At 31.2% G+C, this 57,671-nt stretch carries 50 protein-coding genes (1 of these 50 only partly in view); 38 read left to right on the forward strand and 12 right to left on the reverse strand.

Going from position 1 to position 57,671, the window contains the following annotated elements; genetic code table 11:
- The first annotated feature begins 251 nt into the window (after positions 1-251).
- The 3 genes from CKL_RS03465 (at position 252) to CKL_RS21480 (ending at position 5,442) form a co-directional block, all read left to right on the forward strand.
- On the forward strand, positions 252-1,316 hold the full coding sequence (locus tag CKL_RS03465; protein ID WP_011989273.1) for a sensor domain-containing diguanylate cyclase: 1,065 nt from the start codon (positions 252-254) through the stop codon (positions 1,314-1,316).
- A gap of 39 nt (positions 1,317-1,355) precedes the next feature.
- Positions 1,356-5,063: a helicase-exonuclease AddAB subunit AddA gene (gene addA / locus CKL_RS03470; protein WP_011989274.1), complete on the forward strand. Its 3,708-nt coding sequence runs from the start codon at positions 1,356-1,358 to the stop codon at positions 5,061-5,063.
- A gap of 256 nt (positions 5,064-5,319) precedes the next feature.
- Positions 5,320-5,442 (forward strand): hypothetical protein, encoded by a 123-nt coding sequence (locus tag CKL_RS21480; RefSeq protein WP_265874532.1) that lies wholly within the window; start codon positions 5,320-5,322, stop codon positions 5,440-5,442.
- A gap of 49 nt (positions 5,443-5,491) precedes the next feature.
- Here CKL_RS21480 and CKL_RS03475 read toward each other — a convergent pair whose 3' ends face one another.
- From CKL_RS03475 to CKL_RS03485, 3 genes are all read right to left on the reverse strand, one after another.
- The gene (locus CKL_RS03475) at positions 5,492-6,130 is read right to left on the reverse strand and encodes an amino acid ABC transporter permease (RefSeq protein ID WP_011989275.1); all 639 of its coding nucleotides are present in this window, start codon (positions 6,128-6,130) and stop codon (positions 5,492-5,494) included.
- 20 nt (positions 6,131-6,150) lie between these two features.
- Positions 6,151-6,957 carry an amino acid ABC transporter substrate-binding protein gene (locus tag CKL_RS03480; RefSeq protein WP_011989276.1) on the reverse strand — a complete coding sequence of 269 codons (807 nt, stop codon included), beginning with the start codon at positions 6,955-6,957 and terminating at the stop codon, positions 6,151-6,153.
- A 189-nt stretch (positions 6,958-7,146) separates the two neighbouring features.
- Positions 7,147-10,209, reverse strand: a complete 3,063-nt coding sequence (locus tag CKL_RS03485; RefSeq protein WP_011989277.1) for an insulinase family protein — start codon at positions 10,207-10,209, stop codon at positions 7,147-7,149.
- A gap of 484 nt (positions 10,210-10,693) precedes the next feature.
- On the opposite strand from CKL_RS03485, the gene CKL_RS03490 reads away from it, so the two are divergent.
- Together CKL_RS03490 and CKL_RS03495 are read left to right on the forward strand one after the other, a co-directional pair.
- On the forward strand, positions 10,694-12,637 hold the full coding sequence (locus tag CKL_RS03490; RefSeq protein WP_011989278.1) for an ASKHA domain-containing protein: 1,944 nt from the start codon (positions 10,694-10,696) through the stop codon (positions 12,635-12,637).
- A gap of 54 nt (positions 12,638-12,691) precedes the next feature.
- Entirely contained in the window at positions 12,692-13,573 is an 882-nt protein-coding gene (locus CKL_RS03495; protein ID WP_011989279.1) for a uroporphyrinogen decarboxylase family protein, read from the forward strand.
- Here CKL_RS03495 and CKL_RS03500 read toward each other — a convergent pair.
- The gene (locus tag CKL_RS03500; protein WP_011989280.1) at positions 13,490-14,812 is read right to left on the reverse strand and encodes a S8 family serine peptidase; all 1,323 of its coding nucleotides are present in this window, start codon (positions 14,810-14,812) and stop codon (positions 13,490-13,492) included. The genes CKL_RS03495 and CKL_RS03500 overlap by 84 nt on opposite strands.
- 327 nt (positions 14,813-15,139) lie before the next feature.
- On the opposite strand from CKL_RS03500, the gene hemB reads away from it, so the two are divergent.
- From hemB to cobC, 20 genes are read left to right on the forward strand one after another with little or no spacing between them, the layout of a single operon-like run.
- Positions 15,140-16,108 (forward strand): porphobilinogen synthase, encoded by a 969-nt coding sequence (gene hemB, locus CKL_RS03505; protein WP_011989281.1) that lies wholly within the window; start codon positions 15,140-15,142, stop codon positions 16,106-16,108.
- A gap of 52 nt (positions 16,109-16,160) precedes the next feature.
- A complete protein-coding gene (locus CKL_RS03510; RefSeq protein WP_011989282.1) occupies positions 16,161-17,228 on the forward strand; it encodes a pyridoxal phosphate-dependent aminotransferase in 1,068 nt (355 codons plus the stop codon).
- Positions 17,229-17,281: 53 nt separating this feature from the next.
- Positions 17,282-17,821, forward strand: coding sequence for a cob(I)yrinic acid a,c-diamide adenosyltransferase (locus CKL_RS03515; RefSeq protein ID WP_011989283.1), 540 nt, complete (start codon positions 17,282-17,284; stop codon positions 17,819-17,821).
- 32 nt (positions 17,822-17,853) lie between these two features.
- Complete coding sequence (cbiG, locus tag CKL_RS03520) at positions 17,854-18,852, forward strand: cobalt-precorrin 5A hydrolase (protein WP_011989284.1); 999 nt, start codon at positions 17,854-17,856, stop codon at positions 18,850-18,852.
- Between the two features lie 54 nt (positions 18,853-18,906).
- Positions 18,907-19,773, forward strand: coding sequence for a GHMP family kinase ATP-binding protein (locus CKL_RS03525; protein ID WP_011989285.1), 867 nt, complete (start codon positions 18,907-18,909; stop codon positions 19,771-19,773).
- A 28-nt stretch (positions 19,774-19,801) separates the two neighbouring features.
- Positions 19,802-20,674 (forward strand): hydroxymethylbilane synthase, encoded by an 873-nt coding sequence (gene hemC, locus CKL_RS03530; protein ID WP_012620215.1) that lies wholly within the window; start codon positions 19,802-19,804, stop codon positions 20,672-20,674.
- Between the two features lie 28 nt (positions 20,675-20,702).
- Entirely contained in the window at positions 20,703-22,175 is a 1,473-nt protein-coding gene (cobA, locus tag CKL_RS03535) for a uroporphyrinogen-III C-methyltransferase (protein WP_011989287.1), read from the forward strand.
- Positions 22,176-22,186: 11 nt separating this feature from the next.
- Complete coding sequence (locus CKL_RS03540; RefSeq protein WP_011989288.1) at positions 22,187-23,047, forward strand: sirohydrochlorin cobaltochelatase; 861 nt, start codon at positions 22,187-22,189, stop codon at positions 23,045-23,047.
- Positions 23,032-24,531 carry a cobyric acid synthase gene (locus tag CKL_RS03545; RefSeq protein WP_011989289.1) on the forward strand — a complete coding sequence of 500 codons (1,500 nt, stop codon included), beginning with the start codon at positions 23,032-23,034 and terminating at the stop codon, positions 24,529-24,531. The genes CKL_RS03540 and CKL_RS03545 overlap by 16 nt, the downstream gene beginning before the upstream one ends.
- A 4-nt stretch (positions 24,532-24,535) precedes the next feature.
- Complete coding sequence (locus CKL_RS03550) at positions 24,536-25,858, forward strand: cobyrinic acid a,c-diamide synthase CobB (RefSeq protein ID WP_011989290.1); 1,323 nt, start codon at positions 24,536-24,538, stop codon at positions 25,856-25,858.
- Positions 25,859-25,865: 7 nt separating this feature from the next.
- Complete coding sequence (locus CKL_RS03555; RefSeq protein ID WP_011989291.1) at positions 25,866-26,492, forward strand: precorrin-8X methylmutase; 627 nt, start codon at positions 25,866-25,868, stop codon at positions 26,490-26,492.
- A 10-nt stretch (positions 26,493-26,502) separates the two neighbouring features.
- Entirely contained in the window at positions 26,503-27,600 is a 1,098-nt protein-coding gene (cbiD, locus tag CKL_RS03560) for a cobalt-precorrin-5B (C(1))-methyltransferase CbiD (protein WP_011989292.1), read from the forward strand.
- A 15-nt stretch (positions 27,601-27,615) separates the two neighbouring features.
- Positions 27,616-28,230, forward strand: a complete 615-nt coding sequence (gene cbiE / locus CKL_RS03565; protein ID WP_011989293.1) for a precorrin-6y C5,15-methyltransferase (decarboxylating) subunit CbiE — start codon at positions 27,616-27,618, stop codon at positions 28,228-28,230.
- Complete coding sequence (gene cbiT, locus CKL_RS03570; protein WP_011989294.1) at positions 28,227-28,787, forward strand: precorrin-6Y C5,15-methyltransferase (decarboxylating) subunit CbiT; 561 nt, start codon at positions 28,227-28,229, stop codon at positions 28,785-28,787. The genes cbiE and cbiT overlap by 4 nt, the downstream gene beginning before the upstream one ends.
- A 13-nt stretch (positions 28,788-28,800) precedes the next feature.
- Positions 28,801-29,466: a cobalt-factor II C(20)-methyltransferase gene (locus CKL_RS03575; RefSeq protein WP_011989295.1), complete on the forward strand. Its 666-nt coding sequence runs from the start codon at positions 28,801-28,803 to the stop codon at positions 29,464-29,466.
- Between the two features lie 15 nt (positions 29,467-29,481).
- Positions 29,482-30,237 carry a precorrin-4 C(11)-methyltransferase gene (gene cobM, locus CKL_RS03580; RefSeq protein WP_011989296.1) on the forward strand — a complete coding sequence of 252 codons (756 nt, stop codon included), beginning with the start codon at positions 29,482-29,484 and terminating at the stop codon, positions 30,235-30,237.
- Positions 30,234-31,022, forward strand: coding sequence for a cobalt-precorrin-6A reductase (locus tag CKL_RS03585; RefSeq protein WP_011989297.1), 789 nt, complete (start codon positions 30,234-30,236; stop codon positions 31,020-31,022). The genes cobM and CKL_RS03585 overlap by 4 nt, the downstream gene beginning before the upstream one ends.
- Before the next feature lie 14 nt (positions 31,023-31,036).
- Positions 31,037-31,756, forward strand: a complete 720-nt coding sequence (cobJ, locus tag CKL_RS03590) for a precorrin-3B C(17)-methyltransferase (protein WP_011989298.1) — start codon at positions 31,037-31,039, stop codon at positions 31,754-31,756.
- A 55-nt stretch (positions 31,757-31,811) separates the two neighbouring features.
- Complete coding sequence (cobU, locus tag CKL_RS03595; RefSeq protein WP_011989299.1) at positions 31,812-32,369, forward strand: bifunctional adenosylcobinamide kinase/adenosylcobinamide-phosphate guanylyltransferase; 558 nt, start codon at positions 31,812-31,814, stop codon at positions 32,367-32,369.
- A gap of 48 nt (positions 32,370-32,417) precedes the next feature.
- Positions 32,418-32,999 (forward strand): alpha-ribazole phosphatase, encoded by a 582-nt coding sequence (gene cobC / locus CKL_RS03600; protein WP_011989300.1) that lies wholly within the window; start codon positions 32,418-32,420, stop codon positions 32,997-32,999.
- 80 nt (positions 33,000-33,079) lie between these two features.
- Here cobC and CKL_RS03605 read toward each other — a convergent pair whose 3' ends face one another.
- A complete protein-coding gene (locus tag CKL_RS03605) occupies positions 33,080-33,481 on the reverse strand; it encodes a pyridoxamine 5'-phosphate oxidase family protein (RefSeq protein ID WP_011989301.1) in 402 nt (133 codons plus the stop codon).
- A gap of 123 nt (positions 33,482-33,604) precedes the next feature.
- Between CKL_RS03605 and CKL_RS03610 the strand changes: the two genes are divergently transcribed.
- Positions 33,605-34,006, forward strand: coding sequence for a winged helix-turn-helix transcriptional regulator (locus CKL_RS03610; RefSeq protein WP_011989302.1), 402 nt, complete (start codon positions 33,605-33,607; stop codon positions 34,004-34,006).
- 69 nt (positions 34,007-34,075) lie between these two features.
- Here CKL_RS03610 and CKL_RS03615 read toward each other — a convergent pair whose 3' ends face one another.
- Positions 34,076-36,085, reverse strand: a complete 2,010-nt coding sequence (locus CKL_RS03615) for a methyl-accepting chemotaxis protein (protein WP_011989303.1) — start codon at positions 36,083-36,085, stop codon at positions 34,076-34,078.
- A gap of 449 nt (positions 36,086-36,534) precedes the next feature.
- Here CKL_RS03615 and CKL_RS03620 point away from each other — a divergent pair, with 449 nt between their 5' ends.
- The 3 genes from CKL_RS03620 to CKL_RS03625 all read left to right on the forward strand — a co-directional run bounded on the left by CKL_RS03620 (position 36,535) and on the right by CKL_RS03625 (position 39,588).
- Positions 36,535-37,680 carry an iron-containing alcohol dehydrogenase gene (locus CKL_RS03620; RefSeq protein ID WP_011989304.1) on the forward strand — a complete coding sequence of 382 codons (1,146 nt, stop codon included), beginning with the start codon at positions 36,535-36,537 and terminating at the stop codon, positions 37,678-37,680.
- Positions 37,681-37,708: 28 nt separating this feature from the next.
- The gene (locus CKL_RS20595) at positions 37,709-37,852 is read left to right on the forward strand and encodes a hypothetical protein (RefSeq protein WP_011989305.1); all 144 of its coding nucleotides are present in this window, start codon (positions 37,709-37,711) and stop codon (positions 37,850-37,852) included.
- A gap of 80 nt (positions 37,853-37,932) precedes the next feature.
- Positions 37,933-39,588 carry a M20/M25/M40 family metallo-hydrolase gene (locus tag CKL_RS03625; protein WP_011989306.1) on the forward strand — a complete coding sequence of 552 codons (1,656 nt, stop codon included), beginning with the start codon at positions 37,933-37,935 and terminating at the stop codon, positions 39,586-39,588.
- Positions 39,589-39,714: 126 nt separating this feature from the next.
- On the opposite strand, the gene CKL_RS03630 is transcribed toward CKL_RS03625, so the two are convergent.
- Entirely contained in the window at positions 39,715-41,103 is a 1,389-nt protein-coding gene (locus CKL_RS03630; protein WP_011989307.1) for an APC family permease, read from the reverse strand.
- A 307-nt stretch (positions 41,104-41,410) separates the two neighbouring features.
- Between CKL_RS03630 and CKL_RS03635 the strand changes: the two genes are divergently transcribed.
- From CKL_RS03635 to CKL_RS03650, 4 genes are all read left to right on the forward strand, one after another.
- The gene (locus tag CKL_RS03635; protein WP_011989308.1) at positions 41,411-42,073 is read left to right on the forward strand and encodes an MgtC/SapB family protein; all 663 of its coding nucleotides are present in this window, start codon (positions 41,411-41,413) and stop codon (positions 42,071-42,073) included.
- A gap of 26 nt (positions 42,074-42,099) precedes the next feature.
- Positions 42,100-42,597 (forward strand): flavodoxin family protein, encoded by a 498-nt coding sequence (locus CKL_RS03640; RefSeq protein ID WP_011989309.1) that lies wholly within the window; start codon positions 42,100-42,102, stop codon positions 42,595-42,597.
- Positions 42,598-42,809: 212 nt separating this feature from the next.
- Positions 42,810-43,055: a hypothetical protein gene (locus tag CKL_RS03645; protein ID WP_011989310.1), complete on the forward strand. Its 246-nt coding sequence runs from the start codon at positions 42,810-42,812 to the stop codon at positions 43,053-43,055.
- Between the two features lie 582 nt (positions 43,056-43,637).
- Positions 43,638-45,641 carry an oxidoreductase gene (locus CKL_RS03650; RefSeq protein WP_011989311.1) on the forward strand — a complete coding sequence of 668 codons (2,004 nt, stop codon included), beginning with the start codon at positions 43,638-43,640 and terminating at the stop codon, positions 45,639-45,641.
- 324 nt (positions 45,642-45,965) lie between these two features.
- Here CKL_RS03650 and CKL_RS03655 read toward each other — a convergent pair whose 3' ends face one another.
- Positions 45,966-46,631, reverse strand: coding sequence for a CPBP family intramembrane glutamic endopeptidase (locus CKL_RS03655; RefSeq protein WP_011989312.1), 666 nt, complete (start codon positions 46,629-46,631; stop codon positions 45,966-45,968).
- 190 nt (positions 46,632-46,821) lie between these two features.
- A complete protein-coding gene (locus CKL_RS03660; protein ID WP_011989313.1) occupies positions 46,822-47,208 on the reverse strand; it encodes a DUF1523 family protein in 387 nt (128 codons plus the stop codon).
- A gap of 311 nt (positions 47,209-47,519) precedes the next feature.
- Between CKL_RS03660 and CKL_RS03665 the strand changes: the two genes are divergently transcribed.
- From CKL_RS03665 to nadC, 5 genes are all read left to right on the forward strand, one after another.
- Positions 47,520-49,565, forward strand: coding sequence for an oxidoreductase (locus CKL_RS03665; RefSeq protein ID WP_011989314.1), 2,046 nt, complete (start codon positions 47,520-47,522; stop codon positions 49,563-49,565).
- 78 nt (positions 49,566-49,643) lie between these two features.
- On the forward strand, positions 49,644-50,456 hold the full coding sequence (locus tag CKL_RS03670; RefSeq protein ID WP_011989315.1) for a putative ABC transporter permease: 813 nt from the start codon (positions 49,644-49,646) through the stop codon (positions 50,454-50,456).
- A 465-nt stretch (positions 50,457-50,921) separates the two neighbouring features.
- Complete coding sequence (nadA, locus tag CKL_RS03675) at positions 50,922-51,833, forward strand: quinolinate synthase NadA (RefSeq protein WP_011989316.1); 912 nt, start codon at positions 50,922-50,924, stop codon at positions 51,831-51,833.
- A 28-nt stretch (positions 51,834-51,861) separates the two neighbouring features.
- Entirely contained in the window at positions 51,862-53,451 is a 1,590-nt protein-coding gene (gene nadB, locus CKL_RS03680) for an L-aspartate oxidase (RefSeq protein WP_011989317.1), read from the forward strand.
- A gap of 11 nt (positions 53,452-53,462) precedes the next feature.
- The gene (nadC, locus tag CKL_RS03685; RefSeq protein ID WP_011989318.1) at positions 53,463-54,293 is read left to right on the forward strand and encodes a carboxylating nicotinate-nucleotide diphosphorylase; all 831 of its coding nucleotides are present in this window, start codon (positions 53,463-53,465) and stop codon (positions 54,291-54,293) included.
- Between the two features lie 60 nt (positions 54,294-54,353).
- Here nadC and CKL_RS03690 read toward each other — a convergent pair whose 3' ends face one another.
- From CKL_RS03690 to CKL_RS03700, 3 genes are all read right to left on the reverse strand, one after another.
- Positions 54,354-55,412, reverse strand: coding sequence for an HD-GYP domain-containing protein (locus tag CKL_RS03690; protein ID WP_011989319.1), 1,059 nt, complete (start codon positions 55,410-55,412; stop codon positions 54,354-54,356).
- Between the two features lie 229 nt (positions 55,413-55,641).
- Positions 55,642-57,234: a peptide chain release factor 3 gene (locus CKL_RS03695; protein WP_011989320.1), complete on the reverse strand. Its 1,593-nt coding sequence runs from the start codon at positions 57,232-57,234 to the stop codon at positions 55,642-55,644.
- 201 nt (positions 57,235-57,435) lie between these two features.
- Positions 57,436-57,671 carry the 3' portion of a pyridoxamine 5'-phosphate oxidase family protein gene (locus CKL_RS03700; protein WP_011989321.1) on the reverse strand. Its footprint extends 214 nt past the window's final position, so the window shows 236 of its 450 coding nt (coding positions 215-450); its start codon lies beyond the right edge, outside the window; the stop codon is at positions 57,436-57,438.

Raw genomic sequence — 57,671 nt, forward strand, 5'->3', positions numbered from 1 at the left:
CACTTTTAAAAGTATAATTATTAATATACAATAATTTTTATGGCTGTATTATATTAATTATCTAATGGTTTAATTTATCCGAATGCTGTAAATAGCCAATGATTCCATATTATTCAAAGTACGAGATAAGCGTGGCTAACGCATCTGGATAGGTTCTTCTAAGATTCAGGTGGAGAATATATTTTTTATAGGCAAACTCCACCTTAACCTAAGAAGAACTTGATCAATAGTTTTAAATAGAGGAGAGGGTTATGTTAGCATCATTATTAGAGAAGTATAATAAACTAAAGCTTGATTATGAAGGTTATCAAAAAATGGCTGAAGAAACCATACAAAGACAGAATATAAAGATTGTAGAGTTAGATAAAAAGCTAGATATGTTGTCTCTAATAGTTGAGACGAGTCAGTATATAAATAAATGTCTTGGAAGTGTGGAGATAATTTCTAAAATACAGGATATAATGATAGGAATTTTAGGAGTAACTTATTCTACTGTGTATATTTTAGAAAATAGAAAACTAAAATTAAAGTGTACTAATTTAAGCAGCACTAAACATCATTATAGTATAAACGAATATAATAGTAAAATAGTACACCAGCTAGATACTAAATTATACAACTCCTTTAACAATATATGTAAAGATGATGATATTCAAATCCACTCTTCAATATTCATGCCAATATATTTAAAACAAAGTCTTCTTGGTGCAATTATAGTAGAGCATAAAATATATAATTATTTAAATGAAGAACATATTAAGCTTTTGACTGCACTTAGTAATCAAATTGCCATATGTATAGAAAATAATAGACTTTATAATAAGATAAAGGAAAACTCTCAAAAAGATTTTTTAACAGGCCTTTTTACCAGAAACTACTTTTTTTCTGTCATAAAGGAAAAAATAAAGAATTGTGGCTGTGGATTTGCTATCATAATGGTAGATATAGATAACTTCAAAAGATTTAATGATAATTTTGGCCACCAGTATGGTGATGTGGTGCTTAAAACTGTAAGTAATATAATAAAAAGTAGTCTTAGAAAAGAAGACTTAGTAGCTAGATATGGTGGAGAGGAAATTATAATATATATGTATGATATTAAAGGAACTTTGGATGTATATAACAGAATGACTACAATAAGAAAGCGTATAGAAGATGAACTTATAGAATATAATGAGAATTCATCTCATGTGACGGTTTCTATGGGAATAAGTATATCCTCTAATAATGAGGAAAATGTTGAAGATATGATAAGAAAAGCTGATGTAAATTTATACAAGGCAAAAAATACGGGTAAAAATAAAGTAGTATGCTAATGAACTGATATTTTTATAGAATTAAATAAGGTGATAAATGTGAATACAAAGTGGACGGAAACTCAAAAAAGTGCCATATTTACTCCAAATTGCAACTTATTGGTGGCAGCGGGAGCGGGAACTGGTAAAACTGCAGTATTGGTAGAGAGAATACTACAGAAAGTAATAAATGATAGTGAAGAAGTTGATATAGATAAATTATTAGTGGTTACATTTACAAATGCAGCAGCTTCTGAGATGAAGGAGAGAGTGGGAGAGGCACTTTCTAAGCTGCTTGAGTTAAATTGTACTTCTAAAAATCTTCAAAGACAACTTGCCTTATTAAACCAATCCAACATAATGACAATACATTCTTTTTGTCTTAAGGTTATAAAGAATAATTTTCATAGAATAGATTTAGATCCTAATTTTAGAATATGTGATGACACAGAATCTAAGTTATTAAAGCAGGATGCCCTTTTAGAACTTTTTGAGGAAAAGTATGAAGAAGAAAATTTGGGATTTTTAAATTTGGCAGATGGATATGGGGGAAAAAATGATAGTAAACTTCAAGACATTGTACTTTCCCTATATGAATTTTCTCAGGGCAGTCCATGGCCTAAAAGATGGCTTCAGGATGTCTTAAAAGACTTCAATTTAGGCAGTGATTTTGATTTTGGAGATACTAAGTGGGCCAAGGTATTGATGCACAATGTAACTGTGGAGCTTAAGGGCTGTAAAAATAAGATGAAAAATATACTGAATACAATTGAGAATATAGAGGGATTAGAACATTATCTGGAACCCTTTAAAAGTGATATTGAAAGTATAGATAAACTTATAAATATTACCACCTGGGATGAAATAAGAGATGAATTTATTAAGTTAAGTTTTAATAAACTTCCCTCTAAAAGAACAGATCCTCTGGTTAAATCCTATAAAGATAAAGCCAGAAATACAAGAGATGAAGTAAAAAAGAAATTAATTAGTATAAGAGAAGATATAATTTTATGCACAGATGATATATATGAAAATTTCAAAGAAGTATATCCTTTAATGAAATCTTTAACTTTTCTTGTTATGGACTTCTATGAAAAATACCATAATAAAAAAAGTGAAAGAAATATGATAGATTTTAATGATATAGAACATTTCTGCCTTGAAATATTAACCAGTAAAGATAAAAATGGAGATATAATCCCCTCGGAAGCGGCTTTAGAATACAGAGAATACTTTGAAGAAATATTTATAGATGAGTATCAAGACAGTAATGAAGTCCAAGAAGTTATAATGAATATGATAAGTAGAAAAAATATTTATGCTAATTTATTTATGGTAGGAGATGTAAAGCAGAGTATATATAGATTTAGACAGGCAAGACCAGAATTATTCTTAGAAAAATATAATAGCTATGATGAAAAAGAGGGTAGTAAAAATAGGAAAATCAAGTTGTCTGAAAATTTTAGAAGCAGAAAAGAAATAATAGATGCTATAAATTATATATTTAAACAAATAATGTGTAGGGAAGTTGGAGAACTTGACTATGGTGAGGAAGAATGTTTAAAGAGTTCCGCACGATATGAACCTTTTGAAGGAAATTGTGGTGGAGATGTAGAACTTCATGTGGTAGATAAAAAGGAAAATGAAAATAAATTAGAAGATGAAAATGAGGAAGAGTTATTAGATGCTATTTCTGTGGAAGCACGGTTGGTGGCATCAAAGATAAATGAATTAGTAAATCCCTCATTGGATCAGTATAGTTTTAAAGTATATGATAAGGAAATTGATAACTATAGATCTATAATGTATAAAGATATAGTGATATTGATGCGTGCTACGCAAAATTGGGCACCTGCATTTGTGGAGGAACTAAATAATTCAGGAATACCTGTATTTGCTGATACTTCTGTGGGGTATTTTCAGGCTATTGAAATAAAAACTATAATATCTCTTCTTCAAATAATAGATAATCCGCTTCAAGATATTCCCTTTATAGCATTACTCCGCTCTCCTATAGGAGGATTTTCTCCAGAGGATCTTATAGATTTAAGAGTAGTTAATAGGGAAATATCTTTTTACGAAATACTAAAAGCTATAAAGGAGCATAGTCTGGAGTTAAAATACTCTTTAGAACATATAGATGAAAGATTGGAATATAAGGTGGAACAATTTTTTAATAAACTTTGTCTCTGGAGGAGAAAAGTTATACATATGCCCATAGATGAATTTATATGGCATATTTATATAGAAACAGGATATTATGGTTTTGTAGGTGCTATGCCTGGAGGTATTCAAAGACAGGCAAATTTAAGAATGTTATTTGAAAGAGCTAAACAGTATAAAAACATTAGTTATAAGGGGCTTTTTAATTTTATAAATTTTATAAATAAACTTAAAAGCAGCAGTACTGATATGGGAAATGCCAAGATACTTGGAGAAAATGAGAATGTAGTCAGAATAATGAGTATACATAAGAGTAAAGGATTGGAGTTTCCTGTAATAATACTTTCTGGAGCAGGAAAGAGATTCAATTTGACAGATATAAATAAAAGTGTATTATTTCACAAAGAACTAGGACTTGGACCAGAGTATGTAAATTCTGAAAGACATATTTCCTATCCTACCATTGTTAAGCAGGTATTAAAAAGAAAATTAAAGATGGAAACTCTTTCAGAGGAGATGAGAATACTTTATGTAGCTTTTACCAGAGCTAAAGAAAAACTTATAATAACAGGGACAGTAGATAATATTGAAAATACTTTTCAAAGATGGTGTGAAGCAGCTTATTGTGAAGAAGATAAACTTCCTGAATATTCACTTATAAATTCTAGGAATTTTTTGGATTGGATAGGACCTGCAGTGGCAAGGCATCCTTGTGGAGAAATTATTAGAAAAGTGTGTCCTTTTGAATATAATTTAAATCTTATAACAGGAGATGATTCTAAATGGAAAGTATTTGTATACAGTAAAGATAATTTTAAAAGTACATTGGATGAGAATATAGATGAAGATATAATAGGAAAGATTAAAAGTTTAGAGTTAGATAATAATAAAGAAATATACAAAAATGAAGTGTATAGAAGACTTAATTGGACTTATAAATATGAACAATCTTCTAAAATAGCTGCTAAATTTTCAGTATCTGAGTTAAAGAGAAGATTTAAGTTAATAGATACAGAAAATGGTATAGAATTTATGGAACCAATATACTTAAAAAAACCGGCTTTTTTAAGGGAAAGTAAAGGACTCACTCCTTCTGAGAGAGGAATTGTTATGCACCTTGTTATGCAGCACATTGATATTGACAAAGTTGGTTCTTATGAACAGATAAAAGAGCAAGTAGATAAATTGGTATTTAGAGAATTTATAACTGAAGCAGAAGCCAAGTCCATATCAGTATATAAAATAATAAAGTTTTTTAATTCTGAAATTGGAATAAGAATGAAAAAGTCAAATAATGTATACAGGGAAGTTCCATTTTATATGGAAATAGAAAGTACAGAATTATATAAACAGCTGCCACAGCACATATATAGAGATGAAAAAGTATTAATTCAGGGAATAATAGATTGTTATTTTGAAGAAAACAATGAATTAATACTCGTAGATTATAAAACTGATCACGTAGGAGATATAGATTCAATTAAAGAAAAATATCAAGTTCAAATTTATTATTATGGAAGGGCATTAGAAAAATTAACAGGTAAGAAAGTTAAAAAGAAATATTTGTATTTATTTTCTAAAGACTATATACTGGATTTATCTTAAATATAACTTAGATTACACTATAATTTTTAGTAACTTTTTTGAGAGTTTTTAATAATATATAAATATAAAAGATTTCAATATATACAAATTTTTATGGCTGTATAATAAAAAAATTTTATTATAGAGCCAAAATGTTTCATTTGAGTTAACGGTTATTTATTGTATACGTTTTCTAAAAACCCATTTGAAAATATTGGGATTTAATAGATTGAAATTCTAAAGAGACTAAGGTAAATTGTTAGTGAGGAGGTATAAGATGAAGGATACTAAAAAATTTAAAATAACCATGGAAGTAATAGAAGAATGTTTAGAAGAATGTCTGGAGAATGATAATGTATATAAAAACAAAGAAAAGCCAAACTTTGTTAGTAGTAGATAACAAAATTTGACTTTATAAAAATTAATTCCAGTATAAAGTTTGTAATAAATTATTTTACGGAATATTTTTTTTCTAACTGTCTAAAACCCATAACCAAAACTGAAGTTATAAGGAGATACAAAGCTGCAGCTATGAAAAAAGGAGTAATTGTAAAATCACGAGTTACCACCTCTTTTGCCGCCCTTAAAAGATCACCAACTCCAATAGTAGCTACTAAGGCTGAATCTTTTACTAAATTTATACTTTCGTTACACACGGCAGGAAGTACATTTCTGATAGCTTGAGGAATGATTATTTTTGTTATAGTTTCATAATAATTCATTCCTAAAGCTTTTGCAGCTTCAAATTGTCCTCTATCTATGGATTCAATACCCGCCCTAAATATTTCTGCTAAATATGCAGCATAATTTATGGTAAAGGCCAAACTTGCAGCGGCTAATGGTGACAATCTTATGCCAATTACAGGAAGACCAAAGTATGCAAAAAATAGCTGCAATAACAAAGGGGTTCCTCTAAAAGCCCAAGTATATAAACTTAATATAACTTTTAAAGGCTTAATCTTAGATATTTTTCCTACAGCAACTATACCACCGAGGGGTATAGAAAAAATAGCAGTTATAAGGAACAATTCTATAGTTATTAAGCTTCCCTTTAGTATAAATCCTGTAATGTCCATAAGTTCAGACACGCAAATCACATCCTAACCAATTATTTTGTAACTATATTTTTACCAAACCACTTTTGAGATATTTTATCTGCGGTTCCATCACTTTTTATAGTATCCAGCGCTTCATCTAGTTTTTCTTTAAAGCTTGTATCTGTTTTTCTTATACCTACACCGTAATCCTCTACTCCAAAGTTATCGTCCAGTATTTTATATAAATCAGGTTTCTTCTCTATATAGTACCTTCCTACAACTTCATCTACTATTACTGCATCTGTACGTCCTTGACTTAAATCTAAAAGTGCTTCTGTATTGTTTGAGTATTTTCTGACTTCTTTTAAAGATTTAGAGGTGTCAGCATCTGCGTTTAATGCCTTTTCACTACTGCTTCCCATCTGTAGTCCCACTGTTTTGCCTGATAAATCCTTTTTACTGTTTATAGTTGAATTCTTTTGTACTACGATTATCTGTTTATTTTGAAGATATACCTTTGAAAAGACTATTTGTTTTTTCCTTTCTTCAGTTATAGTTAAACCATTCCATATAACATCTATATCCTTATTATTCAAACTAAGTATTACGCCATCCCATTCAACAGGTTTAAACTCAACTTTAACTCCTAGTTTTTCTGCTGCTGCTTTTGCCATATCTATGTCAAATCCAACTATTTGACCTTTTTCATCTCTAAACCCCATTGGAGGGAAGCTGTCATCTAGTCCCACCACAAATTTACCTTTTGCCTTTATATCATCCCAGGATGTATCATTTGATTTTTGAGTTTGTCCACATCCTGTGAGTAATATTCCCATCAGGAATATTACAATAGTTAAAATTCCAAATTTTTTCTTCATTTTATATATCCCCCTATTTGTATGAATTCTAATTACACTAAACATTATAATTTACTGTATTAAATTTGTAAACCAATAAATTATCGGATAAACAATGATAATGTAGTAATTCATAGAAAAATATATTAAAGAGGGAAAAACCCTTAAAGTATAATTGAACATTTCAATTTACTTTAAGGGTATTGGTATTTACTTTCCTGTATCTACGATTTCATTGAATAATTCTTTATTCTCTTGAATTTTATCGCTGGAACCCTCTAAGAAATATATATTTTGGTTTAAAACTTTATCTAACATATTCCCATAATTTCTTATGTCTTCTGGTGTAGTGGAAAGAGCTTCTTTTTCATATTTTAGAAGATCATTAGGGGAAAAACCTGTAAGATATATTGAATCACAAAGGGCACTTTCCACAAGTGGTCCACTAATCTTTAAATTTACAAATTCTTTAATGGCACCTATGATATATTTTGTCATTTCATCATCTGATGCTTCAAAATTTTTAAGATAGTTTACTGTGGTTTTAAAAGTTTGCAGAGTTTCTTTTAGGTTTGGGTCTCTTATGGATGCAAGAATAACTTTTCCATCGGATGAGATGGAGATCTGGCCTCCATAGGCACCGCCGGATGTCCTTAACTCATTCCATAGATATTCTGTATTTAGTATATTTTGAAGTACCATCATCTTTCCACTGTAACTATATCCAGTACCTTTTAAAGTTCCACCTTGTAGTATTGTTTGCACTTTGGCAGAAGAAGAAAAGGCTATATTTTTATTGGTTTTTGTAAAAGTATAATTTTGTTCTGGAACACTTTTTGATGTAATTTCTGAACTTATACGGTTTAATTCGGTTTTAAATTTTTTAATGGAGGAGTCACTTCCACTGCAGCTTGCTATTAGATTATTTTTATTAAAGGCAAGCTTATAGGTGTCATTTAAGTTTTTATAGATATCCTCCCATTTTGAATCAAAATTATCATCTAAATCTTGTAAAAACTTATAATATGAAAGACCAGAAAGTTCTTCATTGTATTTTCCACCGTCACTCATATAAGAATTCATAGTCATAAGTGCAGCACTTCCAGAACCAGAGGTAAAAATTGACTGAAGAGCTGCTTTATTCTGTTGTATGGTCTGTTTTATTTTCTCTTTATTTTCAAAGCTGCTTTCATTTATAATTTCCTTAATTATATCCAAAGATTCATCAATGGTATCCTCCGGCATTAACATGGATACTATAATTTTAGGAGAATATTTATTAAGATTTTTACTATTTGTTATTGCAGAAGGTATAAAACTTATAGATCCCCCAGCATTTTCTAGCATTTCATTTGAAAGTTCCTCGGAAGTGTGTTTTTTGGTGTCTACATTTCCAAGTAAGGAGGATAATAAACTTAAGTAATGCAATTCATCTTGAGGAACCCTGGATGTATCAAAGTAAAGATTCAAAGTGGATAGTCCATTTAAATTTTGAACATGACTGAGAACTTTTACACCAGATTGATTTTCAACTCTATAGCTTAAATTAGGAAGTTCAAGTTCAATGTCATCTAAAGAAAGTTTTGGCAAGGTGTTTAATGCTTCATTAGAATCTTCATTTTTTTGCCATGAGGTAAAATCTTCTGTATCCTTTACCAAAGAATTAATTGTTGTTTCATCCAAGCTGTTTTTATAAGCCTGAAGCTTTTCTGCAAGAGCTTTGGAAGTTGTACTTTCAAGACCTACTTCAGGTTTCATTATAACTAGTGAATAGTAATTGTTTGTAAGAAAATACTTATTAATCAGATTTTTGAAATACTCATTTTCATCTGTTTCTTTGATTTTTTCCATTATGTCATCTGTGTCAAAGTACATGGTAGGATCTTTATCATATATCCATGTAGCTAATGCGGTTTGTGATAGCACAAGACCTGTTCCTCCAAGGGAAGGTAATATGAGCTCCTCAGAGTTAGCGCTTATATCATAAGATGCCAGGGCAGATTTAAGAAAATTCTCATCAAATCCATTTTTATAAATATCCTGTAGTGTATTAAAAATGGTTTGCTTAAAAACTTCACTGGAGGACTCATTTGAATTAGAGGCATCAATAGAAAATGTAGGTTGGATACCTTCCATATTAAAGGAAGAAGTTACATTTACTGCAATACCTTTATCTGCAAGAGCTTTTTTAAGTGGAGCATTGTCTGTACCCATAAGCAGATAACTTAAAAAGCTTAAGGCTATATTTTCCTCTCTGTTATCTATGGTTCCTGTGACAAAGTTTAAGGAGAGATAGGTTTTATCTTTTGTATCACTGTCTTCTGGTATAGAGTAACAAGCTGTTTTTACAGGTATATTGGACAAAGGTTCCTGTAGCTTTATGGAAGTATTTGCTTCCACCTTGTCAAATTTACTTAAATAATTCTGGTCAATAAATTCAAGATACTCTGCTATATTCAATTTACCATATAGATATATATAACTGTTGGAAGGTGAATAATTTTTTTTGTATGTTGACACTAATTGCTCTATTGTAAGGTTTGGAATTTCTTCAGGGTTCCCACCTGCATCCCACTTATAAGAAGTATCAGGAAAAAGCGACTGCATTTTTGCATTATGTAAAATATAATCTGGATTTGAGTAATTGCCTTTCATCTCATTGTATACTACACCATTAATTGAGAGGTTAGAATCTACCGATGGAAGTTCATATCTCCATCCTTCTTGTTTAAATATATTAGAGTTTGTGGTAAAATTTGGATAAAATACTCCATCTAAATATACATTCATTAAATTTTTAAGATCCTGTTCATTTGTACTGGCTACAGGATATGTAGTGTAGTCATTATATGTTAATGCATTGATGAACGAACCTAAGGAGCCCTTTAAAAGTTCTGTAAATGGAGATTTAACAGGATAGTTTTTAGAACCGTCCAAAACTGAATGCTCAATAATATGATTTACCCCGGTATTATCTGAAGTAGGAGTGCGGAAACTGATATCAAAGACCCTTTGAATATCTTCATTGCTAACATACATAAGCTTTGCACCCGTTTTTACATGAGTAAACAACATAACAGAAGAGTTGATTTTGGGTATATCTTTAATTGAAGTAAGTTCAAATCCATAGTAGGTTTTTCCTACTTCATTACACGTTGTAATGTTTGTATCTGATGCATAGACGATTTTGTTGGTAAATACCATATTGGACGAAGAAAATAACATAAAAGAAATTACAATTAAAGCAGTTATTTTTTTGAAAAACATTTTCATTATATGTGCCCCCCTTATATTCTTATATAGATATTATTTGACTTTTTATTGAATTTAATAATCTTTTAGGTGAAAAAATTATAATATATTAAAAGTCCATTTTTGACGTGTTTTTTGAGATTATATTTATCCCAAGGTTAGAATAACTTGACAGATGCTTTAAGTGAATTATAACATGTATTTTCCAAGTGCTCAAATTTATATACAAATTGTCAAATATAAAATATATATTAGTTAATTTTTAATATTGAAAAATAAAAAATATTTTTATAAAGTTTGTAAATATATAAATACTTATTTTTCAATAGATGGCATAAGCAGATTTTATATAGTATACTATGTTATAATATATTTCTTTTTTATCCTCAGTAATAATTTCAGATGGGTTGATCATATTGGATAATATTAAAAGGGGATTTTTTGTAGAAAACTAAAAATTACAATAAAATTATTTTGGCTTTTGAATTAAAAGAGGTGGGAACTAATGCAGGTAAATGTTATTTTTCAACCTACAGGTTATAGGGGAAAAATATGTTCAGGAAAAACTATTTTAGAGGCCTGTCAAAAATTTGGTATTAATTTGGAATCTCCCTGTGGGGGGAATGGAACTTGTGGAAAATGCAAAGTTAAATTAGAGAAAATATTATGCAATAAGGAGAGTGATTTCAGTAACAGCAGTATTTCACCAATTACAGAAAAAGAGAGAGAAATATTGACAAAAGAGGAGCAATTGCAGAATTTTAGATTAGCTTGTTGTACTAAAATAACCGAAGACATGGTAATTTTTGTGCCTGAGAAAAGTGAGAAGGGAAAGCAAAGAATCCTTGAAACTTCAGGGTCAAAATTATTTCATTTAAATCCCGGGGTAAAAAAATATTACATAGAATTAAAAAGTCCCACACTGGAGGACTGTAGAGATGATTTTACCCGGGTTAAAGATGCATTGTTACATAAATATAGAAATCTAGAAAAACATATTTCTATGGATTATAAAGTAATGCAAACTTTGTCTTCATTATTGAGGAAAGAAAAGTATAAGATAACTGTGACATTATGGATGGATAAGGAAATTATATCTGTAGAACCCGGATTCAATGAGAATATATATGGAGTTGCCATGGACGTAGGTACCACAACTATTGCAGCTGCTTTATGTGATTTATCCAGTGGTGAAGTAATAACACAGACCTCAAGTTTAAATCCACAGATTATATATGGAGAGGATATACTATCTAGAATTTCCCATTGCAGTATAAATAAAAACGGACTTGAGGAGATGCATAGTTTAATTATTAAAGAGATAAATAAACTATTAGAGGAATTGGCTGCTTCAATAAATAGGAATGTGAATCAAATTTATGACATGGTAATAGTATTTAATACTGCTATGCATCATATAGCTTTAAATATAAATCCTGAATATCTCGGACAATCTCCTTTCACACCTGTCATATCCCAGGGACTAAATATTAAAGCAAGGGAATTAGATATAAATATATGTAAAGGGGCCTATATGTACAGTCTTCCTATTGAAGGAGGCTTTGTAGGTTCAGATAATGTTTCTGTATTAATTTCTCAGGAAATCCATAAACAAGATAAAATGCTTATGATAATTGATATTGGAACAAATGGTGAAATAGATTTTGGAAATAGAGAAGGGGTGTTTTCTACTTCCTGTGCAACTGGCCCTGCACTTGAGGGAGCACAGATGAAGTACGGCATGAGGGCAGTTACTGGAGCTATTGAAAGAGTAAAAATAAATTCTCTATCTCTAGAAGCTGATTTTAAGGTGATTGGAGAAGATAAGTGGAATAATACAGCTGAAGTGGGAGGGGTAAAAGGAATATGCGGTTCGGGCATAATAGATGCTGTGGCGGAGATGTATAAAAACAGCATAATTGGGAAGGATGGAACCTTTAATAAAAAAATAGTGTGTCCCAGAATACGTAGAGATGAAGAAGGAAGAATGGAGTATGTATTGGTGTGGAGACGTCATACGTCTATAGGAGAGGATATTTCTATAACACAAAAAGATGTAAGAGCCGTACAACTTGCAAAATCAGCATTATATGCAGGGGCAAAAATGCTTATGAAAAAAAGAAATGTGGACTCTGTAGAAGGGGTTATATTGGCAGGTGCCTTTGGGAGTTATATTAATAAAGAAAATGCCCTTGTTATAGGGCTGTTTCCAGATTGTGATTTAAATAATGTAGTAGTTGTAGGAAATGCTGCAGGTGAAGGAGCTAAAATAGCTCTTTTAAGTACAGACAAAAGAACTGAAGCTGAGGAAGTGGCTAAAGATGTACAGTTTATGGAGTGTGCAGCAGAAAAGGACTTTGAAATGGAGTTTTATAATGCTATGAATTTTCCACACAGTGAGGATGAATTTCCACATATCAAGCATATTCTTGATAGTATTTCAAAATGATATTATATCTAAAGGGTAAGAGAGCTGTTTAAAGTGAAAAGGATGGGATAGATAATGAATTTACATATTGACTCCATATGTAAGGGGGAAAGAATGGAGCAGATTCCCGTACCAGTTTTAAATGAAACAGGTATATATTTTGGAGATGCACATTTAAAAAAAGAATGTATGGCTGTTGTTTCTGAGAAAATAAAAGAGTTTGATAAGAAATGTATCTGCCATGTGCCTTTTTCTGTGACTGTAGAAGCAGAAGCTTTTGGTGCTAGAGTAAGATTAGATGAATATAGCAATGGTATTCTAATAGATGGCTTTAAATATACTAAAATTGAAGAACTTTCAGAACTCTATGAATTTGATCTCGATAAAGGCAGGATAAAAGAGGTATTAGATTGTATTGAAATATTAAATACAATGGGAAATATTGTAGCACTTAATGTAGAAGCACCTTTTACCATATTAACTTTGTTAATAGATAATTTAACTATTTATAGGGGACTGAACCGACAAAGTGATATTATTTACAATGCACTTTTAACTATACAAAATAGTATTAGAAAATATATTATTAGAGCCTTGGAAAAAGGTGCCAGAATAATATCTTATGCAGATCCCAGTGGTGATATTGATATTATAGGTCCTGAAATTTATAAAAAATTCAGTGGTTATATGTCCTATGGACTTATAAATAGTTTAGAGGATTATATGGATAATTCTATAATACATCTTTGTGCAAGAACTTCTCTAGCCTTTGAAAAATCAGGTTTTTGCAGGTCAACCCCCATGAAAATTAAAAAAGGCATTACATATGGAGAAGCTATTTGTAGTGTATTAGATAAAAAAAATATCAAGGTCTTAGGTCATAAGTGCATAAATTGTAGTAATGAAATAGTGAAAGATTCTCTCATTTGGAAACTTGATTTGAAGCATAACTATTAAAGGAGTTCTATATGAACCAGATGGTACAGAAGCTGTAGGTTTAGGTATTTTTGTAGGTGTAGTTCCATCTAATGTGTAGTATATGGAAACCCCACTGGTGGTATCACTTAGCGAAACAGTTTGACTTGAAGTATAAGTTCCAGCTGCTATACTTGCTGTCGGAGTTGATATTGTTGTAGTAGTTGTGCTGGTTGGAGCTGTTATTAAACCATAACCATATAGAGAGTCTTTACCTGATATTCCCGGATCTATTATATTGCTGTCCAGTAGTTGCCTCAATTGTACATTAGTGTAACTTGGATATTTCTGTTTTAATAGTGCTAAGTCTCCAGTTACAAAAGGAGTTGACATTGATGTACCACTCATTTTTTCATAGCCATTATTTAAATAGGTACTTACTATATCAACACCTGGTGCACTTACTTCAAGTTTGCTTCCCGTAGAGGAAAAACTAGCCCTGGTATTGTTAGAATTTACTGCTCCAACTGCAATAACAGAAGAATAATTAGCCGGGTATTCAATGTTTGTTCCAGTACCTCTGGTATTACCATCATTACCGGCAGCTGCTACAATTAGTATTCCATCATTATAGGCTGTGTCTATAGCATTTTTTAATGCAGTAGAAGATTCATCGGAGCCAAGACTCATTGATATTATGTCCATATCATTTTGTATTGCCCAATCTATTCCAGATATTATATCTGAAGTATATCCTTCACCATCAGAATCCAAGGCTTTTACAGCATATATAGAAGCATCTGGAGCTACTCCCTTAACCCCTCCGTTTAATCCTTGGGCTGCTATAATGCCTGCCACATGTGTACCATGTCCATTTTCATCAGTGTAAGATGTTGAGGAGGAATCACTTATAACATTTTTACCACCTGCAATGGTTAGATTTGAATGTGATGCTATTCCACTATCTATAATTGCAATTTTTATATCTTCACCTGTTAGTCCAGATGCCCATGCCTGGGATGCATTTATATCATCAATACCCCAGTTAGTAACTGAAGTGGAGGATTTAACTGAAGAAACTGTTGACATTTTTACTATGTAATCTTCTTCCACATAATCTACAGCGGAATCTTGTTTTAGTTTTGATATATCCTGTGGTGTCATTTCAGCTGTGGCTGCATTAAAATTATTAAACTGATGTTTAAAATCTTCATCATATTTTGATATTAATTTATTTTTGTCAGTACTGCTTGTCTTAAATTTTATTATATATCTCTTCATAGAAGATTTTGAAGAATTATCAGCAAAAACTGTTGTATAAATGTCAAATATTTATGTGAAAATTATGTGATTCATTATTTTCATCCGAAGGCGGCAATTAGCTAATACTCCCACCTTCTTCAAAGTGGAAGATAAGCACTGAGATGACTCTGGATAAGTATTTCAAATTAAGAATTGTAGTTACTAATAATAAAATTTGTTATATAAACACATATATAAAAATATCAATTTATGTTACTATATATGAAACATAAAAGTATCTATTAATGAGGCAATATAAGTAAAAGTTAATGTATGAAAGGATATATCAATTCTGGAGGTAAAAAGATGTTTAAAAGATATAGAAGACTTAGGAAAAATTATGCAATAAGGAGTATGGTAAGGGAAACAGTATTAAATGAAGAAGATTTTGTTTATCCTTTGTTTATTGTAGAAGGAAATAATATAAAGAAAGAAATAAAATCTCTTCCTGGAAATTTTCATTGGTCTGTGGATAGGCTTGACGAATTGGTGGAGGATATAGTCAGAGCAGGAGTAAAAGGTGTAATCATTTTTGGAATTCCAAATTATAAAGATGATGTAGGCAGCGGAGCCTATGATGATGAAGGTATAGTTCAAAAAGCAGTGCGTGAAATAAAGAGAATTGCACCGGATATTTGGGTTATTACAGATGTTTGTATGTGTGAATATACTAGCCATGGACACTGCGGCATAGTAATAGATAATTCTGTAGATAATGATGAAACATTAAAGTATATAGCTAAAATAGCTCTTTCCCATGCACAGTCAGGAGCTGATATGGTGGCACCTTCTGATATGATGGATGGAAGAGTAGGGGCAATCAGAAGTATTTTAGATGAAAATGGCTACAAAGATGTAAGTATTATGGCCTATAGTGCCAAGTATGCATCTGCTTTTTATGGACCTTTTAGGGAAGCTGCAGATTGCTGCCCTGAATTTGGAGATAGAAAGAGCTATCAGATGGATCCTGCAAATAGCAGAGAAGCTATGCTGGAAATTCAGGAGGATATTGATGAGGGAGCGGATATAGTTATGATAAAGCCTGCCCTACCTTACCTGGATATAATAAAAATGACAAGAGATAAATTTGATAATCCTATAGCGGCATATAGTGTAAGTGGAGAATTTGCCATGATTAAAGCTGCAGCAGCCCTTGGAGTTATAGATGAAAAAGCCATAGTACTTGAGAGCCTTACATCCATTAAAAGAGCGGGAGCAGATATAATAATAACTTATCATGCAATAGACGTAGCAAGGTGGATTAGAAGAGATTGATTTATTATTAGCTATTAGTTGATAAATCTGATAAAAGGAGGGTATAAAGATTATGATTCATGGAGGAGATATTTACACGGAGGGAGTTTTCAAAGGGAAAAAATTATTGGATTATAGTTCTAATATTAATCCACTTGGAATTCCTAAAGTTTTTTTGAAAAATATAAAGGAAGCTTTAGAAAATATGATAGTTTATCCCGATATTCAATATAGGAATCTAATAAAATATATAAAAGAATATATTGGATGTGAAAATGTAGACGTCCTTTTAGGTAATGGTGCCTCTGAACTCATTGATCTATCTATAAGTCTATTTAAAAGCATACTTATTATTGTTCCTTCCTATGGAGAGTATGAGATAGATGCAAAGAGATGGAATTGCAGGATTGAGTTTTCTTATTTATCTTCTCAGATGGAAATCGATTATGATGATATAATGAATAAAATGGGGAAAGTGGATTCAATTATAATTGGAAATCCTAATAATCCAAATGGAGGGGTAATTGACAAGAAAAAATTTCAACCCATATTGGATTTTTGCGAAAAGAATGATAAGGTAATTATTTTAGATGAAACCTTTATTGAGTTTACAGGAAAAAACGAATTTAGTTTTATGGATAAAATAGAAAAGTATAAAAGTATCTTTATAATAAAAGCAATGACTAAATTTTTTGCTATGCCGGGTATAAGGTTTGGATATGGTATAACTAAAAACAGCAGTATTGTAGATGGAATAAAGAATAGACAAAATCCATGGAATATTAACTGTTTTGCAGAAATAGCCGCCAAATATTGTTTAAGTGATTTAGATTATATTAATGAATCTGTTGTGTTAGTTAATAGGGAGATACAATTCATGACAGAAGAACTTAAAAAAATATATTTTATAGAAAAAGTATTTCCAACCTGTGCAAATTTTGTATTATGTAAAGTAAGAAATGTAAATGAACAGCAGGTATATGATTATTGTATAAATAGAGGAATAATCATAAGAAAAGCTGGTAATTTTAAAGGACTTGATAAAAATTTTATAAGATTTGCAATAAAAGACAGAATTTCCAATGAAAAATTGTTAACTGTTCTAAGACATTTTCAGAGGAATAGTTATCCTGTATGCTAGATTTTTTTATAACAACAAGTAAAATTTCCGTTTAAAAAGGAGATGGAATAAATATGGGTAAATTAAAAAAAGGCTTTATCCAAATATATACAGGAGATGGAAAGGGTAAGACTACAGCAGCTCTGGGATTGGCATTGAGAGCTGCAGGAAATAATTATAGGGTATGCATGGTTCAATTCCTTAAGACATCTAGAACAGGTGAGATTGAAAGTGCAAAAAAGCTGGAAGGTAATTTTAAAATATATAGGTTTGAAAAGAAAAAGGGCTTTTTTTGGACATTAAATGACTGTGAAAAAGAGGAGTTAAAGAAGGAAGTGAAAAAAGTTTATGAATTTTGTTTAAAAGCTCTTGAAAATAATACCTGTGATATTTTAATAATGGATGAAGTTATGGCTATACTTTCAAATAGACTTCTTTCTGTAGAAGAAATTATCAAGCTTATAGATAAGAAACCAGATAATATGGAACTTATATTGACTGGAAGAAATGTACCGGAGGAAATTTTACAAAAAGCAGATCTTGTAACAGAAATGAAAAATATAAAACACTATATGGATAAGGGTATACTGGCAAGAGAAGGTATAGAATATTAAAAATTAAGGGGTTTTTATAGGAGAACTTAAGTATGAATGTGGCACTAATTAGTTTAAATAAATATGGAGATGTAATTGGCAAGAAGATAGGGGATTTTATTCCCATACATATATTTTCTAAAAACAAAATTGAAAATTTTAATATTGTAAAACTTACAGAGAAACTTATGAAAGATTATGATGCCATAATTTTTGTATCCTCCACAGGTATAGCGGTTAGAGCTATTGCACCTTTTATAAAAAATAAGTCTGAGGATCCTGCCATTATTGTAGTGGATATACTGGGTAAATATGTTATAAGCCTTTTAAGTGGACATTTAGGCGGTGCCAATGAACTTTCAAAAAAAATAGCTAAAATAATAAATGCAGAGGACATAATCACCACTGCAACGGACAACTTAAATTTAAAGGCACCGGATATTATTGCAAAGGAAAATAATCTTATAATAGATAATATGGGTGATGCAAAGTGCATTTCAGCCCTTATGGTAAATGGTGAAAATATTATTTTTGAAGATGAGGAAAATCTTATTCATACTCCAAGAGGCTATGGAGACAACTTAGAAACTGCCAGTGGAGTTGTGTATGTAACAAATAAATTAAACTATTTTAATACTTACGGCAAAATGGCTGTGCTTAAGCTTATAAGAAAAAATGTAATTATTGGAGTTGGCTGCAGAAAAGATTATTCAATTGAAGCTATGCAAAATACAGTAAGAGAAAAACTTAAAGAATACAATATAGATGAAAGAGCTGTTAAAATAGTTACATCCTGTAACATTAAAAGTGAAGAAAAGGCCATTATAGAACTGGGGAAATTTTTTGGGGCACAGTTTAAAACTTTCAGCAGGGAAGATATAAAATCCATTGAGCATAAATATAAAGGGAGTAAATTTGTAGAGGGTCATATTGGTGTAAAAGCAGTATGTGAACCTTGTGTTGAACTTTCAGGGGGTAAAATTTTGGTTAACAAACTTAATTTATCGGGAATGACTTTATGTATAGGAAAGGAAATATATAATGCACGATGAACAATTCACGATTCATAATTATAATGTTTGGGTAAATAGGAAAAGAGGGAAAACATGAAGGCCACTGCCAGTTATCCAGGCAGCATAGGTGAAATGATACAGGGAAATTTTAAAGGGAAAGATGTATTAATATCCTGTCCTGTAAATTTTTTTACCAGAGTAACTTTATTTGAAAGTAATTGTCCAGTATTTAAATATAATTATCCAAAAAGCATGCAGTTTATGAAAAATGCTTTAAAAAGATGGAATTATGACGTTTATGAAAAAAATATGGATATGGTTATAACTTCTCAAATTCCAAAGGGAAAGGGATTTGCAAGTAGTACTGCAGATCTTTGTGCCACTTACTATGCACTTTTAGATCTTTTCAACAGATCATTCAATGAAAGGGAATTAATAGACTGTTGTATTGAGGTGGAACCTACAGACAGTATAATATTTCATACCATGACTATATTTGACTATAAAAGAGGGAATTTTAAAGAAAGCATAGGAGAATATTTTAAATTTTACCTTATAGTATTTGAAGGAAATAGAAGAGTGGATACTATAGAGTTTAACAGGGGGGTAACTAAACCTTCAAACTATGTAGATGATTTGATAAAAATATTTAAAAATGGACTAAAAAGGAAGGATTTAAAAGATATGGCTTTGGCGTCTACAGAGAGCATATTGAGAAATGAAAGTAGGCTTAAATATAGTATATTACCTGAGATTATAAACATTAAAGATTTCACAGGGGGACTTGGTATTATAGGTGCCCATACGGGAGATTGTCTTGCCATAATCTATGAAAACTCACAAACTGTGGATAAGGCCATAAAAAATATCGAAGGCATTTTAAATTACAAGATATATAAACTTGAAACCATTGGTAAAGAGGAGCTTGTTCAGGAGATCGGTAGTGAGTATCCGGGATAAAAGCAGAATAATTTATGGAGGTAATACTTTGAGTTTTAGAATTGCTACAAGGAAAAGTAAATTAGCATTAGTACAAACGGACTATGTAATAGACTTATTGGCTTTAAAATTTAAGATGCAGTGTGAGAAAGTTTTGATAAGAACTGAAGGAGATAGAAAACTTGATGTATCTTTAGATAAAATTGGAGGAAAAGGCGTTTTTGTAAAGGATATTGAAAAAGCTTTGATAGAAAAACGTGCCCAGGCAGCAGTACACAGTATGAAAGACATGCCAAATGAATTACTGGACTTGTTTGAAATAATTGCAATGCCTGTGAGGGAAGATGTAAGAGATGTTTTTATATCCCCTGAAGGTATAAAATTTTTAGATCTTCCCAAGGGAGCCGTAATAGGTACCAGCAGCATAAGAAGGGCAGTTCAGATAAAAAATTTAAGACATGATATAGAAATAGTTCCTATAAGGGGAAATATAGAAACAAGAGTGAGAAAAATGAAGGAAGAAAAATTGGATGGTATAGTTCTCGCGGCAGCTGGAGTTAAAAGGCTGGGTATGTCAGAAATTATAACAGAATATTTTAATCCTTTTGAATTTATTCCTGCAGTGGGCCAGGGGGCTATAGGAGTAGAAATTCTAAAAAATAGTGAATATGCAAGTACTCTAGGGAAAATTGATAATGAAGACATAAGAATGGGTGTTGAAGCAGAAAGGAGCTTTTTAAAAAAGCTTCAAGGTGACTGCCACACTCCAGTGGGAGCGTATTCCGTAATTGAAGGTGAAATTCTCAATATAACTGGTATTTTTCAAGTGGGTAATAAACTCATAAAAAAAGATGTATGTGGCGATAAATGGGATTATATTGCACTGGGAGAGAGTTTGGGAGAAAAGATTATAAGTGGTTAATTAAAGTGAAAGGAAGTAAATATCTGCTATGGGAAAAGTATATTTGATAGGGGCAGGACCTGGAAATGAAGAATTAGTTACTTTAAAGGCAGTAAGAGTTTTAAAGGAATGTACGGTAGTGCTATACGACAGGCTTTCAGGGGAAAGTTTACTTAGATATTTAAATGAGGATTGCAAAATATTTTATTGTGGAAAAGAACCAGGATGCCACTATAGATCTCAAGAAGAAATAAATAATATGCTTGTTAAGTTTGCAAAAGAGGGTCATATAGTCGGAAGAATAAAAGGAGGAGATCCTTATGTATTTGGAAGAGGGGGAGAAGAAGGCATAAGATTAAGCAAAGAGAATATTCCCTTCGAAACTGTTCCAGGAATTACATCTGCCATAGCTGTTTTAAATTATGGTGGAATTCCTATTACCCATAGGGACATTTCAAGAAGTTTTCACGTGTTTACAGCTATGACCAGGGAAGGAACAAGTCTCCAATGGGAATATATTTCCAAGTTGTCGGGAACCTTGGTTTTTCTTATGGGAATGGAGCATATAGGAGAAATATTTAGAAAACTTATGGAAAATGGGAAAAATAAAAATACCCCTGCGGCAGTAATAATGAGAGGAACAACCTCAAGACAAAAGATGGTGACGGGTAATTTGATGAATATAGTGGAAAAGGCGAAAAGTGAGAACCTTAAAGCACCTTGTATTATAGTAGTTGGGGAAGTGGTCTCTCTTAGTAAATATTTAAACTGGTATAATAATATGGAATTATACGGCACTAATGTGTGCATTACAAGGAGCAGGGAACAATCTTATGAAGTTAAAAATAAACTGATTGAATTAGGGGCAGAGGTAACGGAAATCAATGCAATAAAAATTTTAAATACCTCAGAAAATATGGATGGTTATTTAAATAAACTTCACAGGTATGACTTTATAGTTATGACCAGTGTAAATAGTGTAAATATATTTTTTAATTATCTAAAAGAAAAAAGATATGATATAAGAAATGTAAAAGGGAAATTTGCAGTAATTGGCTCTGCTACGGAAAGGACTTTAATGGAAAATGGTATATATGCGGATATGAGGGCTAAAGAATTTTCAAGTAAAAATTTAGAGGAAGCCCTTATGAAAAAGGTTAAAAAATCTGACAGCATATTAATACCCTGTTCCAAACTATCACGAGGAAAAATAGCACAAAGTTTAATTGATTTTGGGTGTCAGGTAGATGAAGTACATATTTATGAACCGGTACAGGGAGAAATGTCTGGTGAGAAAGCTTTTGACGAAGTAGATGTGGTGTTTTTTACAAGCCCTTCTACGGTAAGGAATATGATAAATATGGTGGGATTAGATAAGCTTCGTAGAAAAATCAATATAGCTATAGGGCCTATTACCTTTAAAGAACTGGAAAAGCACAGTATATCCAGCCTTATAAGTGATGAATTTACAACAAAAGGTATGATTAAAAAACTTTTACAATTTAAGCAAAATAAGGATTAGGAAGTGATTATGTGAAAAAGGCAATTTTGGTAATCAGTTTTGGAACAACTTATGAAAATACAAGGAGACTTACCATTGATATTATTGAAAATAAAATAAGAAAAAAATTTAATGGCTATGAGATAAGAAGAGCTTTTACCGCCTATAAAATAATAAGTACATTAAAATCAAGAGATAAAATAATGATAGATACTCCGGGAGATGCCCTAGAAAAGTTAAAAAATGAAGGGTTTGAAAAGGTAATTGTACAGCCGCTTCATATAATACCTGGAGGAGAATATGATTTTATTGTAAGAGTAGTTCAAAGATATAGAGGAAGTTTTGAAGAAATAAAAATTGGGAGGCCGGTATTGTTTTATAAGGGAATAGATGAAGAAATCCCGGATGATTATAGTGTCATGGCAGATGCAATTGAAAACATAATTCCAAAGGATAATTTAAGCATATTAATGGGCCATGGCAGTACCCACTGGGCTAATGCCTGTTATTCCTGTCTCCAGCTTGTTTTAAGAGAAAGGGGATTTAATAACTCGTTTATTGCCAATGTGGAAGGTTACCCTGATTTTAACAATGTAGTTAACCATATAACTAAAAATTATACTTTTACCGAAAAAGAACATAAAAAAATTAAATTGATTCCTCTTATGCTGGTAGCAGGAAACCATGCCTTAGTGGACATGGCTGGGGATGAAGAAGATTCCTGGAAAAATATTTTAACAAGACTTGGATTTCAGGTAGAAGCTTATATTCATGGATTGGGGGAAATTGAAGAGTTTCAGGATATTTATATATCTCATATACAAGATGTTATAAATTCAAAATATGATTATAAGTTTCACAGAAAGAAGGAATATGAATGCCAAAAATTATGATTCAAGGTACTGCTTCTTCTGTGGGCAAAAGTATAATTGTCGCGGCTTTATGTAGGATTTTTAAGCAGGATGGCTTTAAAGTCTGTCCCTACAAATCTCAAAATATGTCCTTAAATTCCTATATTACATTAGACGGCAGAGAGATGGGTAGAGCTCAGGTGCTTCAGGCGTATGCATCAGGACTTGAACCAGAAGTATATATGAATCCTATACTTTTAAAACCTACTACAGATAAAAATTGCCAGGTTATTATAAGGGGCGAAGTCTATTGTAATTCCAGTGCGCGGGAATATTATAATATGAAAAAGGAATTTGTACCCATGCTAAAAAAGGACTTTGAGATATTGGAAGATAAATTTGACATAGTGGTGATTGAAGGTGCCGGAAGTCCTGCGGAAATAAACTTGAGAGATAATGATATTGTCAATATGGGCCTGGCAGAGATGGTGGATTCCCCTGTGATTTTAGTAGGAGATATAGATAAAGGGGGAGTATTTGCTTCACTTTTAGGTACCATAATGCTGTTGACTGAAAAGGAGAAAAGTCGGGTAAAGGGAACCATTATTAATAAATTCAGAGGAGATGTGGATATATTAAAGCCGGGTCTATCAATGATAGAAGAAAAGATAAAAGTACCCTCTATAGGCGTGATACCATATTTTAGGCTGGCTTTAGAGGATGAGGACAGTGCAGTGGATTTTAATACAAAAATTAGTGCGCCTATTGATATAGCCATTATAAAGCTGCCTCACATTTCAAATTTTACGGATATGGATCCATTAAAAATTGAAGAAGATGTGTCACTGCGTTATGTAACAAGTGCAGATGATTTTGGAAATCCGGATTTACTTATAATACCGGGAAGTAAGAATACCATAGAAGATTTACTCTATATAAGAAAAGTAGGAATAGAAGATAAAATTAAAAAGTATTCAAGTAGAGATGGATTTATATTTGGAATATGCGGAGGATATCAGATGCTTGGCACATATATAGAAGATCCTTTGGGGGTGGAGACAAAAGTTAAAGCTGTGGAAGGAATGAATATTTTAGATGTGAGTACTGTGTTTGCAAAAGAAAAGATAACTACAAGAGTTAAGGGTAAAGTTTGCGGGCTGACTGAGAACATTGATATTTATGGATATGAAATCCACATGGGGTCATGTAATTATGGCAAGAAGGCAAAACCTTTAGTAGAGATAACTGATAAAAATGGCTGCAGCTGCAATTTTAAAGAAGGAGCCATTAATCCCGGGAGAAATGTTATGGGTACATATATTCATGGAATTTTTGATGGAGCTGAGCTTAGACAGTACATAATGAATACATTAAGGTCTAGAAGAGGAATAAAACATAAGAACTCAAAAGTTTATGAGAATTTAAGAGATGGGGAAATTGATAAATTAGCTGATATTGTGAGAAGTAGTTTGGATATGAAAAAAGTATATGAGATACTGAATGTAAAAAGTAAATTTATGGAGTAAAAATATGAAAAGCATAATTATATCATCAAGCAGCAGTGGAGGGGGAAAGACTACAGTAACATTAGGACTTATGAGGGCACTTATAAAAAGAGGATTTTTGGTCCAGGGATATAAAATAGGTCCCGATTACATAGATACGGCATTTCATGAATATATAACGGGAAAAGCTTCCAGAAATCTAGATTTATATTTAATGGGTGAAGAAGGGGTGAAAGCCTCTTATACAAGGGGCAGCGGAGATTATGGCATAGTTGAAGGGGTAATGGGCCTTTATGATGGAAAGGGTATAAATTCAGAATACTCTACAGCTTCAGTAAGCAGACTTTTAAAAATTCCTGTAGTACTGGTACTTGCACCTAAGGCTCAGAGTGTTACCTTGTGTGCGGAGATAAGTGGACTTATAAATTTTGAACAAGTAAATATAGCTGGAATTATTTTAAATAATATAAATGAAAACTATTATAAACTTTTAAAAACCATAATTGAAAAAACCTTTAAAGGAAAGATTAAAGTATTTGGTTACCTTCCTAAAGATGACACATTAGGGTTGAAAAGCAGACATTTAGGGCTTATTCAAAGCAGCGAAGTAATAGATCTGGATAAAAAAATTGAAAAGTGCAGTGAATTGCTTGAAAAATATGTAAATGTTGATGAATTACTAAAATATTTTTTAGAAACACAGCAATTTAAGGATCTTTATCATATAGAAAGGAAACATTTAAAAATTGCAGTAGCAAAGGATAAAGCTTTCAATTTTTACTACAAGGAAAATTTGGAGTTATTAGAAGAGATTGGAGAAGTTCAATACTTTAGTCCTTTAAGTGATAAAAACTTGCCTGAGAATATAGATTTTTTGTATTTTGGAGGGGGCTATCCAGAGATATTTAAAGAAGAATTAAGTGACAATAAGACTTTGATTGAAAGTATCAATACTTCATTGAATAAAGGCACAAGATGTTATGCAGAGTGTGGGGGACTTATGTATTTAATGGAAAGTATAGAGCATAGAAGTATGGTTGGATTTTTAAAAGGAAATGCCTATATGAGTACAAAGCTCTATAATTTTGGATATGCACAAATCAAAGTTGAAACTGATAATTATATATTGCCCAAAGGTATGGAAATAAATTGTCATGAATTCCATAAATCCTATGTAAAAACGAAAGAAAATACAATATATACACTGATTAAGGATACCTATGATGGAAAACAAAAAAAATGGAGATGTGGTTATTTGAAAAATAATACCCTGGCAGCTTATGCCCATGTGCATTTTTTCGGGAATATGGATTTTTTGAAGTATCTAGTTATTATAAAAAGGAAGTGAAAGTTTCATGGATTATATTAAAAAGCCAGGGGTAATTGAAGAAAAAAGTTTTCAAATTATTGGGGAGGAATTAGGACCTAATAATTTCACTCATAGAGAACTACTTATAATAAAAAGAGTAATACATACCACTGCGGATTTTGAATATAAGGATTTATTGTATATCAGACCTGGAGCTATAGATGATGCGCTTAAACTTTTGAAAGAAGGAACTACAATTTATACAGATACAAATATGATTTTGGCAGGAATAAATAAAAGAGCACTGAAAACTTTGAATTGCAGTGTGGTATCCTATGTGGCAGAAAATGAAATAGCTCAAATTGCAAAAGACAGAGGAATAACCCGCTCTATGGCAGCCATAGAAAGAGCTTCAGAGGAGGGAATAAACTTTTTTGTAATTGGAAATGCTCCTACTGCTTTATATAAATTAAAAGAATTAGTTGAAGAGGGAAAGTGCAATCCATCTTTTGTAATAGCGGTTCCTGTAGGATTTGTTGGTGCGGCACAATCAAAAAAGGATTTTGAAAAACTTACACTACCCATGATTACGGTAAGAGGAAGAAAAGGAGGCAGTACAGTGGCGGCGGCAATTGTAAATGCCCTTTTATATATGTTGGTAAATAGGAAATAAGGAGATACATATGTTTGATTTATATATAAATTGTGGAGGAAAAAAGTTAAGATGCGGTTATACTACAGGTTCTTGTGCTGCAGCTGCAGCAAAGGCTGCGGCTAAAATGCTTTATTCACAGGAAAATTTAGAGCATATAAGCATAAATACACCTAAAAATGTTGAACTGGATTTGCATATTGAAAGTGTAAAAAAGGGTTCAGACTATGTGGAGTGCTGCGTAATAAAAGATGGTGGAGATGATCCGGACGTAACAAATGGAATTGAGATATGGGCCAGGGCTGAAAAAAGTGAAAAGGAATATACATTAAAGGCAGGTATAGGCATAGGAATAGTCAAAGGTGAAGGGTTATATGTTAAAAAAGGTGACTTTGCAATAAATCCTGTGCCAAGAATTATGATAGAAAAAGAGGTAAGGAAAGTTCTGCCACAAGGGAAAGGGGTTACTATAACTATATTCGTTCCAGAAGGAGAGAAAATCGCAAAAAAAACCTTTAATCCACGATTAAATATAGTAGGGGGCATATCTATTTTAGGTACTACGGGAATAGTAGTACCTATGTCTGAGGAAGCATTAAAAGAATCTGTAAAACTTGAAATTTCTCAAAAGGTTGCCAGCGGGTACAAGGATCTGATACTTTTATTTGGAAATATGGGGGAAGATAAGGCAAGAGAACTAGGGATGGACATAAAAAAATCCGTTATAATGTCTAATTATGTTGGATTTGCTTTAGAGTGCTGTGTGGAAAATAAAATAGAGAAAATACTCATAGTAGGTCATATAGGGAAGCTTTCTAAAATTGCTGCTGGATGCTTTAATACCCACAGCAGGGTATGTGACGTAAGACTTGAGGTTATGGCTCTTGAACTTGCACTTATGGGAGCAGATAAGAAAATTGTGGAAGCTGTATATAATGAAAAAACCACAGAAGGTGCAGTGAAGATTATAAGTGAGGAATATAAAGATATATATGAGAGAATAGGTTATAAGATAAAAAAAAGAATAGAAGACTTTACTTATGGGGCTTTAAAAGCTGAGGTAATCATGTATTGTATGGCAAGTGGAATTTTGTGGGATGGAAGAAGTAAAATAGATGAAAATAACTAAAAGGAGTAAGATGCTGTGATTTATATTGTTGGAATTGGACCCGGGGCAAGAGAATATATTCTGCCTAAAGCACAAAAAATTATGGAAAATTGCCATGTAATCATTGGCTTTGGAAGGGCTCTAAAAAGTTTAAACTACATAAAGCAGAAGAAAATTATATTTAATTCCTTTGTGAAAATATTTGAATTCATAGAGAATAACAAAGATAAAGATATTTCTGTGGCAGCTTCGGGAGATCCCTGCTTTTACGGTATCACTGAATATTTTAATAGAAATTTCAATGGAGAATTCCAGGTAATACCGGGCATAAGTTCTTTTCAATATTTAATGTCAAAACTAGGAAAGTCCTGGCAAAATGCCAGATTGTGCAGTCTACATGGCAGAAATGAAAAATTTATTGAAGAAGTTAGAAATAATAAGCTGTCTATATGGCTTACAGATAAGAATAATACCCCTAATTATATTTGTAGTCAACTGATAAAAAATCATATCAGAGCTTTGGTATATGTAGGTGAAAATCTGTCCTATGAAGATGAAAAAATTTCAAAGGGAACTGAAGAGGAAATGTATGGAGGTAGTTACAGCAATTTATGTGTAGTGGTGGTTCAAAATGGAGAGGATATTAAATGATATATATAAAAGATGAAGAATTTATAAGAGGAAATTGTCCTATGACAAAAGAAGAGATTAGAATATTAAGCATAGCAAAAATGGAAATTAAAGAGGATGATACATTACTGGATATTGGTGCAGGGACAGGTTCCCTAAGTATACAGATGAGTAAATGCAGTCCTTTAGGTAGTGTAACGGCTGTTGAAAGAGATAGGGAAGCCCTTGAAATACTGGAGAAAAACAAGGAAAAATTTAAAGCTTATAATCTCAACATAGTAGAAGGAGATGCACTTTCGGTAGAACCTTCTATAAAAAAAGTATTTGATGCTATTTTTATAGGGGGAAGCGGAGGGGACATTAAAGATATAATTATCAAGTACTGTTCAAAGTTAAAAAAGGGTGGAAAAATTGTAATGAATTTTATAACTATTGATAATCTTTATAAGGCCATGAAGACACTAAAAGAACTGGAATTTGAAACAGAATGTATTCAAGTGACCATAAGTAAAACAAAGAATAAGGGTTTTATGTTATTTTCAAATAATTCAATTTATATATTAAGTGGAAAAAAGTAATGGAGGTTTCAGCATGGCTAAATTATATGGAGTAGGGGTAGGACCAGGGGATAGTGAATTATTGACATTAAAGGCATTGAAGGTAATAGAAAAGTGTGAGGTTATAGTGGCACCAAGTTCTATGGAAGGTGGCAGAAGTATTGCATTAGATACTGCAAAACAGTTTATAAGAGAAGACTCAGAGATAATAGTAAAGCATTTTCCAATGGGGGGAGAGCAGCAAGAGGGAAAAATATATGAAGCTTTTCAGGTCATAGAGCAAAAAATACAAGAAGGAAAAAATGTGGCCTTTTTGACCATTGGTGATCCACTGATATATAGTACTTATATTTATTTGTTAAAATATATTGAAGAAAAAGGATATAGCACAGAAACAGTTCCTGGGATTACATCTTTTTGTGCTTGTGCCAGTGTTGCAAAGGAGGCTTTAGTTATAGGGGACGAACCTCTTTTAATAGTTCCTGGAAACAGGCTGGATGCTGTAAGAGATGAAAAAAATGTGGTGATAATGAAGGTCTATAAAAAAGAAGAACAAATAGTAAATTATCTGGAGGAAAGAGGCTTTAATTATGTGTGTGTAAAAAAAGCCGGCAGAGAAGGGCAGAGGGTTACACGAAATAAAGATGAAATATTAAAGGACAAAGAATATATGTCTATAATAATAGCTCATAGAAAGTGAGATGAATATTTTAATATGGTTTATTTTATTGGAGCGGGTCCCGGTGATGTGGATTTAATTACAGTAAAGGGAAGAAAACTTTTAAAAAAAGCAGATGTGGTTATATATACAGGTTCACTGGTAAGTAGTACACATATGGATTTTTGTAGAGAAGGGGTAAGTATATATAATTCAGCTTCTATGAATTTAGAGCAGATAATTCAGATATTAGAAAAAGCTGAAAAGGAGAATAAGTTAACAGTAAGACTTCACACAGGAGATCCTTCTATTTATGGCGCTATTAAAGAGCAGATGGATGAATTAGATAAAAGAAATATAAAATATGATATTATTCCAGGGGTAAGTTCTTTTACAGCAGCTGCTGCAGCCATAAAAAAAGAATTTACTCTGCCTGAGGTAAGTCAGACTGTAATTCTTACAAGAATGGAGGGAAAAACACCGGTGCCTGATAGAGAAGATATAGAAAAATTGGCGGGTATCGGGGCATCAATGGCTGTATTTTTATCAGTTGGTATGATTGATAAAGTAGTGGAAAAATTAAAAAAAGGATATGGAAGGAATGTTCCAATTGCTGTAGTTGAAAAAGCTTCATGGAAAGATGAAAGGGCTATAATTGGAACTTTAGATGATATATGTGAAAAAGTAAAAAAAGCCAATATCGCAAAATGTGCACAAATATTGGTGGGAGATTTTATAGATTGTAAATATAAAAAGAGTTTACTCTATAATAAAAATTTTACCCACACGTTCAGAAAAGGTGAGCATAAATGATTGGACTTATATCAGGCACTTCTGAAGGAAAAAATATAGTGGAGGGGCTCAATGGATTTACTGATAATATCTTAATTTCTACAGCTACAGCCTATGGTGGAGAATTATTTACTAATTATAAATATAAAGTTTTAAATACAAGGGCATTGACCCTTAATGAATTAAGAGAACTGTTTTTAAAAAATAATATAAAAGTTCTGGTAGATGCATCCCATCCCTATGCCCTGGATATATCCTGTAATTGTGAGAAATTATGCAGTGAGCTTCATATACCCTATTTGAGATATGAGAGACCTTCTGTATGTGATAAGTATAGAAATAAAGATAAGATAATTTTTGTTGATGATTATGAAGAATTAATGGATAAAATAAAAGGCATTAAAGAACTTCAGAACACAAGTAGTACTATTTTAAATACCACAGGCAGTAAAAATATAGATAAATTTATCTGCTCGGGCATTTCAAATAGAATTGTCCATAGAGTTTTGCCTTCAATGGAGGTAATAAAAAATTGTTTTGAGCTAGGCATAAACACAGAAGATATTATTGCCATAAAAGGGCCTATAGGCTATGAACTTAATTTAGGATTTATAGAGCAGTATAATGCAGGGGCGATAGTATTAAAGGACAGTGGAGTTCAGGGGGGTACAGAAGAAAAGATTAAAGCAGCTTTACATAAGGGAATATATATTTTTATAATTGAAAGAAAAAAGAAAATATATGAAGATGTTTTTTATGATCAAAAAGAACTAGTTAAATACATAAAGGATCAGGAACTTTATTGAGAAGGTGAAAAAATTTGGGCAAATTATATGTAGTAGGTATAGGACCTGGAGGTATAGAACATATGACATTGAAGGCAAAACAGGCTATAGAGGAAAGCGAAGTTATTGTGGGCTATACTAAATATATTAAGTTAGTTGAAGATTTAATTGTGGATAAGGAAATAGTTCAAACAGGAATGAGAGGTGAAATAGAACGGTGTAAAAAGGCACTAGAACTGTCACAAAATAAAATAGTCTCTATAATAAGTACAGGTGATGCAGGAATATATGGTATGGCAGGATTAATTTTAGAGGTGAAGGAAGAAAATCACATTGTAGAAATTGTACCTGGAGTAACTGCAGCTGTGGCAGGGGCGGCATTACTTGGAGCACCCCTTATGCATGATAGCTGCTATATAAGCTTGAGTGATTTAATGACTCCCTATAATCTAATAAAAAAGAGAGTTGAACTTGCAGCCCAGGGAGATTTTGTGATATCCTTTTATAATCCCAGAAGTAAGGGAAGACCCTATTATTTAAAAGAATGTACTGACTTGATAAGAAAATACAGACATGGGACTACACCAGTAGGTGTAGTTAGAAATGCCTTAAGGGATAATGAAAAAGTAAAATTGTGTACTTTGTGTACTTTTTGTGAAGATGAAGTTGATATGTTGTCCATAGTTGTTGTTGGAAATAGCAATACTTTTATAAAGGAAGGCAAAATGATAACTCCAAGGGGATATGTATTTTAGAATTCACAATTTACAGTTCACAATGCACAATTACAGTTTTGAAAGGAGATAAGGCATGGGAAAATTGATTCTTGTAACTGGCGGGGCAAGGAGCGGTAAGAGTTCCTATGCAGAAAGGCTGGCAAAGGAAATTAGGGGTGATATTTTATATGTGGCCACCTCTATTCCCTTTGATGATGAAATGAAGTTTAAAGTAAAGAAGCATATAGAGCAAAGGCCCTCTAATTGGGATACACTGGAGGCTTATAAGGATTTTCACAGCAAATTAATACCTATGCTTCCTGGAAAGTCCGGGGTAATTTTAGACTGTATAACGAATTTGGTTTCCAATCTTCTGTTAGAAAAATGTGGGGATATTGAAAAGATTAAAGCTTCTCAAATAGTAGAGATTGAAGAATACATAAAAGGGGAGATAAAGGAGTTTATAAATATTTCAAAGAATACATCCATACCTTTTATTGTGGTTACCAATGAAGTGGGGATGGCTCTGGTGCCGGAATATAAACTGGGGAGAATATTTAGAGAACTGGCAGGTAGTGTAAATCAGATTATAGCAAAAGAAGCAGAAAAAGTATACTTTTGTATTTCTGGCATACCGGTAAGGATTAAATAAATGATGAAAGTTTTTTATATCATTTTAGGTTATGGAGGAAATTTATAAATGTTAGAATTGATTTTGATAAGACACGGACAAACTGACAGCAATAGAAAGGGAACATATTCAGGCTGGACAGATATAGAACTTAATAAATGTGGAATTAGTCAGGCTGAGAGGGTAAGAGATAAACTAAAACACATAAATTTTGATCTTGTAGTGGCTAGTCCACTTAAAAGGGCTAAAAAAACTGCTGAGATTATCAGCAAAAATATAATTTACGATGAAGGACTTAAGGAAATTAATTTTGGGTTATGGGACAACCTGTCTTTAGAGGAAATTGAAGAAAAGTATCCAGAGGAGTATGAGTTATGGATGAGAGATAAAAAAGAGGAATTTATTTTTCCACAGGGAGAAAGTATAAAGGATGTGCAGGAAAGGGCGGCAAATGTTATTGATAATATAATCAAAAAACAGAAAAAGGGTATTGTTTTAATTGTTACCCATGGAGGCTTAATAAGAAATATTGTAGCACACTTGCTTGGTATGGGCAGGGCAGGATCCTGGCGTTTTCGTATAGATAATTGTGGTATAACTAAAATTCAGATAACAGATGGATATGCCGTCTTAACTGAACTAAATGGATAATTATAATGATTTTAACCCTCTTAATAATTGACTATATTATTAAGAGGGTCTATTGTTTGGAATTTAAAAAATAATATGGTTTAAAATTTCATTTCTTTAGAGGGATCTCCTGTTAGATAGGAAATTGATGCTGAGCCATGTTCAATGTAAAATACTTTAAAGATAGGATTATCAGCTGATTTGTACAAGCTTTTTACAAGTTCTGATGAATCCAATGCTTTTTGCTTTTTATCTATATCTTCTGCAAATACAATTTCACCACTTATTCTTGCCGTAACCATATCTTTAGAGGTGGCACTGTACTCTATATAGGGAGTTTCAATTAATTGTTCATACACCTTTTTTGTATTACTGGTGCAAAAATAAAGTTTGCCATTTTCATAAAACATGAAACCAAAGGGTCTAACCCTAGGTTTTCCATCTTCTACTGTAGCTAGAAATCCATATCCATTTTCTTTGAAAATTTTTATTACCTCTTCCATTATATATACCTCCTTGATTTTTTTGCTTATTATTAGTATAATACGTATGTTATATAATACAAGTACGCATATTTATATTACATAGTCATGAAAAATAGACTATTGAGAAAGGATAGGGTATTAATGGATAATGAAATTAAATTTTGTCCTGTATCTGTAGCTCAAAATATATTGATGGGAAAATGGAAATTATCAATTTTGTGGATTCTTAAAGATAAGACAAGGCGTTTTAATGAATTACAGAAATTGATGACTACAATTTCAAGAGGTGTACTTACACAACAATTGAGAGAATTGGAACGGGATAAACTTGTTAATAGAAAGGTATATAGGGAGGTACCACCAAAAGTGGAATATTCTCTTACAGAGATCGGCAAGAGCTTTATTCCAATAATGGTTCAGATTATAGAATGGGGAGCAGAATATATTGAAAAAGTAAATAACTGCAATATGGATATTTGTATATTAAATAAATTTCCCTGTCAAAAGTGCCATGAGATGCTGCAGACAAATAAGAAAAAATAGTATAACCATGATTTTAACAAGGTTATACTATTTTGTGTTTTGATAAATATAATAATATACTTTAAATTATTAAGAAATTTTAAATCTATGAACTAAGCTATTTAATTCAGTCACAATAGACTTAAGCTTTTGAGTACTGGTATTTATTACTTCAAAGGATATCTCCTGCTCTTTGATTGAAGCAGAAACTTCTTCAGATGCTGCAGCGGATTCCTGTGATATAGCAGATATATTTTCAATTGAGGTTATGACGCTGTTTTTATCTTTATTTATTTCTGTAATTTCACTGTTCAGTTCAGTTATTATAGATATCATGTTGTTTATAGATGTACTCATAGTTTCAAAATACTTTTCTGACTGAACCATGGAAGTATTGGCAGTTTTACTCATTTCCTGTGTTTTATCCATATTGGCTTTGGTATTGTTAATTTGAATTTGGATCTCATTTACCATATCACTTATTTCCTGGGTTGAATTGGAGGTCTGTTCTGCCAATTTTCTGATTTCCTCTGCAACAACAGCAAATCCTTTTCCAGATGCTCCAGCACTGGCTGCTTCAATAGCTGCGTTTAATGCAAGTAGATTGGTCTGTTTTGCTATGGATTCTATAGTCTGTACTATGTTTCCGATTGAATCTGATTTATCCGATAAAATTGATATATTTTCTGAAACTTTTTTTGCAGCATTACTTCTTTCATCAAGCTTTGAATAAAGTTCTCGTACTGCAGAGGACACATCCTTGTTGATTTTTTCTGTGGTTTTGGAGTACTCAATGACTTCTGCAGAATTTTTTGTAACCTTATCTATTTTATTTGATAAAATATTTAATTTTTCAAGACCTAGAGATACTTCTTGTGCCTGGTCTGTAGAACCTTTTGCCACTGCTTCCATTGAATTAGTAATTTCTTTTATTGTTTTAAATGTTTTATTTATGGAGGAAGATACATTTTCCGACTGACTGTGAACTTCATCAGAATTATTCTTTAAAGATATAATTATATTTTTAAGTTGTTCTCTTAATTTTCTTATAGAGATTCCTATTGTACCAACTTCATCTTTATATTTTAAGACATAATTATAATCAATACTGCTAGGAGATAAATCCAGATCTTTGGTCTTATTTACTATTTTTGATAATTCTATTAAAGGCTTTGTTATCTTATTTCCAAAAGCTAAGGAAAATATTATGGATATAATTACAAAAATTAAAGTTATTGCTATATATGCATATATTAAGTTATTTAAAGGTTTCTTAAATTCAACAGTTGGAATGGCAAAGCCTACTGTCCATTTTGAGGATGATACTTCAGCTGAGGCGAAATATCTTTTTGCTTTATCGTAGTCTGTTAAAACTATTCCCGTACTTACTTTACTGTTATTAAGTATTTGTTTATAATTGCCTTCCATAACGTTATTGATATTTTTTAGTTCTTTTTCAGTAGGTTTAAATGATTTATTAGGATGTACTATAATATTATTTTCATCATCAAACAAATAGGCATAGCTGTTGTTTACGGGCTTAGCTTTTTCAATAATTTTTGTAACCGTATCTATATATATATCAGTTCCCACCACTCCAACAACTTGTCCATCCAGGGATAAGGGTTTTCCAATAGTTATTATCATTTTCTTGGTTATTGCATCAAGATAAGGAGCGGAATAAGTTAATTTGTTATTTTTTATAGTTTTTTTATACCAGTCTCTTACTGTACAGTCATATCCTTCGGGGGGTATCCAGCCTGAACCATCCCAAAAATCTTTATTTGAAAAACCTATATATACATCTGTAACGTATGAATTAGTTTTAGCTTTGTGGGTCATATATGATATTATATCTTCCCTGTTGAAGTTTGGGTTAGTTTCTAAATCATCTGCAATATCCTCTAAAAATTTCCCCTGCACACTTAACCAGCTATTTATGATTTCAGAGTATTTTTGGGATGTAATAAGTGTTTTATCTGTAATTTGTTTATTTAAAGCATTATATGATATAGCATAGGATATAATTATAGAGAAAAATAAAACTATAATACAGGTACCGCATATGGCCGCTGCGAATTTTGATTTTAAACTTTTCATGTGTAAGCCTCCCCATTTATTTTTAGTCTGTCAAGTTATTCAAGTATTTTGGGCCCAATGTATTTGTATTTGTATACAACAATTAAAAATAAAATAACTTAATTATTTATTAAAATTAATAGATAATTAAGAAATTATTGCTAATATATTAGCATATAGCATATAAAATTACAATAATATTTATAAATAAATATTATTTTTATTGAATTATAAATGTTTCTAACATGTTATGAAGGATTTTGTCTATATTTCTTTGAATATTAATTTATAATACAAATAAAATATAAAAATTTGCTTTATTTTTTTAAAGTATTCCTATATAATCTATTCTAATATTAAGAGTTTATTATAATAACTAAGTATATAATTTTAAATTACTAAAATATATAAATTAAAGTTAGTAGATAAAGAATTTAGTATAGTTTACTTTAGAAAGGTGGATAAATAAAATGAAACAATTAGTATTTCATGGTACTTCTATTATTATAGGAAAAGGGTCTTTGGAGTATATAAAGAACATGGAATTTAAGAAGGCCTTTATTATAACGGGTGGACAGTCTATGATTAAAAGTGGAGTTATCTCTATGGTGAAGGATATGATAGAGAAAGCAAATAGAGAGGTTTTTATATACAGTGGCATTACTGAGAATCCGGATACGGAGGTAGTATTAAATGGTCTTGAAAGGGTAAAAGAATTTAAACCGGATATTATAATATCTATAGGTGGAGGATCTTCTATAGATGCTGCAAAAATTATAACGTTATTTTATGAATATGAGGATATAAATTTTAGTAATGTGTTAAAAAAGAAACTGCCTGAATATAGAAGCAAGGTTAAATTTATAGCTGTACCTTCTACTTCTGGTACGGGTACAGAAGTTACAAAAGTATCTGTTATTACATTTAAAGAAAAAAATTTAAAAATAGGCATAAAATGTGGAGCACTAATACCAGATGTGGCTATACTGGATCCGAATTTAACAATGACTATGCCGCATAATATAGTAGCTGAAACGGGAATGGATGCTTTGACTCATGCTCTGGAATGTTATACAAACAATGCTCTGGATGACTTTACTGAAGTTATGGCGAAAGGTGCTGTAGAGGGGCTCTTTAAATATTTACCATATTCTTATAAAAATAAAGATATAGTAAGCAGAGAAAAAGTTCACAATTTTCAGTGTATGGCAGGCTGTGCTTTTTCCAATGTGGGATTAGGAATGGTACATGGAATTTCTCATGCTTTTGGCGGCAGGTATAATATGGCTCATGGTCTTGCTAATGCTATTGTTTTACCTTACGTACTACAGTATAATTCGAAAGATAAATTAGTAGCGGAAAAATTAAGGTATCTTTCAAAGATAATTGATAGAGAAGATATAATAGAGGCAGTGAAAGAACTTAAGAGAGAATTACATATACCACTGTCCTTTAAGGAAGCAGGTATACTGGAGGAAAATTTTAGAAAGGATTTTCAGCTTTTAATTGATAATAGTTTGTTAGGCTCAACAAGAGTAAATCCTGTTTCAGTAACTAGAGAACATATGGGGTACATTATAAGTAGTGTGTATGAAGGAAAAGATGTGGATATATAGAGAGGTTGGGTTATTTAAGGAGGCCAAAATGAATATATTGCCTAAGATAGGGGATAAGATTTCTTTGACACAAAAAGCTTCATATAATAGAAGTGGCATATTACAAATGTTAGTAAAAGAATGCTGGAGTAAATACTATAATAAAATTTTAAAAGTTCATTTGGATCTTTAAATTAGCCCTATATTTAAAAGAAAATTTGTTTAAAGATGTGTATATAAATACAAATGTTTTAAAAGTAAGGAGGTTTTTAATTGGAGGATTTATTTGAGGAAATAGAAAAGTTAACTTTGGAATTGATTAATATACCAAGTATTAATAATTCCATAGGAGAAAGAAATATATGTAATAGAATAAGCGAGTATATAAACAATATGGAATATTTTAAAGAACATAAAGAATATACTTTTCAAGTTTCTCTTAATCAAGATGCGTATAAAAGAGTTAATGTTTTTGCGTTATTAAGAGGAGAAGGAGGCTCTTCAAATAAAACTGTAATTTTACATGGGCATGTAGATACTGTAGGCATAGAAAATTTTGGAGGACTGGCAGAATATGCTTTTGACAGTAAAAGTCTGAATGAAAAATTGAAGGAACTAGATTTACCAAAAGAAATAAAAAATGATTTACATAGCGGAGATTGGACATTTGGCAGGGGAGCTGCAGATATGAAAAGTGGAGTGGCTGTTCATCTTGTGATTCTTAAAGAGCTGAGCAAAAATATTAAGAATTTTAGTGGGAATATTTTGTTCATGGCAAATCCTGTAGAGGAAAATCAACATACGGGCATTATAGAATCTTTGGATACTTTGAATTATTTAAAAGAAAAATACGGTTTGGAATATAATTTGGCTATAAACAATGACTATATTTGTCCTTTATATCCAGGGGACAATACCAGGTATGTTTATGCTGGTGCAGTGGGTAAACTTCTTCCATGCTTTTATATTGTGGGAAAAGAAACTCATGTAGGACAATATTTCGAAGGACTAAATTCTAATTTGATAGGGGCAGAATTAATAAAAAATATAGATTTAAATACAGAGTTGTGTGATGAATATAGAGGAGAGTATACTCTTCCACCTTCCGTTTTAAAATATAAAGATTTAAAAGAAAGATATGATGTACAGACTCCTTTTACTACATTTATTTATTTTAATTATTTTGTACACAACTCTTCTGTGAATAAAGTAATAAATAATTTAAAAAACATAGCAGAAAAATCCTTTGGTGAAATTATTTCTAAGGTTAATACAGAATATGAAAAGTTTTGCAAATTAACAAAGGAAAAATATAGTCCTTTACCGTGGAAAAGTAATGTAATTACTTATAAAGAATTATATGGGAAAGTAAAAAGTAGGCATGGATGTAAAGTAGATGAGGAAATAAGCAATTTAACTAAAACTTTAACCAAAAAGGGTATTGATAGAAGGGAAATTTGTCTTAATATAGTAGAGAAACTTTGGAAGCTAAGCAGTAATAGAGAGCCTTCCATTGTAATATTTTTCGCTCCACCCTATTGTCCACATAATACCTTGAAAATTAAAGATAAGAATGAACGTAATGTTATAAAAAAGATAGAGGAATGTATAGATAAAATCTCCAAGGAAAGTAGTGAAGAATTCAAAATGCTGCAGTTTTTTCCCAGTTTATCAGATAGCAGTTACTTAAAGATAGATGATGATCTTAATTCTTTGAAAAATTTAATGGACAATTTCCCCAATTGGGAGGAAATGTATAACATACCTGTAGATAAAATAAAGAAATTGAATATACCCTCGGTTAATTATGGATGTTATGGTAAAGATGCACATAAATGGACGGAAAGAGTATATAAACCTTATTCTTTTAATATATTACCTAAATTAATATTGACTACGGTTTATAAATTTTTATATGAAACGAGATAGTCTAGTCCTATTTAAAGGCAGGACTAGACCATTTTGTTTTTTATTAAGATTTTAAATCTGTGAACTAAATTATTTAATAAAGTTGAGGTTACAACGCCATTTTTATCTTTATTTATTTCTGCAATTTCACTGTCCATTATTTTCATTTTGAACTGTACTATGAGTTCTTCCGTAGATAAAATAGACTATAAGTCCCAGACACAACCAGATGAGGAAGCCAATCCAGGTTATTTTTCGCATTGATATTAAAAGTAGCAAGCAGCATAATACTGTTATTATAGGTGTAAATGGTACACCTGGACATTTGAATTTTCTTTCAATATCTGGCATGGATTTTCTTAAATAGATAACTCCCATAGATACAATTATAAAGCTTAATAAAGTTCCTATACTTAAAAATTCAACTATTATTCTAAGTGGTAATATACCTGCTATAATAGAAGCTATAATCCCTGTTATTATAGTTGCTTTAACTGGAGTATTATGAACTTTGTTGATTTTAGAAAAAATTTTAGGCATCAATCCATCTCTTGACATAACCATGAATATTCTAACCTGTCCATAAAGCATTGTAAGCATTACAGAAACCATTCCTACAATAGCACCAACTCCAACTAATGCTGAACCCCAGTTAATTCCTATCCTTCCAAGGGCATCAGGTACTGCATTATCTGAAACTATTTCTTTATAAGGAACTATTCCTGTAAGAACTACAGCTACCAGAACATAAAGTATACAAACTACTATAAGACATAATATTATTCCTCTGGATACATCCTTTTTAGGATCTACTGCTTCTTCTGCAGATGTGGAAATGGCATCAAATCCTATAAAAGAGAAGAACACCATACTTGCACCGGTGAAAACTCCTTTCCAGCCATAAGGCATAAAAGGTTTATAGTTAGACACATTTATATGCGATGCTCCTAAAAAAATGAATAAAAGAATTATAAGTATTTTTATTCCTACAATAATATTATTTATCTTGGAGCTTTGCTGCATGCCATAACAAAGAAGTGCTGTTAAAATTAATATTATGGCAACTGCAGGTACGTCGATTATTCCACCGTTACTTGGTGACGCAGCTATGGCTTTAGGAAGCGTAATTCCTGCAGAGGTTAGAACTCCTCTAAAGGTTCCTGACCATCCTGAGGCTACTGCGCTGACTGCAACTAGATATTCTGCAGTTAAACACCAACCTATTATCATAGCAGTAAATTCTCCAAAAGCAATATAAGCATAAGAATATGTACTTCCCGCTACAGGAAACATAGTGGCAAGTTCACAATAACATAGTCCGCATAGACAAGCCACTATTCCAGATAATATAAATGAGAGTATAATTCCAGGTCCTGCAGAGTGTGCTCCCTCGCCTGTGGCAACGAATATACCTACACCTACTACAGCCCCTATGCCTAATGCAGCTATATCTTTTGCTCTGAGATTTTTTTGTAAGTTTGTCTTTTTAACACTATCTCTTAATTGATCTAGAGACTTTTTTTTAAAAAGATCCATAAAAGAAGTCCTCCCTTTAGTCTTTAGTGATCCATAATTTTAATGTCAGTAAAAACTAGTATATTTTATTTTGTACATTTCATAATTATATAATATTTTTTCAAAAAATGAAATATATCATGTATCATAATATTTTATTGATGGTTTTTTTCATACAATTATTAAAATATTGCAAGGAAGGGAAGTAGACATGAAATTCTGATTTTAAACAGGAATGTATATATTCAAGTTATTTCCATAAATATATATATTTTAGCGAAAATATATATTATAATAAAATCTATAATATTATGATAGGAGGATAACTATGGATCAGTGGGAAATGATGTTCAAATTGATACTTTCTGGAGTACTTGGAGCTTTAATTGGATTTGAAAGAAGAAGTCGTTTTAAGCAGGCAGGCCTCAGAACTCACTTTGTTGTAGCTGTGGGAAGTGCACTCATTATGCTGGTATCTAAATATGGCTTTCAGGATTTTTTAGAAATCCCTTCTGTTTCTATTGATCCGAGTAGAATAGCGGCCCAGGTGGTAAGTGGAGTTGGTTTTCTTGGAGCTGGTACCATAATTGTGGAACATCAATTTGTAAGAGGACTGACTACTGCTGCGGGACTATGGGCTACTGCTGGAATTGGCATAGCCATTGGAGCGGGTATGTATATACCTGGTATAGGGGCTACTATATTTATAGTAATAGGACTTGAAATATTTAATAGAGTACAAAAAAATTCTGCTCATTGTTTAGGCAAAGTAGTCTTATCTCTAGATGGAATTGATCCGGTACTTGATATATTGAAAAATTCTAAAGTAAGAATATCTAACATTCAAGTTAATAGACATTACAATAAAAATAATAAGGACTCTGAAGCTAAAATCATGTTTAGAATGTATAGTGTAAATCAAAGTCAAAGGAAAGATATTATGGTAAATATTTTGAGAATACCTTATGTGAAAAATGTAAATATAGAATAAAATTTAAAGTATGAGGTGATATGTTTATGGAAAGTAAAATTTTAGTTGTATACTATTCTCTTGAAGGAAATACAAAACTGATAGCTGAGACTATTTCAGAAAAATTGTCATCAGATATTTTAGAGATAAAGCCTAAAAAGGATATAGATTCCCACAGCAAGATGAAGTATTTAATAGGAGGAAAACAGTCTGTAATTAAAGAGAAACCGGAACTTATACCCTATGATATAAATGTTGAAAATTATGATATTTTATTTATAGGAACTCCGGTTTGGGCATGGACTTTTGCTCCTGCTGTAAGAAGTTTTCTTGAGAGCACAAATTTAAAGAATAAAAAGATAGCATTATTTAGTTGTAATGGAGGAGCTAATGGAAAAACTTTTGAAAATATGAAAGATAAACTTCAGGGAAATGAATTTTTAGGGCAAATTGAATTTAAAGATCCTCTTAAAAATGATAGAGAAGAAAATGTAGAAAAGGCTAGAAAATGGGCTTATGATATTTGTAAATTAAATATAAAGTAAGTTATGCTGCTCATGGATTTGTATAATCTATGAGTATTTTTATTTAAATTGTAACAATATTATAAGAGTTATCTTAAACATAATGAATATGTTTTTGATATTTTATTGACATTTGCTTATTAAAAGTATTATTTTATTAATAAAATAATACTAAAAATACCACTTAGCTATTTTGCCGTAAAATCTTATGTAAAAGAGAAGTGTATTTAGTTATGAAAAAGAACATAAGTGAAAATACCAGATTATTTGAATATAACTACTTACCTTTACAGCTAGGATTTGAGATTAAGTGTGAAAACTATATGGAGGTGAAATTAGATAAAAATGATGTATTGAATAAAACTATATCTGTATTTTATCAATTCAAAGTTACTGAAAGTGTGGAGAATTTTATCCTGGTAATTCCCGATGGATGTGTTGACATTATATTTTACTGCAGCTCAGATAATTCCTTTTGAAATATTTGTGGTAGTGTTATTAAAAGTAAAAAAATACCGCTAATATGTGAATGTGAATATTTTGGAATTAGATTTTTCACAGGAGAAGCTATTAGGGTTTTAAAATGTTCAATTAAAGAATTTATTGATAATGAAATACCTTTAATTGACATAGTTAAAAAGGATTTATTAGTGAAAAAATATCTAAAACACAGATTTTTATGATAGAATAACTGTCTTTTCTAATTTTTGATAATATGAAATGTTAATGAGGTAATTGATAATAGGTCAGTTGAATTTTTAAGTCGGGAAAATTATTTAGACTATTACAAATATAAAATATATTTGTAATATATTTTATATCTTAAATAATCAGAAAAATAATTGACATATGTGACTATGCGTTATATAATAAAGTTAAAACTTAGGATAAGATTTCCATAGAGGATTTTTATTAATAATATAAGTAGTTTTACAAATAATATACTGGAGTATATTTAAGCTAAAGAGAGGGAAAATATTGATAATCCTTAGACACAGGTAAACTAACAGCTGTAAAGCTTTACGATTGTTTAAAATCAAGATATACAGGAGGTAGTTATTATGAAAAACAAATCTTTATTTGAACCTATTAAAATAGGTAATATGGAAGTAAAAAACAAAATAGCAATGGCCCCTATGGGCGCTTTTGGACTTGTAGATAATGAATGTTGTTTCAATCAAAGGGCTGTTGATTATTATGTGGAAAGAGCTAAGGGCGGTACAGGACTTATTATAACTAGTGTAGTAAAAGTAGAAAATGAATTGGATAAGGTTTTAACAGGAGTACTGCCCATTACTTCAATAAATCCTGCAAAATTTATTATGACATCTTCAGAAATGACAGAGAGAGTTCATGCTTATGGTTCAAAAATATTTCTACAATTGTCAATGGGATTTGGGAGAAGTGGTGCCCCGGGGGGACTTCTAACCTCACAACCTGTTTCGGCATCAGCTGTTCCGAATTACTGGGATCCAACTGTTACCTGTAGGGAACTTACAACCTCAGAGGTAGAATGGATAGTTGAAAAGTTTGCAGAGGGTGCTAAGATTGCCCACAAGGCAGGATTCGATGGTGTTGAAATACATGCAGTACATGAAGGATACTTACTTGATCAATTTACATTGTCAATATTTAATAGAAGAACAGATAAATATGGGGGAGATTTAAGGGGAAGACTTCAACTTCCTATAGAAATAGTTGAGGCAATAAAGACTGAAGTAGGAAGTAATTTTCCTGTAGGATTGAGATATAGTGTGAAAAGCTGCATAAAAGACTGGGGACAGGGAGGACTTGCAGAGGAAGACTATGTAGAAAAGGGCCGTGATTTAGAAGAAGGCCTTGAAGCGGCAAAAATTCTTGAAGCAGCAGGATATGATGCATTTAATGCGGATTTAGGAACTTACGATGCCTGGTATTGGGCACATCCACCTCTGTATCAAAAAGATGGATTATATCTTCCATATACTAAAGAACTTAAAAAAGTTGTGAAAATACCTGTTATGGTTGCAGGAAAAATGGGTATGCCTGATGTTGCAGAAGGAGCTCTTGAGGATGAAGCTGCAGATATGGTTACGCTTGGAAGACCACTTTTATGTGATGCCTATTGGCCTAAGAAGGTTTTTACAGGGCAAATTGATAGAATAAGACCTTGTATTGGATGCCATACTGGATGTATGGGAAGAGGATTTGAAGGAAGGCCACTAAGTTGTACAGTAAATCCTGCAGCGGGAAGAGAGAGATACTATGAAGTGAAGCCAGCAGCTGCACCTAAAAAAGTTATGATTGTAGGTGGAGGAGTGGCAGGAATGGAAGCAGCTAGAATAACAGCTATGAGAGGTCATAAAGTTTCTATGTATGAAGGCACAAAGGAACTTGGAGGGCAGGTTATTCCGGCTTCAGTTCCTGATTTCAAAATAGATGACAGAAGATTGCTTGATTGGTACAGGAATGAAATGAAAGAACTTAAAGTTAAATTGGTTTTAGATACAAATGTAACAGAAGAAGTTGTAGAAAAGGAAAAACCAGATGTAGTCATCATAGCCACAGGTGCTAAAGAAATCAAATTGAATTTGCCTGGGATAGAAAAGGATAAGGTTGCAACGGTAATTGAGGTTTTAAAAGGTAGTAAACAAGTAGGAGAAAATGTACTTATGGTAGGCGGCGGACTAGCAGGATGTGAAACGGCCCTTTATCTTGCAAAACAGGGTAAAAAGGTTACAATTATCGAGGCAAGAGATACCATATTAAATGCCGGCAAACCAGTTCCTCATATGAATAAGATTATGCTTATTGATCTCCTTAAAAATAGTGGAGTAAATATTATTACAGAAACTTCTTTACTTGAGGTAACTGATAGAGGAGCTATTTTAATTGATAATAAATTTAAAAAGCAAAATATAGATGCAGATACCGTTGTAATTGCTGTTGGATTTAAAGCGGATAGGGAACTGTATAATAAACTGAGAGATAAGGTAGCAGATTTATATCTTGTAGGTGATGCAAATGAGAGTGCAAATATAATGAATGCAATCTGGAGTGCCAATGAAATTGCTCTTAACTGTTAAGGAAAATGAATACTTACTTAAAAAAGAAGTCTATATAAAAATATTATAATTGTATGTTCAAAAGCACAAAATAATCCTATTTTTTCAATTAAGTTATATTAAAATTATAAAATTAATAAAAATATATTGATTTTTTATTAAAATAGTAATATAGTATATGTAAGAGATGGTTTTAAATAAACCCATAAAAATATAAATCTCCTATAAATGATATATGATGTGTATTTAGGTATTAAATGATTTAGACAAGAAAAAAGATGCCCATATAGGCGTCTTTTTTCTATGAATTATCTAATAGGAAATAGTATGTGATAAAAAAGTAAGCTATGATATTTGTGTTAATATCATACTTAAATCCCATAAACTATGTATTACAATCGGGCATATTAAGGAATCAGTTTCTTCAAAAAAATACCCAAAAATTAATGATAAAATTCCTACTTGTACAAAGTATAATGGATCTATATTATGATTATTTATAGATATAGGTATATGTATCATTGCAAACATTAAACTAGTTATTATATTTGAACCAATGAATCCCACATATAATTTGAATTTTTGCATGATATATCCTCTGAAGGCTATTTCTTCAATGATACCTACTACCAGAAATGTATTTATAAAATCTGAGTAGGTAATATGTATGTTGAAATTTTTTGTCTTTACGATATTTATAACTAAGAATGCAATACCTAATAATAGTCCAAAAGATATTCCTTTCATTATATTGGAATTTAATTTTAAGAATGAAATTGGATTAAGTTTTTGCAATTTTAAAATAACATATACAGGAACTATCCAAATAACTCCTTTTAAAATTGCCTCGCATAATGCATAGGAAAGGGAGGTGTTAGGTAAAGTTTTTTCTAATGCAGGCGATAATATTAATCTTGATATACTCCAAAAGACTAAGAGAAATAAAAAATATGCGCCCACATATATTAATTCTTGTTTTGTGGTTTTACGGTTTCTGTTCAATTCAATCATCCCTACTCTCTTCAATTTATTTATAAAGTGATTCTTAGGTTCAGATAGAATAAATTTATAATATCAAAAAGTAAACAATAGTTCAACATTATTATACATGGGATATGATTTTAAAGTATGTGGGGAAAAGTCATTAGATAAGTAATTTTAATGGAAAAAGACACTATATTTAGTGCCCTTTTTCAAGAATTCATTTTGTCTGTTTAGCTGTTATAATATTTTCATAAGATGCTAAAGGAATTATTCTAAATCCATAAGTTTTAATTTCATATTTTCTTCTTATCATAAGTCCCCTGTACAGATCTTCAGAATTAAATTTAAATTCTAGTATGCTGTTATCATTTTTAAAGGCCTTGATAGTGCCATCTTCCATTTGAGTATATATAATATACCGTATATCTTTATTATTCTGACTTTTTATTTGTTTACTTGCAATGGTTACTACATAAGTATTTCTAAAAAAATGTGGAAGAATGGTTATTGCAAACCATATTACAATGACTATAATTATTATTGTAATTATTTTAGTTCTTAAGTGTCTATTGGATTGAAACTTATAAAAATTATTTTTTCTCATAAAATCCTCTCAATAAATACGTGCTTTTTTATTAATATTCTTGTTTTAACTAAAATAGTCTTTTATTCCTTCAAATTTAAGTATAGACAAATAATCTTTACCATGGCAAAAATCATAGATTTAATAGGAGAATTTAGCGTGATATAGTTTGAAGAGAATAAGTTCATTGTGGAGTTAACTATATAATAGATTTTTAATAATTGTTTATATAAGGTGTATATATAGACAGAAGCCTGACAAAATAGTAAAATATAATTAGTTAGAATATTTTTTAAAATTGAATTACTTAATCTAATGAAGGAGATAATTTTATGGATGATCTTTATATGAATAAAATTCAAGACATGGTAAAAAATATAATGAAAGATATGAAAAATTCTGAGGAACAAAGTATATATAAAAACTTATTTTCCAAAGGTAAAATTGGAGGTTTAGAATTAAAAAATAGAATAGTAATGACACCTATGGAAAATTGCCTAAATAATAAGGATGCTACTGTATCAGATGAGATGATTGCCTTTTATGTTGAAAGGGCAAAAGGTGGCATTGGACTTATAATCACAGAGGTAACAAGGGTAAATGATGAAAATGGAGTAGCTGACAGACAGCAATTATCTGCTGCTCATGATAAATATATACCTGGACTTAAAAAGCTGGCTGATGCTGTACATGAAAATGGAGGCAAAATATTTATTCAGCTTCACCATCCGGGAAGACAGGGTTTTTGTGAGGTAAACGGTAACAAGCCAATGATGGCACCAAGTAGAACTCAATGTAATGTGGTACACCAGGAAACAAGGGAAATGACTACAAAAGAAGCAGAAGGATTAGTACAGGATTTCATAAATGCCGCCTGTAGAGTTAGGGCAGCGGGTATTGATGGGGTTGAAATACACGGTGCTCATGGATATTTGATCAATCAATTTTTAAGTCCTTATACAAATAAAAGAACTGATAAATACGGTGGAAGCTTTGAAAATAGAATGAGATTTATTGAAGAAATAGTTATAGGAATAAGAGAAAAATGTGGACAAGATTATCCGGTTATAGCAAGGCTGTCCGTAGATGAATTTTTAAGAACTAATGGTGTTGAAGATGGAATACTTTTGAAAGATGGAATTAAAATTGCAAAACATCTAGAGAAAATAGGGGTTGATGCAATAGATGTAAGTGCAGGTATTTATGAAACCATGAATGTATCCTGGGAACCTATATCTTTTTCTCAAGGGTGGAAGCTGTACCTTGCAGAAGAAATAAAGAAATCAATTAATATTCCTGTAATATCAGCAGCAGTGATTAGAGAAGCAGCTTATGCAGATAAAATAATAGGAGAAGGCCGTACAGATTTTGTGGGTTCTGCAAGACTTCATTTTGCAGACCCTGAATGGTCTAATAAAGCAAGAGAAAACCGTGCTTATGAATCCAGGTTATGTATATCCTGCCTTCACTGTATAGAAACCTTGTTTAGTGGAGTAGCTACAGGTAATCCTGTAGAGTGTAGTATAAATATTCAGGCAGGAAAAGAATTTGAGTATTGTAATATGAAAAAAAATGGAGATGGAAGAGTGGTAGTAATATTGGGAGCAGGTCCTTCGGGACTTGAAGCCGCAAGGGTACTTGCCATGAGAAAATTCAAACCTATAATATTTGAGAAATCAGATAGGATAGGTGGTCAACTTAATCTGGCAAATAAACCTCCTAAGAAAGAAAAAATATCATGGCTTATAAATTATTTGCAATTACAAGTCCATAAGTTGGGAGTGGAAATAAGGCTTAATAAAATACCTACCATTGATGAAATTAAGAAACTAAGTCCTTATGCTGTATTTGTGGCAGAAGGCTCAAGTCCTATAATTCCTGAGTCCATAAATGGTATTCATGGAAAAAATGTATTCACTATTGTGGATGTATTATCAGGGAAAACAGAAATTTATAATAAAAAAGTAGCAGTAATAGGTTCAGGAATGACAGGACTTGAAACTGCAGAATTTTTAGCATCAAAGAATAATGATGTAACTGTATTTGAGATGGGAGATAACATAGGTGAGGGCGTATTTTTTCAAAATTTAACAGATGTTCAGGGAAGGTTAAAAAAACACAATGTAGAAATGATTACAAATCATAAATTAATCAGCATAAGAAATAATACAGTGATATTTGAAATACTTCCTCATGGAGAAATAAAAGAATATGATTTTGATTATATAATCATATCATTAGGGACAAGTCCAAACAAAGAGCTTATAGATGAAATAAAGTCAAACTTTTATACAGTAAGGGTAATAGGAGATGCTGAAAAGCCTGGAAGAATACGAAATGCAATGGAAACTGGATTTGAAAGTGCGTATAATCTATAAAAATTAATCTAAAATATACTATAGATAATATTAATTTTACTATAGTATATTTTAGTATTGTATATTTAAGGAGTATTTATGCGTGATTTAACGATTTTAGGATTTTTATTCTATGATATAGTACTTTATATTGCCATATATGGATTTTTAGGATGGTGCCTTGAAGTTGTTTATGCAGCAGTTAATACGGGAAGATTTATAAATAGAGGATTTCTTAATGGCCCTGTGTGTCCTATATATGGTTTTGGAGCTGTTATAATTATAATTTGTCTTGCTCCTTTTAAAAATAATTTATTTTTGTTATTTATAGGTTCTGTTTTTATAACTTCCCTGCTTGAATATATAACTGGGCTTATACTTGAGAAAGTGTTTTATAATAAATGGTGGGATTATTCACATATGCCTTTTAATATCAAAGGATATATATGTTTGAAATTTTCACTTGCTTGGGGTATTGCTTGTATTTTTCTCGTTAGAATTGTTCATCCTGTTATTTCAGGTATAATTAATTTAATTCCATATATTTTAGTGCAAATTTGTGCTGTAATTATTATAATTTTATTTATTATTGATTTAATAGCTTCTATTAAGACTATATTGAAACTTAATATAACATTACAAAAGATTCAAGAAATAGGAATTAAAATAAGAGAAAAGTCAGATGAATTAGGTGAAGATATATTAGAAGAAGCTCTTGAATTTAAAAAGAAATATGAAAATTTTTCTAAAGAAACAATTGAACTTAAAAGAAGGTATATAAATCTTATAAAGAAAAATAGATTTTATACGAGACTTATTAAAGCATTTCCCCATGTTAAATCTAACAAGTATTTTGATTCCCTTGAAATTTTAAAAAAAAATGTAATATATAAGGGGAGAAATAGAAAATAGTTACTTGAGCTTTCTACAAAATCACTTAGGAATAGACTCAATTTTAAAGTTCATGGAAAATGTTGCAAAAGTATGGTATAATTTTAATACAATACCTAATCCCAAAATTATTGTATATATTAAAAATAAGTACCTTTATTTAGGTGCTTGTTTTTTGTTCAAAAATTAGTTTTTATGGATAATATGGATAAATTGTTTATAACTTATTCAATTAAATTTAATAAATCTGACGGTATACTCGATTTATGATTAGACCAAGAATAAATTTTCCGTATACATATTAGAATACAAGGGATAATAATATTATCATTCTTATGTTTATCGTATGTATTGTTAAAAAAGAAAAAATAGTATATACTGATGTATATACAGTAGAACGGTAAATCTTATAATTAAAATATTTAATTATTTTAAGAGTTAGCTACTTAGTTATATGTATAAAATATGGATTCAGAGGTGTAAACAATGGATGATTTATTTTTGGTAAATGAAATAAACAGACTAAAAATAGAAAGGGATGCCTGTATATTGGCACATAATTATCAACTGCCAGAAGTTCAAGATATAGCAGACATTGTAGGAGATTCTCTTGCACTCAGCAGGGCAGCGGCAGAAACTACTAACAAGGTTATAGTTTTTTGTGGGGTAAAATTCATGGCAGAAAGTGCTAAAATTTTATCACCAGATAAAACGGTTTTAATTCCGTCAAAATATGCAGGATGTCCTTTGGCAGATTCTATAACCAAAGAGCAGCTGGAAATGGAAAAGAAAAAACATCCAGAAGCCGAAGTTATATGTTATGTAAATTCTTCTGCAGAAGTTAAGGCTGTAAGCGATGTAAGCTGTACTTCTTCAAATGCAGTGAAAGTAGTGCAGAATTCAAAATCCAATAAAATATTATTTGTACCAGATGAAAATTTGGCAGGATATGTAGCAGAACAGATTCCTGACAAGGAAATCATACCTTGGGCAGGGCATTGCATTACTCATGCAAGGATAACTGTAGATGATGTTATCAAGGCACAAGAGGAACATCCAGAGGCTGAAATGCTGGTACATCCAGAGGTTTCGGAGGAAATAAGGGAAAATGCAGATTTTGTGGGAAGTACTTCCGCTATAATCAATTATGCCAAAAATTCTGATAGCAAAGAATTTATCATAGGTACTGAGATAGGGGTACTGCACAAGATGAAAAAGGATAGTCCTGAAAAACAATTTTATTTACTTAGTCCAAGACTTGTATGTGAAAATATGAAAATGACAAGACTTGTGGACGTATATAATTCTTTGATGAATATGCAGTATGAAGTTTTTGTTCCAGAAAATGTAAGAATAAAGGCTCTAGGTTCTCTTGAAAAGATGATAAGTATTGAATAAATTTATATTAATAAGGTAGGGATATAAATTGAGAAGATATCTAGTTGATTATAATGAAAGTTTTGTTATTGACCAAAATTTTGATGTGGCTATAATTGGAGCAGGAATAGCAGGATTATATACCGCATTGATGCTGCCAAAGGATTTGAAAATAGTAATTTTGAGTAAGAAAGATATAGAGGATTGTGATTCCTATTTGGCTCAAGGAGGAATTGCTGCCAGTATAAAAAATGACAATAGGGAGCTTCATGTAAAAGATACCATAAATGCAGGGTGTTATGTAAATGATTTAGATGCGGTTAATGTGCTTATAAATGAGTCGCAGGAAGCAATTGATAGTCTAGTGGAATTGGGAGTGGATTTTGACAGAGATTCTCTAGGCAATTTTTACAGATCTTTAGAAGGAAATCATTCCATGCCAAGAATACTTCATGTACATGGAGATTCTACAGGAAAAGGAATAATGGATATACTTATAAAAAATGTTAAAGAGGCTTCCAATATAACTGTTATAACTGATATTTTTGCTATGGATGTGGTTGATAGTGAAAAGATATATAAAGGTATAACTGCCTACCATAATGACAAGTTTTTTTATTTTAATACTAAATTTTGTGTAGTGGCGTCAGGAGGAATTGGACAATTATTTTCAAAGACTACAAATGTAGATATACTTACAGGGGATGGCATTGCTATGGCACTTAGAGCAGGCGTAAATTTGGACAATATGGAGTATATACAGTTTCATCCAACAGCTTTCTATTCTAAAGATGTGAAAGATAAGTTGTTCTTAATATCAGAAGCAGTAAGAGGAGAAGGAGCTGTACTTAGAAATATAAACGAGGAAAGATTTATGGGCGAATATGATAATAGAATGGAGCTAGCACCTAGAGATATTGTAGCAAGAGCTATTAAGGATCAAATGGATAAAACTAAAACTGATTATGTTTATTTGGATGTAACCATGTATGATAAGAATTTCTTAAAACGTAGATTTAATACCATTTATTCTGAGTGTAAAAGTCAAGGAATTGAAATGAATAAGGACTATATTCCTGTGACTCCTGCAGCACACTATTTTATGGGAGGAATAAAAGTAGATTTATATGGAAGAACTAATATTGAAAATTTTTATGCAGTAGGAGAATGTGCCTGTACAGGAGTACATGGGGCTAATCGTCTGGCAAGCAATTCTCTCATGGAAGCATTGGTTTTTGGAAAAAGGGCTGCAGTAGATATATCTTGTAGAATGAAACAAAAAAAGTATTTAGACTATGAGGATATGAATAAAATAGGTATAAAAACTTTATTTAATGGATTTAAAACTGAACATATGAAAATTGATTTTTCTGTATTAAAGGAAAATCTAAAAAATTTCATGGAAGATACGGCGGGCATAGTTAGAAGTGTAGATAAACTTAAGAAAGTATTAGATTATATAAATAATGTTTTATATGAAATTGAGAATTGTAATTTTAGTGACATATATTCCATGGAAGTTTATAATATGTATCAGGTATCAGGTGCTATTGTCACATCAATTTTAGATAGTAAGGCTTCTATAGGAAGTAATTATGTGGAAGAATATTCTGAACGTAGTTTAGTACGTCAAATTTGAGGTGATATGATTTGAATTATTTAATAATTGATGAACTGATCAAAAATGGTCTTATAGAAGATATAAATTATGGAGATGTTACTACAGATAATTTATTTCATGGACAAGAGATTTCAAAAGGGAAGTTTATTGCGAAAGAGCATGGAATTATAGCTGGTATAGAGGTGGCTGAGAGAGTATTTCAAATTTTAGATAGCAGTATAGTATTTAAAAAATATCTAAAAGATGGACATGAGGTAAAAAGGGGAGATACTATAGCTTATATAGAAGGTAGTTCTAATAGTATATTAAAAGGGGAAAGAGTTGCTTTAAATATATTGCAGAGAATGTGCGGTATTGCTACTAAGACTTTTAAAATAGTTCAACTGGTGAAAGATTATGATGTTAAAATAGTGGATACAAGAAAAACTCTTCCTGGATTCAGAATTTTAGATAAGTATTCTGTAAGAATGGGAGGAGGATACAATCACAGACTGAATTTATCGGATTTTGTAATGATTAAAGATAATCATATAAAGGCAGTAGGTTCTATAAAAGAAGCAGTAGAAAGAATAAAAAGTAAAATCCCCTTTACTACTAAAATCGAAGTGGAAGTAGAAAATTTTTACCAGCTTAAAGAAGCCCTTGATGCAAAGGTGGATGTAATTATGCTGGACAATATGGATGTAGAACACATGAAAAAGGCAGTAGAATTCGTAGATAAAAGGGTTTTTTTAGAGGCTTCGGGAAATGTGAATGAGAATAATGTGGCAGATATTGCGTCTACTGGAGTAGATATAATATCTATGGGGAGTCTTACTCATTCTGTAAAGGCCTTGGATATAAGTTTGAAATTTCAATAAGTTATATTATGTAGAAGTATAGAGTTAAAGATAAATAAATTTATTCTTTAACTCTATTTATTATGTGATAAGTTTTGTAACATACAGATCCTTTTCTTTTTTCAAGTCCAAAAACCCATTTTCCCCCAGTAAGAGAGGCTTTGTCAAATCGTTTATATGAACTTGGATAACTTTGAAAGAGTGTTTATTATTTAACATAACATTTTCACCCATAAAGTAAGTTATTACATGATTTAAAAACATACTGCAATATGCATGATCAAATTTTTGGAAACTTTCTTCCTGAATTACCTTTAATGCATCAAAGGGGCCATTGATCTTTTTAGAATAGGTATTGGAATTTACTCTATCAAACAAATCTGCGATAGCTATTATCTTAGCGAACTTGTGAATTTTATCACCTTTAATACCCAGTGGATATCCTGAACCATCTATTCTTTCGTGGTGCATTAGTATACCTCTTGATACAGAACTGTCTAAATAAGGTATTTCCTTGACAAAATTATAACCTATTACAGGGTGAGTTTTAAAGATTTCATACTCTGTAGAGGTAAGCTTGGTTTTTTTTAGAAGTATTTTTTTATCCAGTTTCATTTTGCCAAAATCATGCAGTACTGCAGAATAGGTTAATAAGTTTATTTCCCTTTCATTAAGTCCAACCCATTTACCCAGTATAAAGCTTATAGCTGCCACATTTACACTATGTCTATAAATATTGTTCTTTCCGCTACCATAGAAGATTATGTTTCTGATAACGATACCTGTTGAGTTAAATTCCTCTTGTATTTTTTTTGAAAAAGTTCTTATTTCATCTATTTCGCTAACTTTTAAGTGAGATATTTTATCAAATATATCCTCTAAATTAGAAGAAAATTCATTAAAGGTATTTTCAACTTCTTCTACAGTTTTTGTTTTAAAGGTTAAAGGTTCAATAGAGTCACCTTCTAAGTACACTTCTACTTTATCTATCATATAATTGCGTTTTAGTTGGGTTAAGGAGGATTCCGTAATAGCAATATCCTTGCCCAGAAGAACCTTATTTTCAAAAACAACGTCATTTGCCAATATCATTCCTGGTTTTAATTCACTAACTTGTAATAATTTTTTCTTCCATAACACGTGTTTCACCTCATTACAATTAATTGCACTAATAATTCACAAAAACTCTAGTTATCTTATCGTATTGTTTCAATATTTCTAAACATATTTTAAAAAGAAATTTATTTATATTGAAAATTATACTTAAATATAGTCTTTGTGGTTTATATACAAAATGTAAATGTTTTATACGGAAGATATTTTAATTTATAAATTGCAGTGTTATTAGGTAAGAGCATAAAATAATTCTTTATTCCATTATGCCTATATCAGATAATTTTATATTTTTATTATGATCTAAAGCCCAGCTGATAGACCACTCGCTTTGAAATATCAAGATATTTCTACCTTTTAAATCCGTTACTTTTTTAGTATCACTTGTTAAAATTAAATTTTCTAAATTTATATCAGAATGTTCTATCCACCGTATAAACTTGTAAGGCAATATATCTATTTTTATATCTGTATTGTATTCATTTTTCATTCTATATTCCAATACTTCCAGTTGAAGTATACCAACTACTCCTATAATAATTTCTTCAATGCCTATATGAAGTTCTTTAAATACCTGAATGGCACCTTCTTGGGAGATTTCACTAATGCCTTTTATGAATTGTTTTCTTCGCATGGTATCTACAGTCTTAACTCTTGCAAAATGTTCAGGGGCAAAGGTAGGAATACTTTCAAATTTAAATTTTTTATTTGGAGAACACAAGGTATCTCCTATGCTATAAATACCTGGATCAAATACCCCTATTATATCTCCTGCATAGGCTTCTTCAATAATCTCTCTATCCTGGGCTAAAAATTGTTGGGGCTGAGAGAGTTTAACTTTATTTTCTCCCTGCATATGATATACTTCCATTCCCTTTTTAAATTTACCAGAACATATTCTCATAAATGCAATTCTGTCTCTATGAGATGGATTCATATTAGCTTGTATTTTAAATACAAAAGCTGAAAATTTAGAATCAAAGGGATCAATTTCTCCAGCATCTGATTCTCTTGGCAGAGGAGATGTGGTTAAGTTTAAAAATTCTTCTAAAAAAGGTTCCACTCCAAAATTAGTTAGGGCACTACCGAAAAATACAGGGGTAAGAGAACCTCTTCTAACTTTATCTAAATCAAATTCGTCTCCAGCTACATCTAAAAGATCTATGTCTTCCCGGAGCTTTTCATGCAAATTTTCTCCAAGTAGGTCTTTGAATATAGTGTCTTCTACATTACCTTCCATGGATTCCACTGCTGTTTGACCATGATTACCCCCATTAAATATTTCTATTAAACTTTTTTTTCTGTCATATACTCCTCTGAAGTCTTTTCCAGATCCTATAGGCCAATTCATAGGATAAGATTTTATGCCCAGTACATCCTCTAAATCTTCCATTAATTCGAAAGGATCTTTGCTTTCTCTATCCATTTTATTTATAAATGTAAATATGGGAATTCCCCTCAGGCTGCATACATTAAAAAGTTTTTTTGTTTGTGATTCTACTCCTTTTGCAGCATCTATTACCATAACGGCGCTATCTGCTGCCATTAAAGTTCTATATGTATCCTCACTAAAATCCTGGTGGCCTGGTGTATCCAATATATTTATACAATAATTATTATAGTTAAACTGCATTACTGATGAAGTTACAGAAATACCTCTTTGTTTTTCTATATCCATCCAATCCGATACTGCATGTTTGGATGCTCTTCTGGCTTTAACTGAACCAGCAAGTCTTATGGCACCTCCGTATAATAGCAATTTTTCAGTAAGAGTTGTTTTACCAGCATCAGGATGAGATATTATTGCAAATGTCCTTCTTCTTTCTATCTCTTTTTTTAAGTCTGCCACTACCTTTTCGCTCCTTCTTTTATTAGTTTCATCACTGATTTTAACTTTATTATATGTTAATGTCAACTTATGATATTTTAAGCAGAATGAACTTCAGTCTAAGCTTATAATACCCCCCTTAGATGAATTTTAAATACATTAAAATTCAATTTAAAAACACCAAGTATTGCTTCTAATACTTGGTGCCTTTATAACTAAACTTTAACCTTTGTATAATTCATCAAACATTCCTCTGAAAAAAGGCTTAGTCTTTTCAGTTCTATGAATATTACGAATACCCTCCATAACTATTACTGTAGGGGTCGTATCACTTTTTATTTCTTCTACCTTAAATTCAACCATACACATAGCAGAACTATTATTCATAGTTTCTCTTATTACCTTGGCACTTCCTTTTATTCCAAGTGCTATATCGTGTCCTTCTAAAATTGTTATAA

Origin of the sequence: Clostridium kluyveri DSM 555, from assembly GCF_000016505.1 — a bacterium.
GTDB lineage: Bacteria > Bacillota > Clostridia > Clostridiales > Clostridiaceae > Clostridium_B > Clostridium_B kluyveri.

Bases quoted from the DNA above. Each gene is read 5' to 3' on its own strand.
- CKL_RS03465 (WP_011989273.1), top strand. From the start codon at position 252: ATGTTAGCATCATTATTAGAGAAGTATAATAAACTAAAGCTTGATTAT.
- CKL_RS21480 (WP_265874532.1), top strand. From the start codon at position 5,320: ATGAAGGATACTAAAAAATTTAAAATAACCATGGAAGTAATAGAAGAA.
- CKL_RS03480 (WP_011989276.1), bottom strand. From the start codon at position 6,957: ATGAAGAAAAAATTTGGAATTTTAACTATTGTAATATTCCTGATGGGA.
- CKL_RS03485 (WP_011989277.1), bottom strand. From the start codon at position 10,209: ATGAAAATGTTTTTCAAAAAAATAACTGCTTTAATTGTAATTTCTTTT.
- CKL_RS03490 (WP_011989278.1), top strand. From the start codon at position 10,694: ATGCAGGTAAATGTTATTTTTCAACCTACAGGTTATAGGGGAAAAATA.
- CKL_RS03495 (WP_011989279.1), top strand. From the start codon at position 12,692: ATGAATTTACATATTGACTCCATATGTAAGGGGGAAAGAATGGAGCAG.
- CKL_RS03500 (WP_011989280.1), bottom strand. From the start codon at position 14,812: ATGAAGAGATATATAATAAAATTTAAGACAAGCAGTACTGACAAAAAT.
- hemB (WP_011989281.1), top strand. From the start codon at position 15,140: ATGTTTAAAAGATATAGAAGACTTAGGAAAAATTATGCAATAAGGAGT.
- CKL_RS03510 (WP_011989282.1), top strand. From the start codon at position 16,161: ATGATTCATGGAGGAGATATTTACACGGAGGGAGTTTTCAAAGGGAAA.
- CKL_RS03515 (WP_011989283.1), top strand. From the start codon at position 17,282: ATGGGTAAATTAAAAAAAGGCTTTATCCAAATATATACAGGAGATGGA.
- cbiG (WP_011989284.1), top strand. From the start codon at position 17,854: ATGAATGTGGCACTAATTAGTTTAAATAAATATGGAGATGTAATTGGC.
- CKL_RS03525 (WP_011989285.1), top strand. From the start codon at position 18,907: ATGAAGGCCACTGCCAGTTATCCAGGCAGCATAGGTGAAATGATACAG.
- cobA (WP_011989287.1), top strand. From the start codon at position 20,703: ATGGGAAAAGTATATTTGATAGGGGCAGGACCTGGAAATGAAGAATTA.
- CKL_RS03545 (WP_011989289.1), top strand. From the start codon at position 23,032: ATGCCAAAAATTATGATTCAAGGTACTGCTTCTTCTGTGGGCAAAAGT.
- CKL_RS03550 (WP_011989290.1), top strand. From the start codon at position 24,536: ATGAAAAGCATAATTATATCATCAAGCAGCAGTGGAGGGGGAAAGACT.
- CKL_RS03555 (WP_011989291.1), top strand. From the start codon at position 25,866: ATGGATTATATTAAAAAGCCAGGGGTAATTGAAGAAAAAAGTTTTCAA.
- cbiD (WP_011989292.1), top strand. From the start codon at position 26,503: ATGTTTGATTTATATATAAATTGTGGAGGAAAAAAGTTAAGATGCGGT.
- cbiT (WP_011989294.1), top strand. From the start codon at position 28,227: ATGATATATATAAAAGATGAAGAATTTATAAGAGGAAATTGTCCTATG.
- CKL_RS03575 (WP_011989295.1), top strand. From the start codon at position 28,801: ATGGCTAAATTATATGGAGTAGGGGTAGGACCAGGGGATAGTGAATTA.
- cobM (WP_011989296.1), top strand. From the start codon at position 29,482: ATGGTTTATTTTATTGGAGCGGGTCCCGGTGATGTGGATTTAATTACA.
- CKL_RS03585 (WP_011989297.1), top strand. From the start codon at position 30,234: ATGATTGGACTTATATCAGGCACTTCTGAAGGAAAAAATATAGTGGAG.
- cobU (WP_011989299.1), top strand. From the start codon at position 31,812: ATGGGAAAATTGATTCTTGTAACTGGCGGGGCAAGGAGCGGTAAGAGT.
- cobC (WP_011989300.1), top strand. From the start codon at position 32,418: ATGTTAGAATTGATTTTGATAAGACACGGACAAACTGACAGCAATAGA.
- CKL_RS03605 (WP_011989301.1), bottom strand. From the start codon at position 33,481: ATGGAAGAGGTAATAAAAATTTTCAAAGAAAATGGATATGGATTTCTA.
- CKL_RS03610 (WP_011989302.1), top strand. From the start codon at position 33,605: ATGGATAATGAAATTAAATTTTGTCCTGTATCTGTAGCTCAAAATATA.
- CKL_RS03615 (WP_011989303.1), bottom strand. From the start codon at position 36,085: ATGAAAAGTTTAAAATCAAAATTCGCAGCGGCCATATGCGGTACCTGT.
- CKL_RS03620 (WP_011989304.1), top strand. From the start codon at position 36,535: ATGAAACAATTAGTATTTCATGGTACTTCTATTATTATAGGAAAAGGG.
- CKL_RS20595 (WP_011989305.1), top strand. From the start codon at position 37,709: ATGAATATATTGCCTAAGATAGGGGATAAGATTTCTTTGACACAAAAA.
- CKL_RS03630 (WP_011989307.1), bottom strand. From the start codon at position 41,103: ATGGATCTTTTTAAAAAAAAGTCTCTAGATCAATTAAGAGATAGTGTT.
- CKL_RS03635 (WP_011989308.1), top strand. From the start codon at position 41,411: ATGGATCAGTGGGAAATGATGTTCAAATTGATACTTTCTGGAGTACTT.
- CKL_RS03640 (WP_011989309.1), top strand. From the start codon at position 42,100: ATGGAAAGTAAAATTTTAGTTGTATACTATTCTCTTGAAGGAAATACA.
- CKL_RS03645 (WP_011989310.1), top strand. From the start codon at position 42,810: ATGAAAAAGAACATAAGTGAAAATACCAGATTATTTGAATATAACTAC.
- CKL_RS03650 (WP_011989311.1), top strand. From the start codon at position 43,638: ATGAAAAACAAATCTTTATTTGAACCTATTAAAATAGGTAATATGGAA.
- CKL_RS03655 (WP_011989312.1), bottom strand. From the start codon at position 46,631: ATGATTGAATTGAACAGAAACCGTAAAACCACAAAACAAGAATTAATA.
- CKL_RS03660 (WP_011989313.1), bottom strand. From the start codon at position 47,208: ATGAGAAAAAATAATTTTTATAAGTTTCAATCCAATAGACACTTAAGA.
- CKL_RS03665 (WP_011989314.1), top strand. From the start codon at position 47,520: ATGGATGATCTTTATATGAATAAAATTCAAGACATGGTAAAAAATATA.
- CKL_RS03670 (WP_011989315.1), top strand. From the start codon at position 49,644: ATGCGTGATTTAACGATTTTAGGATTTTTATTCTATGATATAGTACTT.
- nadA (WP_011989316.1), top strand. From the start codon at position 50,922: ATGGATGATTTATTTTTGGTAAATGAAATAAACAGACTAAAAATAGAA.